We start from the raw sequence: 57,671 nt of genomic DNA on the forward strand, positions 1-57,671 counted from the left end.
AGCCAATCAAATTTGGTCCGAAGTGCTGGATAACGCCGCCTTTGAAGCCGAACAGATGGGCAAATCGCTGGAAGTGACTTATCCGCCAGGCCCGTGGTTGATGTACGGTAACCCTAACGCACTGGAAAGCGCGTTAGAAAATATCGTCCGCAACGCATTACGTTATTCGCACACGAAAATTGCAGTCAACTTCTCCGTTGATAATAAAGGGATTACTGTCACGGTGGATGATGATGGCCCAGGCGTCAGCCCGGAAGATCGTGAACAAATATTCCGTCCGTTCTATCGCACAGACGAAGCGCGCGATCGCGAATCTGGTGGAACTGGGTTGGGGCTTGCGATTGTAGAAACTGCCGTTCAGCAACATCGTGGTTGGGTGAAAGCCGATGACAGCCCGTTGGGCGGATTGCGGTTAGTGCTTTGGCTGCCGCTGTATCATCGTTAATTTTTAGCCATAAAGAACAGGTCCTTCGGGGCCTGTTTTCCTTCCTGCCATAAATTGATATTCTGCGCGCCAGGTCTTATGGGGGCAGTATGCTAAATATCGTTTTGTTTGAACCAGAAATCCCACCCAATACCGGGAATATTATTCGTCTATGCGCCAATACCGGCTTCCGGTTGCATATCATCGAGCCGACAGGCTTTGGCTGGGACGATAAGCGTCTACGCCGCGCAGGGCTGGATTATCATGAGTTTGCAGCCGTTAATCGCCATCACAACTATGACGCATTTTTAGCGGCGGAAAACCCACAACGAATTTTTGCATTAACCACAAAGGGTACGCCTGCGCACAGCGCAGTAAGCTATCAGGATGGGGATTATTTGGTGTTTGGCCCGGAAACGCGCGGCCTGCCAGCAACGATTCTTGATGCTTTGCCTGCTGAGCAAAAAATCCGTATTCCGATGATGCCGGATAGCCGCAGCATGAATTTGTCGAACGCAGTATCGGTGGTGGTGTATGAAGCGTGGCGCCAGCTTGGGTATCCCGGCGCCGTTCTGAGAAGTTAGATTCCGTCGCCGTACTCGAAGCCGTTGTTGGCTCCGTTGAAATGCTGATCCATATCGATGGCAGGCATATCACTTTCAGGCTTGCCAACAATTCGCGCAGGAACGCCAGCCGCCGTAGTATGAGGCGGCACTGGTTGTAACACCACAGAACCCGCACCAATTTTCGCCCCGCGCCCAATTTCAATGTTGCCGAGGATTTTTGCCCCGGCACCAATCATCACGCCTTCACGAATTTTCGGGTGTCGATCACCGCTGGTTTTGCCGGTACCGCCCAGCGTTACCGACTGCAAAATAGACACGTCGTTTTCGACGATGGCCGTTTCACCGATCACAATGCCGGTGGCGTGATCGAGCATGATCCCACAGCCAATTTTCGCCGCTGGGTGAATATCTACCTGAAATGAAACCGAAACCTGATTTTGCAGGAATATCGCCAAAGCCCTGCGCCCCTCCTTCCACAGCCAATGGCCGATACGGTAGGACTGCAAAGCATGAAAACCTTTCAGGTATAACAGCGGGGTAGAATATTTATCGACTGCCGGGTCACGGGTGCGCACGGCCTGAATATCACAGGCAGCGGAGGCAATCATCTGAGGTTCTGCCGCATAGGCTTCTTCGACAACTTCACGAATCGCAATGGCTGGCATAATTGGTGAGGCAAGTTTATTGGCGAGCATATAGCTCAGCGCACTGCCCAGGTTTTCGTGCTTGAGGAGAGTTGCGTGGTAAAAACTGGCCAACATCGGTTCACAATCGGCAAGCGCTCGCGCTTCGGCTTTAATGTTGCTCCACACCAGATCCAGTTCTTCAGACGACATTGCTCTCTCCAGACAGAAAAACAGCGCCCGGCACAAAGTACCGGAACGCTTCAATTATTGCGGTTGTGTTGTTCCATCAAGTCGTAGCTATTTTTTAGCCTGAGTTCCGTTCATCCTTGCGCGTTCGACCCAGCAACGTCAATGCTGCCTCGCGCGCGTTTTTTCCGCAATATAATACCTGATAAATTTCCTCGGTTATTGGCATTTCAACGCCAAAACGCGCCGCCAACTCCCGCACTTCTTTGGTGTTGCGATAACCTTCAACCACCTGGCCGATTTTCTGCTGTGCCGAATCCACATCCGCACCCTGCCCCAGCGCCATGCCAAAGCGACGGTTACGTGACTGGTTATCGGTACACGTCAGGACCAAATCACCCAAACCAGCCATTCCCATAAATGTTTCCGGGTCGGCACCTAAAGCACTACCAAGACGTGTCATTTCCGCAAGACCGCGAGTGATTAGCGCCGTACGAGCATTCGCGCCGAAGCCAATACCGTCAGACATGCCCGCGCCAATCGCAATCACGTTCTTCACCGCACCGCCCAACTGCACGCCGATGAAATCCGGGTTGCTGTAGACACGGAAGCTTTTGCCGCAGTGCAGCAACTGCTGGAGATCCTGAGCGAAGGTTTCATCGGTTGCTGCCAGCGCAATTGCCGTTGGTAAACCCGCTGCCAGCTCTTTGGCAAACGTAGGGCCGGAGATCACCGCCAGAGGAATATCATCCCCTAACGCTTCACGCGCCACGTCTTGCAACAGACGTCCGGTTTCCGCTTCCAGACCTTTTGTTGCCCAGACGATACGAGCATCAGCACGCATCAGCGGTTTAATTTGACGCAGCACTTCGCCAAATACATGGCTCGGTACGACTACCAGAATATTACGGCTGGCCGCCAAAGCTTTTGCTAAGTCGCTTTCAAGGTGAAGAGTGTCAGGGAAAGGTACGTCAGGAAGAAACGCGGCATTACAGCGGTCGGCCTGCAATACAGCAAGGTGTTTAGGGTCATGGCCCCACAGAACAACGTGGTGACCATTACGCGCCAGTGTGATGGCAAGAGCGGTGCCGTACGAGCCGGCACCGATCACAGTCATTGAAGCATTAAGGCTGTTCATCAGGCATCCTGATGGTTTTCAGCACCTTCGCCTTCGCCAGATTGCTGCTGCAGGTAGCTCATGAACAGCGCATCGAAGTTAACCGGTGCAAGGTTCAGCTGCGGGAAGGTGCCACGAGAAACCAGGCTAGTGATTGCTTCACGTGCATAAGGGAACAGAATGTTCGGGCAGTACGCACCCAGGCAATGGGCCATCTGCGGACCTTCGATCCCACCGATGGAGAAGATACCAGCCTGCTGAACTTCACACAGGAACGCAGTGTCTTCACCCAGTGTTGCGGTCACGGTTACACGCAACACAACTTCATAAACGTCGTCTGCCAGTTGGCTTGAAGCAGTATCGAGATCCAGCTTCACTTCAGGCTGCCAGTCTTTCTGGAATACGTGTGGTGCATTTGGTGCTTCGAAAGAGATGTCCTTGGTGTAGACACGCTGAATCTGGAAAGCCATTTCTGTGTTGTTTTGTTCTGACATTGTTAAACCCTTAAAAAATTAATACGTCCTTTAAACAGCAGTAAGCGACAAAGGAACTGCACTAGCGCAGCAGGGGATCGAGTCCACCACGAGCGTCGAGTGCATACAAGTCATCGCAACCACCAATGTGCTGTGCATCAATAAAAATCTGCGGCACTGTGGTGCGCCCACTGCGTTTAATCATCTCTTCACGTTTAACAGCATCGCCATCAATCGCTAATTCCTGAAACTTGACCCCTTTGCTTTGCAGCAGGTCTTTTGCACGGTGGCAAAATGGACAGGTTGCTTTAGTGTAGATTTCAATATTCGCCATGGTATTACCTCAGTGTGCGTAGCATTATTTACCGCGAACTAATGGCAGGTTTTCCCCGCTCCAGCCAGCAATACCTTCTTTCAGCAAAGTCACCTTTTCAAAACCAGCTTTCGTCAATAACGCCGCTGATTCCTGAGAGGAAATACCATTACCACAAACGACGATCACAGGCTGCGCTTTATGTTTTTCCAGCTCACCGAAGTTGCCACTTTTAATATCAGTGGTCAGTACATTCAATGAGTTAGCGATATGACCTTTACGGTAATCATCACGCGAACGCACGTCGACAACAACGGCATCTTCTTTGTTGATAAGGCGTGTTGCTTCACCACGGGTGATGACCTTAACTTTAGAGGTTAAACCTTTAAAGGTCATGAAAAGTACGGCGGCCAGTAAGCCAACCCACGCCAGACTAAGTATGGGATGGCGACTAACGAATTGCATAATTTCTTGCATGGGGGGGTGTAACTCCCGACTAAGTAATATGAAAAAACCAGGTGAGGAGTATACATTTGCGTTGTGCCAAATACAGCCAGTCTGCGCCAGGTAATGTAGATTCTGCGGACTGTTACGAAAAAAATTACCGCAACGACGTAAAACCGATCACAATCCAGCCTCTTTCTTTGATCTTCTGCGGCTATTTACCCCGCAGCCTGTAGTAAAATTACGCAAATTTTGTCTTTGACTTAGAGGTTGTCGCAATGTCAGTTACTAAAAAACCTATGGTTCTGGTGATTCTGGATGGTTATGGTCACCGCGAAGAGCAGCAGGATAACGCTATTCTGAATGCTAAAACCCCGGTTATGGATAGCCTGTGGGCCCAGCGTCCGCATACTTTGATCAACGCATCTGGCCTGGAAGTCGGTCTGCCAGAAGGCCAAATGGGTAACTCCGAAGTTGGCCACGTAAACCTCGGCGCAGGCCGCATTGTTTACCAGGACTTGACTCGTCTGGATGTTGAAATTAAAGAACGTACTTTCTTTGCCAACCCAACGCTGACTGCAGCTGTAGACAAAGCCGTTGCCGCTGGCAAAGCGGTTCACATCATGGGCCTGGCATCAGCCGGTGGCGTTCACAGCCACGAAGAACATATTCTGGCGATGATTGAACTGGCAGCAGAACGAGGTGCTGAAGCAATCTACCTGCACGCATTCCTGGATGGTCGCGATACCCCGCCACGCAGCGCTGAATCCTCTCTGAAGAAGTTTGCCGACAAGTTTGCCGCGCTGGGCAAAGGCCGCGTTGCGTCCCTGATTGGCCGTTACTACGCTATGGACCGCGACAACCGTTGGGATCGCGTTGAACTGGCTTACGACCTGCTGACTCTGGCTCAAGGCGAATACCAGGCAGAAACCGCTGTTGCGGGTCTGGAAGCAGCTTACGCTCGCGATGAGAACGACGAATTCGTTAAACCGACTGTGATTCGTGCAGAAGGTGAAGCAGATGCAGCCATGAACGACGGCGATGCACTGATCTTCATGAACTTCCGTGCGGACCGTGCTCGTCAAATCACCCGTACTTTCGTTAATGCTGACTTCGACGGTTTCGTGCGTAAGAAAGTGGTTAACTTCGGCGATTTCGTGATGCTGACCGAATATGCAGCAGACATCAAAGCCGCTTGCGCTTATCCACCAGCTTCACTGACCAATACCTTTGGCGAGTGGATGGCGAAGCACGATAAAACTCAGTTGCGCATCTCCGAAACTGAAAAATATGCTCACGTTACCTTCTTCTATAACGGTGGCGTTGAAGAGCCATTCGCTGGCGAAGACCGCATTCTGATTAACTCTCCGAAAGTTGCGACTTATGACATGCAACCGGAAATGAGTTCCGCAGAACTGACCGAAAAACTGCTGGCAGCGATTAACAGCGGCAAGTACGACACCATCATTTGTAACTATCCAAATGGCGATATGGTGGGTCACACCGGTGTTTACGAAGCGGCGATTGCAGCCATTGAAGCGCTGGATAACTGTATCGCGCAGGTTGTTACTGCGGTTGAAAACGTCGGTGGGCAATTGCTGATCACCGCTGACCACGGTAACGCAGAGCAGATGGCTGACCCGGCAACTGGCCAGGCGCACACCGCGCACACCAGCCTGCCTGTTCCATTGATTTATGTGGGTGACCGTAGTGTGAAAGCGGTAGAAGGCGGCAAGCTTTCTGATATCGCACCAACTATGTTGAGCCTGATGGGTATGGAAATCCCGCAAGAGATGACTGGCAAGCCGCTGTTCATCGTGGAATAATCCCTCCCCATGAGGGGAAAGGCGATTTTTTCAATAACATGGGCCGTGAAAACGAAGCTGTTTTCAGTCAGGCCTATGATGTACGCCAGCGTGTTAAGCGCTGGCGTATTGTTATGCCCCATGATCAGCCACGCCGACGATCGCGCCGAGTTAAAATCTATCCAGCAGGATATTGCTACTCAAGAACGTGCGGTACGCCAGCAACAGCAACAACGCTCTACATTACTCGCTCAACTCCAGGCACAAGAAAAAGCTATCGCCGAGGCCAGCCGCAAACTGCGCGATACGCAAAACACGCTTGCCGAACTCAACCGCCAAATCGACACCATGAATGCTTCCCTCGCGAAACTGCAAAAGCAGCAGGCCTCGCAGGAACGCAATCTGGCCGCACAACTCGACGCTTCTTTCCGTCAGGGTCAACACACCGGCATTCAGCTGATTTTAAGCGGTGAAGAAAGCCAGCGCGGGCAACGCTTGCAGGCCTATTTTGGTTACCTGAACGCAGCGCGTCAGGAAACTATCGAGAACCTTAAGCAAACCAAAGCGGAAGTTGACGAGCAAAAAGCGAGTCTTGAGTCGAAGCAAACCGAACAACAGACATTGCTCTACGAACAGCAAGCCCAGCAAACCAGGCTGGAAAGTGCCCGTAACGAGCGCAAAAAGACGCTATCCACTCTCGAATCTTCTTTGCAGCAAGATCAGCAAAAGCTGAGCGAAATGCGCCAGAACCAATCCCGCTTGCAGGGGCAAATTGCCCGTGCAGAAGCCGCAGCTAAGGCTCGAGCAGAAAAAGAAGCTCGCGAAGCTGAACAGGTTCGCGATCGCCAAAAAGAAGCGAGCAGCAAAGGCAGTACTTACAAACCGACCGAAAGTGAACGCTCGCTGATTTCACGTACAGGTGGTTTGGGTGCCGCTCGTGGGCAAGCTTTCTGGCCGGTCCGCGGTTCAATCCTTCATCGTTATGGCGAACAGCTCCAGGGTGAACTACGTTGGAAAGGGATTGTTATCGCCGCCGGTGAAGGCACTGAAGTTAAAGCCATTGCCGATGGACGCGTAATTCTTGCCGACTGGTTGCAGGGTTACGGCCTCGTTGTCGTGGTTGAACACGGCAAAGGCGATATGAGTTTGTACGGTTACAACCAAAGCGCGTTGGTTAATGTTGGAACACAAGTTCGCGCCGGCCAGGCTATTGCTCTGGTGGGTAACAGTGGTGGTCAGGGCCGCCCGTCACTTTATTTCGAAATTCGCCGCCAGGGCCAGGCAGTCAATCCACAACCGTGGTTGGGAAGATAAGTTTTGCTTCAATTCCGTCGTGTGTTTTTCTCTCTCGTCAGCACACTCATGCTGACAACCCCTGTTTACGCCGGAAAGCTGGCAATCGTTATAGATGACTTCGGTTATCGCCCCGCGCAAGAAAATCAGGTTATCGCACTCCCCTCTAATATTTCCGTGGCTGTTTTACCCAACGCTCCTCACGCCCGCGAAATGGCGACCAAAGCACATAATGCCGGGCATGAAGTGCTAATCCATTTACCGATGGCTCCGCTCAGCAAACAGCCGCTGGAAAAAGATACTTTGCGCCCGGATATGAGCAGCGGTGAAATCGAACGCATTATTCGCGAAGCGGTTAATGATGTTCCCTATGCCGTGGGGTTGAATAACCACATGGGTAGCGCGATGACATCCAGCCTGTTTGGCATGCAAAAAGTGATGCAGGCGCTGGGGCAATATAATCTCTATTTCCTCGACAGCATGACGATTGGCAATAGCCAGTCAATGCGGGCGGCAGCGGGAACTAACGTCAAGGTTATCAAACGCAAAGTCTTCCTCGACGATACGCAAAATGAAGCCGATATCCGTTTCCAGTTTAATCGTGCAGTAGAGTTAGCACGCCGAAATGGCTCTGCGATAGCCATCGGCCACCCGCATCCAACAACCGTGCGCGTATTGCAACAGATGGTGTACAACTTGCCTTCAGATATTACGTTGGTCCGCCCGAGCAGCTTGTTGAACGAACCGCAGGTTGATACCTCGAAACCAAACAATACTCGCCCTGTAGTGCCCGGCAAACCGACGGAGCAACCGCGTAATCCATTTAAAGGCATTAGTTTGTGCAAACCGAAACAACCTTTGCAACCTGTCTATGCCACTACGTTCTTTACTGTGTTGAGTGAAAGCATCAGCCAGAGCCAATTAATGCAATATATGCAGCATCAGTGGCAGGGCTGGGGAAAAAGCACATCCACAGTTGGAAATGTCGCGGGATAGTTATCACGGTTGATAGCCCTTATAATGCCGCGTTGAATAAAGCTACAGGAGTCGGTCTACGATGACGCAACAGCGGCATAAAATTCTCTTGCTGGATAACGGTAAAGAGTGGGGCGGCGGTACCAACAGTATGTTGGAACTGCTCAAACGTATTGACCGCCAACGGTTTGATATCACGTGCTGCTTTTACTACAACTATGCGCGCGGTGAAGGTGAAACCATTGAGAAAGTGCTGAAGAGCATTCAGATTCCTGTCATTTTTATTCCACAACGCAAGCAACCTGGCTGGGCAAAAATCTGCAAGGAAGTTGCTCGCTCATTTTTGTTTTTCAGCAAGTCAGGGCGCAAAAAAGTCACCGCATATATTGATGAGCAATGGCGCATCAAACCTAACGCGATGGCATTGCGTGAGCGGTTGCAGAAAGATGGCTACGAAATTCTCTATATGAATAACCAGCCTGGCTCTAACCTGGAAGGATATCTGGCCGCCGAGCCGCTCAATGTTGCGGTAGTACAGCACTGCCGTATCGAACCGGTAATGAGTCAGGCGATTACAAAAATCGTCAACCGCACAGGCGACGCTATAATCGCCGTCTCTCATGGCGTGGAAAGCGTGCTGCTTAACCACGGCGTGAAAAGATCTCTCTGCACGACTGTTCCTAACGCCATTGATATTCACCAGCCCTTACCTTCTGGCGAGGCGGTACGCCGCTCGTTGGGCATTGGCGACGATACATTTTTGTTTGGTAGTATCGGGTCACTTATCCCAAGAAAATCCTGCCACCATACGCTGGAAGCTTTGCACCGTTTTCAGCAGCAACATCCCGACGCAAAATGGAAATTTGTTCTGGTAGGCGAAGGGGCCGATCGCGAAAAACTACAGCGCCAGGCCGCTGATTATGGATTTGCCGATCGGGTTATCTTTACCGGCTTTCGTAACAACCCCCTGGATTATCTGGCCGCATTTGATGTCTTTATTCTGGCATCGAAAAGCGAAGGGTTACCGCGTGTGGTGCTCGAATCCATGCTGCTTAAAACAGTGGTGATCGGTTCAAATGTGACGGGGACGGCAGAGTTAATCGACTCCGGACGTACCGGTCTGCTTTATCCTTATGGCGATACCGTCATGCTCGCTTCGCATCTTCAGCAAGTATGGCAAGATAGCGCATTACGTGATGCCCTCACACAAGCCGCCTACCAACGCGTGATTGATAACTATGCGATCGAACACTATGTTGCCGGTGTCGAAGCCGTACTTGGCGCAGTAAAACCAACCCGGAATGAATATGTTTAAATTTCTGAACCCAAAATATCGCCATATTACGGCGCGACATAATATCCCTTATCAGGAACCTGCGGCCGGAAGTGTGGCAGTGCCAGTGACATCGATTGTCATTCCTTGCGCAGGTGCGGATTACATCGAAGAAGGCTTACTTTCTGCACAATTCGCGGCACGTTTCGCCCCGGATGTGGAGGAGATTGTGATTGTTTCCGATCGCCCGGCGCACGAATTTGGTGAGCTTCCACCGAAAACCCGTATCGCGACTCTTGAGCTCCCACAGCGCGAGGAAGGGTACCGTTACAAGCAAATTTATCTCAGCCGTTTAATCAAACTGAATGCGCCGTTGCAGGCACGCACAGACGGTATTTTGATGATCGATTCCGATCTCAACTTGCTGCAAATGCCGCGCTTTAAAATTGAAGAGCACCACATTTACTCCAGTTTCCGTCAGGGCAAAATGATCGCCAAACTGGACAAAGCACCGGTTGATAAAGTCCCGGCATATTATAAAGACACCGTGCGCCCGTATATTGTGGATCACGTTAACGGGGCATTCCTGGCGGCAACGCGTAAAACCTGGCGTCGAATTTGCCCGTTATGGCTCACGCTATTCCAGGACACCTGGGAGTTGATGGACGATAGCCAGCCACCAACCGATCAGCTGCCACTAGCCGCTTTGCTGGATATGCTCGATATCAAAACCGTGAATTTAGGTGACTGGATGAACTGGCCGGTATCCAAGAAAATTGGCGGCACACCATCGGTGATTCCAAAACAAGTTGTGGGCGCGCATGGCGGTTTCCCACTTTCTGAATGGCAAAAATATCTGGTTTCGCGGGATAGTGAATTGCTGTTTAAAGGGCAGGATTACACGCGAAAAGTACGTTATCTGACGGATGCTGAAAAGCAGACAGCAAGCGAGTAAAGATGTTAAAAAGGCCGGTTTCCCGGCCTTTTTTAATCAACTCAGCAAGAATTAATCCCAGCTAAGAATGACTTTACCAGACTGCCCGGAACGCATGGCATCAAAACCTTTCTGGAAATCATCGATACCAAAACGGTGAGTGATGATTGGTGACAGATCCAGGCCAGACTGAATCAGCGCCGCCATTTTGTACCAGGTTTCGAACATTTCGCGCCCGTAAATACCTTTGATGAACAAGCCCTTGAAGATGACTTTCGTCCAGTCGATAGACATATCTGACGGAGGAATACCCAGCATCGCAATACGGCCACCGTGATTCATGGTATCGAGCATGGTACGGAATGCCGGTGGAGCACCTGACATTTCCAGACCCACATCAAAACCTTCAGTCATGCCCAACTCTTTCATTACGTCGTTCAGGTTTTCTTTGCTGACGTTCACCGCGCGGGTCACACCCATTTCACGCGCCAGCTCAAGGCGATATTCGTTCACATCGGTGATCACGACATTACGCGCACCAACGTGTTTAGCGACAGCCGCCGCCATAATACCGATTGGGCCAGCGCCTGAAACCAGCACATCTTCCCCAACCAGATCGAAGGACAGCGCTGTGTGAACAGCGTTGCCGAACGGGTCAAAGATAGAGGCTAAATCGTCTGAGATGTTGTCAGGGATTTTGAAAGCATTGAAAGCAGGCAGCACCAGGTATTCTGCGAAACAACCCGGACGGTTTACACCAACACCTGTCGTGTTACGGCACAAGTGAGTACGGCCGGCACGGCAGTTACGGCAGTGACCACAAGTGATATGGCCTTCACCGGAGACGCGGTCGCCAATTTTAAAGCCTTTAACTTCCTGGCCAATACCGACAACTTCACCCACATATTCGTGACCGACAACCATCGGAACCGGAATAGTTTTCTGCGACCATTCGTCCCAGTTATAAATATGCACATCGGTGCCGCAGATTGCGGTTTTACGGATTTTGATCAGCAGATCGTTATGACCCATTTCAGGCGTGGGTGCATCCGTCATCCAGATGCCTTCTTCTGCTTTCAGTTTCGCTAATGCTTTCATGACCGCTCCCTCAGGCGATAACGCCCAACTGTTTACCGATACGCGTAAATGCGTCAACCGCACGTTCAATTTGTTCAGTCGTGTGGGCCGCTGACATCTGAGTACGGATGCGCGCCTGACCTTTTGGTACTACCGGGAAGAAGAACCCAGTGACATAAATGCCTTCTTTTTGCAGTTCACGCGCAAAGTTCTGCGCCACAACCGCTTCACCTAACATCACAGGGATGATGGCGTGATCCGCACCCGCCAGGGTAAAACCTGCTGCGGACATTTTCTCGCGGAACAAACTCGCGTTTGCCCACAGACGAGCACGAATTTCAGCGCCGGTTTCCAGCATTTCCAGAACTTTGATGGATGCTGAAACGATAGCCGGTGCCAAAGAGTTAGAGAAAAGATATGGGCGAGAGCGCTGGCGCAGCCACTCAATCACTTCTTTACGACCCGCGGTATAGCCGCCGGATGCGCCGCCGAGCGCTTTGCCCAACGTGCCGGTAACGATGTCTACACGATCCATCACATCGCAATATTCATGCGTGCCACGACCATTTTCACCGACAAAACCAACCGCGTGAGAATCATCAACCATCACCAGCGCGTCATACTTATCAGCCAGATCGCAAACGCCATTCAGGTTCGCAATCACGCCATCCATAGAGAAGACACCGTCGGTGGCAATCATGATATGACGAGCCCCTGCCGCACGCGCTTCTTTCAGGCGAGCCTCAAGCTCTTGCATATCGTTGTTTGCATAGCGATAACGCTGCGCTTTGCACAGACGCACGCCATCAATAATAGACGCGTGGTTCAGGGCATCAGAAATAATCGCATCTTCTTGGCCGAGCAGCGTTTCAAACAGGCCGCCGTTGGCATCGAAGCAGGAAGAGTAAAGAATCGCATCTTCCATTCCGAGGAAGCCCGCAAGTTTACCTTCCAGCTCTTTATGGCTGTCTTGTGTTCCACAAATGAAACGCACAGATGCCATCCCAAAACCATGTGTATCCATGCCCTGCTTTGCGGCATCGATCAGTTGCGGGTGGTTAGCGAGCCCCAGATAGTTATTGGCGCAGAAGTTAATGACATGGCTGCCATCAGCAACGGTAATATCGGCTTGTTGAGCAGAAGTAATGATACGTTCTTCTTTAAACAACCCTTCCGCTCGTGCGGTTTCAAGTTGGGTTGTTAACTGTTGGTAAAAATCTCCGCGCATTGCGATTCTCCAGGCATGGCTAATTTCGGCACATATTACCCAAACCTATACCAGGACACGAGATTACGCTTCAATGAAATTGAAATTTGCAGCATAAATCACGAGGCGTAGAAACTTCCTCATATTAGGCGGGTCCATGAATGTAATGGTATGATAAGAGCCATTAGCGCGTGAGGTATTGTGCCTTACGGCCCTCTTTTTTTAAGGTTTTCGCTTATGATTATTGTCACCGGCGGTGCTGGCCTTATTGGCAGCAACATCATTAAGTCACTGAATGATATCGGCCATACTGATATCCTGGTGGTCGACAACCTGAAGGATGGCACCAAGTTCGCCAACCTCGTAGATTTGAATATTGCCGACTACATGGATAAAGAAGACTTCTTAATCCAGATTATGGCAGGTGAAGAATTCGGCGATATAGAAGCAATTTTCCATGAAGGTGCTTGTTCTTCCACCACCGAGTGGGATGGCAAGTACATGATGGATAATAACTATCAGTACTCAAAAGAAGTTCTGCATTACTGCCTTGAACGCGAAATTCCATTCCTGTATGCCTCATCAGCTGCAACCTATGGCGGCCGCAACAGCGATTTTATCGAGTCTCGTGAATTTGAGCAGCCGCTGAATGTTTACGGTTACTCCAAATTCCTGTTCGACGAGTACGTGCGCCAAATTCTGCCTGAAGCTAACTCCCAGATTACTGGCTTCCGTTACTTCAACGTCTACGGGCCGCGCGAAGGCCATAAAGGCAGTATGGCAAGCGTTGCATTCCATCTGAACACTCAGTTGAACAACGGCGAAAATCCAAAACTGTTTGAAGGCAGCGATAGCTTTAAGCGTGACTTCATTTACGTGGGTGATGTTGCAGCGGTTAACCTGTGGTTCTGGCAGAACGGCGTATCCGGTATTTATAACTGCGGTACCGGTCGTGCGGAATCCTTCCAGGCCGTTGCTGACGCAGCCCTGGCATTCCATAAAAAAGGCAGCATTGAGTACATTCCTTTCCCGGAAAAACTCAAGGGCCGCTATCAGGCATTTACTCAGGCCGACTTAACCAATCTGCGTGCCGCAGGTTACGACAAGCCATTCAAAACTGTTGCCGAAGGCGTAACAGAATATATGGCCTGGCTGAACCGTGACGCATAAGCAGGTAGCCTGACGCATGAAAATACTGGTGATTGGCCCGTCATGGGTGGGCGACATGATGATGTCGCAAAGTCTCTATCGCACGCTCAAGGCGCGCTATCCCCAGGCAATCATTGATGTGATGGCACCGGCATGGTGCCGTCCATTACTGTCACGTATGCCAGAAGTTAACGAAGCGTTGGCGATGCCACTTGGGCATGGCGCTCTGGAGATTGGCGAACGTCGCCGTCTTGGACACGCCCTGCGTGCTAAACGTTACGATCAAGCCTATGTGCTGCCAAACTCATTCAAATCTGCACTGGTTCCTTTCTTTGCCAATATCCCACAACGTACCGGCTGGCGCGGTGAAATGCGCTACGGATTGCTCAACGACGCTCGCGTGCTGGATAAGCAAGCCTGGCCATTAATGGTCGAGCGTTACGTTGCGTTAGCCTATGAGAAAGGGGTAATGCAGTCGGCTAAAGATCTCCCCCAGCCGTTGCTATGGCCTAAGTTGCAAGTTAACGAAAGCGAAAAGCTCCAGACGACTGCTGCATTTAGCCTCGATGCCAAACGCCCGATTATTGGTTTCTGCCCTGGTGCTGAATTTGGTCCGGCGAAACGCTGGCCGCATTATCACTACGCAACCCTTGCTGGCAAACTCATTGATGATGGCTATCAAGTTGTGTTGTTTGGTTCGGCAAAAGATAAAGAAGCCGGGAATGATATTGTTGCCGCATTAACCACGCAGCAGCAGGCTTATTGCCGTAATCTGGCGGGAGATACTGAACTCGAGCAAGCCGTCATTTTGATTGCCGCTTGCCAGGCTGTGGTCACCAACGATTCCGGTTTAATGCACGTTGCCGCAGCGCTCAATCGCCCACTTGTTGCGTTGTATGGTCCAAGCAGTCCAGACTTTACCCCACCGTTATCGCATAAAGCGCGAGTCATTCGCCTGATTAGCGGCTATCACAAAGTGCGTAAAGGCGACGCCGCAGAAGGCTACCATCAAAGTTTGATTGATATTACTCCTGAGCGAGTCATGGAAGAGCTTGCAGCCTTGCTGCTAGCGGAGAACGAAGCGTAATGCGGGTATTAATCGTCAAAACATCGTCAATGGGCGATGTGCTGCATACTTTGCCTGCGCTGACTGACGCAATGAACGCCATTCCTGGTATCCGCTTCGATTGGGTAGTAGAAGAAGGCTTTGCACAAATCCCCACCTGGCATCCGGCTGTCGATAAAGTTCTTCCAGTGGCGATTCGTCGCTGGCGTAAAAGCTGGTTTTCAACTGCAGTGAAAGCCGAGCGTGCGGCATTCTATCAAGCGCTACGTGTTGAGAATTACGATCTCATCGTTGATGCTCAGGGACTAATAAAGAGCGCAGCTCTGGTGACTCGTAAAGCCCGCGGGACAAAACATGGTATGGACTGGAATAGCGCCCGTGAACCGTTAGCCAGCCTCTTCTACAATCACCGGCATTCAATCGCGAAACAGCAACATGCTGTGGAACGTACACGTGAGTTATTTGCCAAAAGTATTGGTTATCAGAAGCCTGAAAAACAAGGCGACTATGCAATAGCCCGGCATTTTCTGGCTACCGCGCCGTCAGATATGGGGGAATATATGATTTTCCTTCATGCCACCACACGCGATGAAAAACACTGGCCGGAATCACACTGGCGAGATCTTATTCAATTAATGCACAATACTGGCTTACGTATTAAACTCCCGTGGGGCGCAAATCACGAGCACGAACGGGCAATTCGTTTAGCTGAAGGATTTGATAATGTTGAAGTGTTGCCACGTCTGTCCCTTGAACAGGTAGCCAAACAACTTGCCGGAGCCAGAGCTGTTGTCTCCGTCGATACCGGATTAAGTCATCTGACCGCCGCATTAGGTCAGCCAAACATCACATTGTATGGCCCAACCGATCCGGGTTTAATTGGTGGCTACGGTGAAAATCAACATGAAATCAGGGGCGCAGGAAAAAGTATGGCTAACATCACCGCTGTAGACACATTTACCGCACTCCAGAAAATTAGCCACTTAAAGACAGAATAACGATTAATGAGCTATCTAATCCTCTTTATCCTCTTTCTTCCGTTCAAATTGATCGGAAAACTGTTTTATAAAAAAACAGGCCGGAACTTACTCATTCAAACGGCAAAAATAGGCGATTTCGTCAACGTAACGCCCTTGCTCGCCCATCTGAAGCATAGTGATGTTTTGATCAGCAAAACCGTTCTTCCTTTGGCTAAGCATGATGAAACTATCGATACCATTTTCTTGATTGAAGAACATAAAAAGAGCCTATGGCGCAAGTTTCGCCTGGCTTTCAAATTTATGAATCGCTACGAAAATGTTTACTTGTTACATCCAAATAGTACGAATCTTTTCTTTGCATCCGTCTGCAATGCGAAGAACAAACAGTACCTGTCGACTTACACGCGTCGCTGGTATCAAGCTCCGCTTTACTTTACAGCTACTGGTACTGTTGAACACAGCAAAGACCAATTAACTGTCGACGATTACCTTAAGCTCGCTGATCGTAACCTGAGCTGGCGTAATGTTCCTAAGCATGCAACCCGGCCATTAAGAAAGCCTGAATCCTACCCAATATCGCTTGATAAACAAAACGTTATCAAAATTGGCCTGAGTATATCTGCAGGAAACAAGTCAAAAACTATTCCTGCCGTAGTATGGAAAAAAGTATTTGATGCGTTAGGTGACCTAAATTGTATTTACTATGTTTTCGGTCCTCAAAGCGAACAAGTATGGCTCGATGACTTGCATCGTGAAGTCGGAGTACGACAAAATATTGTGAGTCTGATTGGCGAATTACCTTTGGAAGACGTCCCTTTTGCCATCAGTAAAATGGATTTCTATATTGCATCAGACTCTGGAAATGTTTATATAGCAGATGCAGTTGGTGTCCCTATTGTTCTCATTTATGGCCCGTGCTGCATTGAAGAGCAGCGTCCGTTAGGCAACGTTCTGTTGATTGGTCACAAAGAGTATGAAAAATCATATATCTTTGAAGCCCCTTACTATTTTGATCGCTCAAGAGAAGAGATGTTTGCATTGAGTGATGATGATCTTGAAAGAATAAATAATTTCATCCGTAACAATGTCAATGAAACTACCAGAAGATAACTCAATTCTGCTTTTTGCTATTAATGAGTAGGTATATGGCCACCCTCCCTTTTCTAAGCATAATTATTGCAGCACATAATTGTGAAAAAACCATCGATGCTACATTTGATAGCCTTATCAACGCGCTAGGCCCTGCGATAAGTGAATCTGAGATAATTATCATTGACGATGGTTCAGAAGACTCCACTGCCAAGAAAATTTCGGCTTTCGCCGAAAAATTCTCCCAAGTTATCATCTCTTCAGTAAATTATAAAAATATTGGGAAAGTTCGCCAACATGGTGTTTCCTTGTCACAAGGTAAATACATCACAATGTTGGATAGTGATGATATCATCAAGGCCAAAACTTTAACGCCCATCTTTAATTTTTTAAATGATGTCAAACCTGACATGCTTCTCACCCGTTTACACGAAATTCGTGATCTTAATAAAATAAATCACCAGTGGTCGGGTTTAAATCCTGAAAAAATATCTCAGAATGAAGCTATAACTCGTTTTCTTATTCATAAAGATCTTCAAGCTCACCTTATTGGTCAATTTATTAAACGTGATATTTATCTTGAAAATGAAATTCCTTCGATGACATGCTATGAGGATTTTTATATTTTCCCTAAAATGTTGACGCAAGCGATAAACATTTATTTTCAGTTTGACAGCCATTATTACTATATAAAAAGGCAAGGTAGTTTATCTACCTCATTGGATCAGGATAAAATAAAAAATCTACTCATATGTACGATTAAGATGGAAGATGATTTACCAGTGAAATTCCGTCATCTTATATTGTGCCACTGGCTAGATATCTATCTGAAATACTATGATTCTTTGATAGAAAATGATCATCGAGCTATTGTTAAAAAACATGTAGTTATGACTCATTCATTTGGTTTTTTCCTAAACCGCCATGTTCGATTCAGTTATAAGAGAAAAGCTTTGAGTACATTATGGTAAAATTAAAATCTCGCATTTACGTTTCGGTTTTTATTTTTGCAGCTCTTTCGGTCGCATTCGCATTACTCAGTAACGGAAGGCAAAAGGATTTTTACTACATAGCAGTCTATTTGAGCATCATTGGCATAATCATTGAGCGGAAAAACCTCACCTTTAACAAATTTAACATTGCCTATCCGATAATGCTAATCGGTGTTGTAAAATTAATCTGGTTCTTATGGCTTGGTAAAGATGCAAATGGCTACAATACTTACAGCGATCAGTTTGGAGCAGGCAAAAAATTATTACTTGGCGGTGTGTTAGTTTTTTATATCACTCAATTCAGCCATTATATTCGAGCGATAAATTATAAAAACGTCATGCTTGCCATAATTGGCATTGCTTTTGTTTCAGCATCTTGCTATGCATTTTGGCAATCCTGGAACGGGATGGGACGGGCTGAAATGGCAATTAACAGAGCAACGATTTCTGCATATGTTTATTCAACGCTGAGCATTATTTTTGTTTATCTATTATATATTCAGAAAAAACCTTCATGCTATATTATAGCCGCATTAAGCATTGTTTTATCATTTATAGTTGTCATTTTAACCGGCACTCGTGCAGCAATTATTCTTCATTTGCTAATCATCGCAATGATGACGGTTTATTACTTTAAAAAACTTCACTTTAAGTCAACATTAATTGTATTAGTTATCGCACTACTTGCCAGTGTTGCTCTCTACAAAAACTACATTCACCCGAAAATACAACAAACATATAATGAAGTAACACTCTACCAGGAAGGTAAGGATAACACTTCTCTCGGTGCCCGCTTCTCTATGTGGACGGTTGGTTTAAACAACTTTGTTAACGCCCCATTTGGGCAATCTATGGAATCTCGATTTAATTACTCAGCGCAATATGTCTCAAAAAACCCTCAATATAAATCCACAATGGAATTTATCAACGTACATCTTCACGATGAAACGATTGAAACATTATCGCTGCAAGGGATATTTGGTGGGTTAACATTGTTGTGGTTCTATGTGAGTATATCCTGGGTAGCAATCCGCGACCGCAATACACCATTGTTATTTACATTGAACTGTTTAGCGGCATACGGTTTAAGTGATGTTTTACTTTTAAGCTCAGAAGCTGTTTTATTTTACATCGCTCTAATTGGAATCTGTGGAATTAAACTTCCCGAAAAACGCATTTAGAGAGAACGAAAAAGCCGGATTTTATCCGGCTTTTTTTGCGTCATAATACTCAGCCAGTGTCATCCCCACCGTTCTTTCAGCAAGCCAGGAAAATAACGTCTCTAAATCCTGATATAACTGCTCGATATCAGCTTCATTTTTAAATGTAGGGCTACCACCCGGCATAAACTCCGAGGAATGGAGCATAAACTCCACGTAGTCATTACCCTCAGCTAATGTTTTTTCCGCAACCGCTATCATTTGTGCGGCGTTACCACCCGATGGGCGCAACCAATTAACGGAAGGACTACGATATTTCCCACGAAGCCGGTCATAGCTTTGTTTAAAGCTATTCATTAACGGGCTGTGCTTATATTGAATGCTCATTGGGACTTCGAGCAGCGTAGAGTTACCGGACTGGCTAATATTTTCCAGATCCATGAAATAAGCCAGGGTTGGGAAATGTTGATAATTCGCTCCACCATTGCCTGTTGGCGCACCCTTAGCATTTCGCCAGTTAACCCTTGGGGTCACTGAACAATCCACCTTATAACCCAGCTCCACCAAAAGTTTGGCGTAACGACTATCAAATGCCCAACGACCTGCACGATGGCTGATCATTTTTGTGCCGAAAGTTTCTTCCAATAGAGTGGTCATATAAACCACCTTCTCGCGTAGGACCTCATCAGGATACTCAATCAGATAAGGCTGCCAGCGCCAGTCATCACCGGTTAAATCATAATCCGGTGGGCTATTCCATGCATGCAAGTGCATGCCAACTTCACCCTGGCCACGAGCAATTACATCCTTAGCAAATTCGATGTAATCAGGGTCGATAGCCATTTCATAATTTGTCAGCCAAACCGGTTTAAAACCATATTTCTCACACAATGCCTGGAAACGAGGTAAAAAACGGGCATTCTCAGTTTTGATTTGCCGGTGGTTTTGCCACAGATTATCGCCTTCGGTATCAATAGTAATGATGAATGCTGGTTTAGTCATTTCCGTCTCTGAGCTAACACGAGGTTTACATCATGTTACGCAGCCTGTCTGATTAGGGCAAACCGCTTACGTTCAAATTTCTGACTTCTGAGCACAAATGTAGCAACCATACTCAAGGTCTATTAGAATCACCCTCTGGTTGATCACCTAAAGATGATAATGAATAACGCCTTGAATTCTCTCGCAAGCGAGCCACCTGCTCGCATTCTACTGATAAAGTTGCGCCATCATGGTGACATGCTGCTCACCACCCCAGTGATCAACTCATTACATCAGGCATGGCCACAGGCAGAAATTGATGTCCTGCTATATGAAGAAACGCGCGATATGCTAGCGGCTCATCCGTTCATTCATCGTATTTATGGCATTGACCGTAAGTGGCGAAAACTCGGTACTCGCCAGCATTTATGCAAAGAATGGCAGTTACTCAAAACGCTGCGCGAGCAAAAATATAATCTGGTTATCAACCTTGCCGATCAGTGGCGTAGCGCCATTGTGACTCGTTTCACTGGCGCCCCTTCACGTATCGGTTTCGATTTCAATAAACGTCGCGGGTGGTTCTGGCGCAATTGCCATACGCAGCTTGCATCGGTAGCCCACCATCAGACTCTGCATACCGTTGAACAAAACTTATCCATCCTTGCTCCGCTTGGTATCTCTGAATGTCGCAGTGTGACAATGAGTTACCAGCCTGAAGACTGGCAAACCGTGCAAACTACGTTGCAAAGCAAAGGTGTGGAAGGTTCATTTATCGTGGTGCAGCCTACATCCCGCTGGTTCTTCAAATGCTGGGATGAGAGCAAAATGGCGCAAACTATCACAGCGCTACAAAATGACGGCCATACTCTTATTTTGACTTCCGGTCCCGATAAGAATGAAAAAGCGATGATTGAGAAAATCCGCGCATTCTGCCCTCCAGAACGCATTCATTCCCTGGCTGGTGAATTAACGCTGCGACAATTAGCTGCGCTCATCGATCATGCTCGTTTGTTTATTGGCGTTGATTCTGTACCTATGCATATGGCGGCTGCGTTAAGAACGCCCTGCATCGCATTATTTGGCCCGTCAAAATTGACGTTCTGGAGCCCGTGGGATGTCGTCGGTGATGTTATCTGGGCTGGTAACTTCGGTGAGCTTCCCGATCCAGACAAGATTGATACCAATACGAAAGAACGTTATCTCGATGCCATTCCGGTTGATGTCGTTGTGGCCGCCGCAAGGAAACAGTTGTTATGAAGCACTGCCGTCTGGCAATCGTCCGCCAAAAATATCGCCCGGATGGAGGTGCCGAGCGTTTCGTTTCACGTGCACTTGAAGCATTAAGTGCCCATGACATGGAACTCAACGTTATCACCCGGCAGTGGGAAGGCGAACGCCAGGATAACTGGCATATTCATATATGTGACCCAATGAAGCTTGGTCGAATCAGCCGTGAAAAAGGCTTTGCTGATGCGGCCAGGAAACTTTGGCAACGTGAAAATTTCGATATTGTTCAGAGTCATGAGCGCATCGCAGGGTGTGATATTTATCGGGCTGGTGATGGCGTTCATCGCCGCTGGTTAATGCAGCGAGCCAGAATTTTACCGGCATGGCGTGGAAAGTGGTTGTTTATGGACAGATACCACCGCTATGTCATGCAAGCTGAAAGGGCTATGTACCAGGCTCCTGAGCTAAAAGCCGTAATCTGCAATGCGGAAATGGTGAAGCAAGAAATCATCGAAGATTTCTCTATACCTGCTAACAAGATACATGTCATCTATAATGCTATTGACTCCTCCCGCTTCGTTTCAGCAAATGAAGAATTGAGAGCTAAGTTACGGAATGAAATGACCATCCCGCAAAATGCGGTGGCGCTGGTTTTTGTAGGATCGGGATTTGAGCGCAAAGGGCTTGCCAGTGCGATAAGAGCCATCGCGGGCACAGATCGCTATCTTGTCGTTGTCGGACAGGATAAAGCCGATAAACAGTACCAAGAACTGGCACAATCGTTGGGATGCCAGAACCGAGTGCGGTTTATGGGGATGCAGAAAAACACACTACCTTTCTATCAAGCTGTTGATGGACTATTACTGCCAACGCTATATGATCCATTCCCTAATGTGATACTTGAAGCAATGGCATGTGGTTTACCGGTTATTACTTCACACACCTGTGGTGGTGCTGAATTTATTACAACCGGACAAAATGGATACGTTTGTGATGCACTCGATATCCCACGATTGTCAGAAGCGGTAATGGCAATACCATCGCGCTTTGTTGATGAAAGTATGGGGATGTTTGCTCGTGAACGAGTCAAGGATGCGACACCGGAAAAACTTTCACAGCAACTTATTTCGCTGTATCAAAACATACTGGATTAGATGATGCGTATCCTAATGGTTATTGATGGTTTACCTGGCGGCGGTGCTGAAAAAACCGTTCTAACCCTATCGCAAGGTTTGGTGGGCATGGGCCATCAGGTTTCCGTATTTTCTCTGCGCCGTGTCTGTGACTATGAAATCCCTGAAGGTGTTGATTATCAGGTCATTCTGGATACCTGCAAAAAACCCTGGCGCAAGCTAACTGAACTATCTCGCCGTGCAGCTCTGCTCGATAGCGCAGTTGAACAAGCGCAGAAAAAAGGGAAATTTGACCTCATCTTTTCGCATCTGCATAAAACCGATCGCATTGTTGCCCACACAAAATTTATACCGCGTGAAAAGCTCTGGTATTGCGTGCATGGCATGTTCTCCTTCTCGTATCTCCAACATCGCCATGGCTTCTCCCGTTGGTTAAAACGTAAAAAAATTCAAAGTGTTTACCAGAACAGTAACGTCGTCGCCGTCTCTAAAGCGGTGCTGCAAGATATTACTCAGGGTTTCGACATCACGCTTTCCCGCAGCTCCGTGATACATAACCCATTCGACATTGACGGAATTCATTTACGTGCGAAAGAGCCATGTGAGATGGTGGGGCAGGACTATCTCATTCATGTTGGGCGTTTCCATGAGCATAAGCGCCATGATCGACTCATCAATGCCTATGCACTTAGTGAGATTCAAGCTCCATTAGTCTTGATGGGTAGTGGTAGTGAAGAACGCATTACCGAAATTAAAGCAATGGCTTCCGCCGCGGGCGTTGCCGACCGCGTCATTATCAAATCATTCGTTCCCAATCCTTATCCGTGGATTGCCAATGCACGCATGCTGTTGTTGAGCTCAGATTGCGAAGGGTTTGGTAACGTATTAGTGGAAGCTCTGATTTGCCAGACACCAGCAGTCAGTACTCGCTGCCCGGGTGGGCCTGCAGAAATTCTCACAGAGGGACTGGCACGTGGCCTTTCAGGTATGACTGCTCAGGAACTTGCGAATACCATGCTGGATATTTATAACAATCCACCGATTATCGATTCCACGAAGATTGAGTCTTATAGCATTGGTGCCATCTGCCAGCAGTACTTGTCGCTGGCGGCAGAAGAAAGATAACGAAATTTTCAGGTAATTTTATGCCACAAAACCTACGTCCACTTCTTAGCGTTGTCGTTGCTGTTTATAACGGCGAACTTTTCTTGGCCAAATTTTTTGCCTGCCTTGAAGCTCAGAACATCAATAACATGGAAGTCATTATGGTGAACGATGGTTCAACCGATGGCTCGATGGCTATAATTGAAGCATGGCGCAGCAAATTCCCCGGCATGAAAGTTCTGGAGCAGGAAAACCAAGGCGTTTCTATTGCACGTAATACAGGACTTGCAGTGGCTACAGGCCAATACCTTTCCTTCCCGGATATTGATGACGACTTTAAACCTGGTATGTACCGCCATCTTCTTGATTTAGCGCTGAAAAACAACCTGGATGTTGTCACCTGCAATGGTAATTACGTCTATGAAAATAATAAGAAACCTTCACGCCCAATTTTCCCGCAGGACAAACTTCAGTCTACTGATGTACTGACCGGCCCACAGTGGCTAAAGCGCGCTCTCGATTCACGCAAGTTTCTGCATGTCACGTGGCTGAATCTTTATCGCCATGATTTTATTCGTGAACATGGATTTACGTTTGAACCTGGTTTGCGCCATCAGGACATTCCGTGGACAACAGAAGTGTTACTGGCCGCAGAACGTGTTCAATATACTGACGAGCAATACTACGATTACTACATTCATTCAGCCTCGGTTTCCCACAAACCCGATACTGATGACACGCTCATCCGCTCCGCTCGCCACTATATGAAAATTCTGGAGATGCTGGATGCTATTAACCAGCGCTATCCCGAAGCCGTCAAAAACATTCCAGCCTGCAACTGGCAAATTGCAAAAGAAGGCCTTGGAATACTGCATACTTTCAATAGCATGAAAGATCCGCATAAAAAGAAGATGATCATCCAGGAGTTTTTTGATCGCGGTATCTGGCGCCTTATCTGGAAAAATGCCCGCGGCTTCCGCCTGCGCTGGCGCTTGGGGCGTCGTTATCTAAAACTAAAGAAAGCAACACGAGTACCTGGTTGAGAAGCATTTCTTTTACGGGTAGTGCTTACTACCCGTCATTTTTGCAACACGACACAAACTGCTCCGAATACTAAGCAATGCCTTCGTGAAGTTACCAAAACAATAGCTTTAAGCTTCCCGAATGCTTAGAATTTGCCCGCCGATAATGAAAATACGGAAAATTCGCTTGGAATCGTTGTATACCGCACTGTTCTATCTTATTCAGCCAATTGTATGGCTGCGACTATTACTCCGTAGCCGTAAAGCTCCCGCGTATCGTAAACGCTGGGCGGAACGCTACGGTTATTGCCGTGGAAAAGTGGAGCCCGATGGTATTCTTCTGCATTCAGTTTCCGTAGGTGAGACACTGGCGGCAATTCCGTTAGTGCGAGCCCTACGCCATCGTTACCCAACGATTCCGATTACCGTCACCACGATGACCCCTACCGGCTCTGAACGTGCTCAGTCGGCGTTTGGGCAAAACGTACATCACGTCTATTTGCCTTACGATCTCCCCTGCGCCATGAAGCGCTTTTTCAACACCGTGCGCCCGAAATTGGTCATCGTGATGGAAACCGAGCTGTGGCCAAACATGATCAACGAATTACATAAACGTAAAATCCCGTTGGTTATTGCCAATGCCCGTCTCTCTGCCCGTTCGGCAAATGGATATAAAAAGCTGGGTAATTTCACTCGTCGCCTGATGAGCAAAATCACGCTTATTGCTGCGCAAAATGAAGAAGATGGCGGCCGTTTCATCGAACTAGGATTGAAACGCTCGCAACTGACTGTTACCGGCAGCCTGAAATTTGATATCTCTGTGACTCCAGAGCTTGCCGCACGCGCGATTACGCTACGCCGCCAATGGGCTCCACATCGCAAAGTCTGGATTGCTACCAGCACCCATGATGGCGAAGAGAGCATTATTCTTGATGCGCACCGCCAGTTGCTGGCCAAATTCCCTGATTTATTACTCATTCTTGTCCCACGCCACCCGGAACGTTTTAAAGACGCACGGGATATGGCTCAGAAAGCTGGTTTCAGTTACATCATGCGCAGCAGCGGAGAAAAACCGTCCAACAGCACGCAAGTGGTGATTGGCGATACGATGGGTGAACTGATGATGCTGTACGGGATTGCCGATCTCGCCTTTGTTGGTGGCAGCCTGGTTGAGCGTGGAGGCCATAATCCGCTGGAACCTTCTGCTCATGCAATTCCGGTCTTAATGGGCCCGCACACCTTCAATTTCAAAGATATATGCGCCAGATTGCAGAATGCTGATGGGCTGATTACCGTCACCGATGCCAACTCACTGGTCAATGAAATCACCACGTTGCTGACTGATGAAGATTATCGTCTTTACTACGGTCGCCATGCAGTTGAAGTGCTTCACCAGAATCAAGGCGCACTGCAGCGCTTGCTACAATTACTGCAACCGTATCTGCCACAACGGAGCCATTAATGCCCAATCGTTTGTCCGTCGTGATGATCGCTAAAAATGCGGCAGACGTATTGCCAGAATGCCTGGCTTCAGTCTCCTGGGCAGATGAGGTGGTGTTACTGGATTCAGGAAGTACCGATTCTACCGTCGAGATAGCCCTTCAGGCAGGTGCAAAGGTTTTCATTAATGAAGACTGGCAGGGTTTTGGCAAACAACGTCAGCTCGCACAGAGCTACGCCAGCCACGATTATATTTTGATGATCGATACCGATGAGCGCGTCACACCCGAACTGGCCAGCACACTCCAAGCGGTACTAGAAAACCCTCAGCCAGATACTGTTTACAGCATTGCACGCCGCAACCTGTTCCTCGGGCGCTTTATGCGCCACAGCGGCTGGTATCCCGATCGTGTGACTCGCCTCTATGCCCGTTCGCGCTATAGCTATAATGACAATCAGGTTCATGAATCTCTCGAAGCACCCGGAGCAAAAGTTGTCCCACTTAAAGGGGATTTGCTCCATTTGACCTGCCGTGATTTCGCAAGCTTCCAACGCAAACAGTTAAATTATGCGACCGCGTGGGCGCAAGAGCGTCATCAACGCGGCAAACGAGTCTCCATTGCAGGTATTTTCGGTCACACCTTCGGGGCATTTTGTAAAACTCTGTTGTTACGTGCTGGTTTTCTCGATGGGAAGCAGGGCTGGTTACTTGCGGTCGTCAATGCACAATATACGTTTAACAAGTACGCTGAACTCTGGGCACTGAATCAAAGCTACACGGAAAACAAACCACTATGACCACCCGAGCGATTTACCCAGGCACATTTGATCCCATTACCAATGGTCATCTGGACATAGTGACTCGCGGTGCGATGATGTTCGATACCTTAATTCTGGCTATCGCTAACAGCCCGCATAAAAAAACCCTCTTCACACTGGAAGAAAGAGTTCAGCTCGCTCAGGGGGTTACGGCGCATTTGCCTAATGTAGAAGTTGTCGGATTTAGCGACCTGATGGCGAATTTTGCGAAGACCCAGCAGGCGAATGTCCTGGTCCGCGGGCTACGCACAGCAGCAGATTTTGAATATGAGATGCAGCTGGCTCATATGAACCGTCATTTAATGCCAGAGCTTGAAAGCGTATTCCTGATGCCCTCGAAAGAGTGGTCTTTTGTCTCTTCATCGCTGGTAAAAGAAGTCGCCCGCCATCATGGTGATGTCGCTCATTTCCTGCCGAAAGCAGTTTGCAAAGCGTTACTGAAAAAAATGAACCAGCCCCAATAGCATTCGAGTTGCAGGTAGGCGGCAAGGAAGCTAATCCCCAGTCACTTACTCTAGTAAGTGACTGGGGTTAGCGAGCGCAGCAAACACCCCTGCGGCTTGAAGGATGATGGGGATAATTAATTTTGGCAATGGCGGCAATAAAAAGTACTGCGCTGCCCATGCTTGCTGATAATAATTGGCGCACCACAAACCCTGCATGGTTCACCTGCCCGTCCGTAAACCTGTAATTCCTGAGCGAAATACCCCGGCTTACCATCAGACTGAAGAAAATCTTTTAGCGTCGTCCCACCTTGTTCTATCGAACGAAGCAGCACCGTTTTTATCGTTTTAACCAGTAAATCACATTCTATTTGAGACAATGACTGCGCAGCTCTGTCCGGATGGATCCCCGCAGCAAACAGCGATTCACTGGCGTAAATGTTACCCACTCCCACCACCAGCTTGTTATCCATTAGCCACGGCTTAATGGCGATTTTCTTTTTCGCGGATTTTTCACGCAGATAATCAGCCGAAAACTCGTCGCTCAGTGGTTCTGGGCCAAGATGCGCCAGCACATTGCTACCTTCCAGCTCCTTCGCCCACAGCCATGCACCGAAACGGCGCGGATCGGTATAACGCAGGACTTTGCCATTGCTCATCACCAAATCGACATGGTCATGTTTTTCAGCGGGATAATCTTCAGGAAGAATGCGCAGGCTACCCGACATGCCAAGATGGATAATAATCCAGCCATCGGGAAGTTCGAGCAGCAGGTACTTAGCGCGACGCTGCACACTTAAAACGGGTTTATCACTCAGAGCATGGATTTCATCGGAGACAGGCCAACGCAGTCGACCATTACGCACGACAGCATGCAAGATGGTTTCACCAACCAGATGCGGCTCTATACCACGTCGGCTGGTTTCTACTTCAGGTAACTCAGGCATCAATCCTCCACACTCAAAGTCCTAAAACAAAAAAACCCCGCCGAAGCGAGGTTTTCATCAAAGATACTAAAATTATTTAATTTTAGCTTCTTTGTACAGTACGTGTTGACGGACAACTGGATCGAATTTTTTCAATTCCAATTTTTCCGGCTTAGTACGCTTGTTCTTCGTGGTGGTATAGAAGTGACCAGTACCAGCAGAAGAAACCAGCTTGATCTTCTCGCGAACACCTTTAGCCATGACTTAGTTCCTCTTAGTACTTCTCGCCACGGGTACGCATATCGGCCAAGACCGTTTCGATACCCTTCTTATCAATTACACGCATACCTTTAGCAGATACACGCAGTGTGACAAAACGCTTCTCGCTCTCAACCCAAAAACGGTGAGAGTGCAGGTTCGGCAGGAAACGGCGTTTGGTCGCGTTCATTGCGTGGGAACGGTTATTACCGGTCACCGGACGCTTGCCAGTAACTTGGCAGACTCGGGACATGTCTATTCTCCAAAAATCAAATTAGCTCGAGCTTCGTATAGGGTTATGGCGCCTCGTCAGGCCGCAAGCCTGGTCCCTGGCGGTTCAATGTGAACCACAGTGCCAGGCGCATAATGCCAAAACCCGAGATTCTCAAAGGTGGCGTAGTATACGCTGCCTAACGCATGTGCTCAAGTCCCGAACAGACAAAGATCCCCAAGGATCGCGCAATTCGTCTTAAATCCACCCACGTTCGGCAAAAGAAACGTACTCTCCACGGCCAATAACAAGATGATCGAGCACTCGAATTTCCATAAACAGGCAAGCTTTTACGATACGTTCAGTAATAACACGATCAGCTTTACTCGGTTCTGCTCGACCAGACGGGTGATTATGCGCGAGTATTAGCGCCGCTGCATTGGATTTCATCGCTTCACGCACAATTTCTCTCGGATGAACCTCAACATGGTTCAATGTTCCCGAAAACATAGGGCAATGTTTAATCACCCGATGCTGATTATCTAAAAAAATAACCATAAAGATCTCACGCTCTGCTGTGGTCAGTTGGCTTTGGATGAAATCCCTTACGGAATCAGGCCCCTTGAGCGTTAATTCCTCAACACCACGAGAATAGTAATAACGCCTCGCAAGCTCAGCAATGGCATTCAACTGGGTGTATTTCGCGCTCCCAATACCTTTCACATCTTTGAATTGCGAATAATCAGCCGACAGCAGCCGACTTAACGAGCCAAACTGATGTAGCAAGCTTTGCGCAAATGCCATGACATTCATATTCCTGCATCCAGTGCGTAAGAAAAGCGCCAGTAACTCCACATCAGATAATGCGCTAGCCCCAAACTTTAAAAGCTTTTCCCGCGGCATATCCGCTTTGTCTTGCCTCAATGACTCATCCATCAGAACCTCCCTGCCCTTCGTTATCACTATTTAGCACAACTCAAGCAACGCATACGACACGCAGATATTCTCCATGCGGGATGTCTCGCAAACTGCAAAAAGTCGATACCGAATGAGTGTGGTAAAATATTCAGATGACTGTGACTTCTGGTGGAAAAATCATGATTGGGCTTGCTGGCAAAAAAATTGTTCTGGGTGTGAGTGGTGGTATCGCTGCTTACAAAACGCCAGAACTGGTACGCCGTCTGCGCGAACGCGGCGCTGAGGTGCGGGTAGTAATGACTGAGGCCGCCAAAGCCTTTATTACGCCACTGAGTTTACAAGCCGTGTCAGGTTATCCTGTGTCAGATAGCTTGTTAGATCCCGCAGCAGAAGCGGCTATGGGGCATATCGAATTAGGCAAATGGGCTGATTTAGTTATTCTTGCGCCGGCGACAGCTGATTTAATTGCCCGCATTACCGCAGGGATGGCAAATGACCTGGTGAGCACGATTTGCCTTGCGACACCCGCACCCGTTGCCGTTTTGCCAGCCATGAACCAACAAATGTATCGGGCAACAGCAACTCAGCACAATCTTGAGGTTTTATCTACGCGCGGCCTATTGATCTGGGGGCCCGATAGCGGCAGCCAGGCCTGTGGCGATATAGGTCCTGGCCGTATGCTTGACCCCTTAGCGATTGTTGAGATGGCAGCGCAACATTTTACTGTCATCAAAGATCTGCAACATCTTAATGTCATGATTACCGCAGGCCCAACTCGTGAACGCCTGGACCCGGTGCGTTACATCACCAACGATAGCTCAGGGAAAATGGGCTACGCAATTGCAGCTGCTGCTGCTGCACGTGGTGCAAATGTGACATTAATTTCCGGCCCTGTTTCTTTGCCAACTCCACCATGGGTAAAACGCATTGATGTCACCACGGCCCTCGAAATGGAAGCCACGGTTCAACAACATGTCCAGGGGCAGCAAATTTTTGTTGGCTGTGCGGCTGTTGCAGACTATCGTGCCGCCGCCGTTGCTGAAGAAAAAATCAAAAAGCAAGGCGATGAAATCACAATAAAAATGATAAAAAACCCGGATATTGTCGCCGGTGTCGCAGCACTTTTAACTCATCGTCCTTATGTTGTTGGGTTTGCCGCCGAAACAAATAATGTGGAAGAATACGCCAGGCAAAAACGCGTGAGTAAAAACCTCGATCTGATTTGTGCGAACGATGTTTCACAAGAAGGTCAGGGATTTAACAGCGAAAACAATGCATTGCACCTTTTCTGGCAGGATGGAGATAAAGTCTTACCTCTTGAGCGTAAGGAACTCCTTGGCCATCTTTTACTGAACGAGATAGTTACCCGTTATGATGAAAAAAATCGACGTTAAGATTCTGGACCCACGCGTTGGCCAACAGTTCCCACTGCCGACTTATGCAACTTCCGGCTCCGCAGGTCTTGACCTACGTGCCTGTCTGGATGAGGCCGTAGAGCTTGCTCCTGGTGTCACCAAGCTTATTCCAACCGGGCTGGCTATCCATATCGCCGATCCATCTCTGGCGGCAGTCATTCTGCCTCGTTCAGGACTTGGTCATAAGCATGGCGTAGTGTTAGGCAACCTTGTCGGGCTGATAGACTCCGATTACCAGGGTCAGTTAATGGTTTCCGTGTGGAACCGTGGACAAGACCACTTCACCATCGAACCCGGCGAACGCATTGCACAAATGGTGTTTGTGCCTGTCGTTCAGGCTGAATTCAATTTGGTAGAAGATTTCGACTCTAGTGACCGAGGCGAAGGCGGTTTCGGCCATTCTGGTCGCCAGTAACTTCGTTTATAAACGTAACCCCACAGCGTAAAAAATGTGAAAAAACCGCAAACTTTAAGTTTGCGAGCGCTGTGTGGCTACTTGCCTGACAAGTGTGTTATTTCAGGGGTATTTTAGAACATGGCAGAAAAACAAACCGCGAAACGGAATCGTCGCGAAGAAATACTTCAGTCTCTGGCCCAAATGCTTGAATCCAGTGATGGAAGCCAACGAATCACAACTGCCAAGCTCGCGGCGGCTGTTGGCGTTTCCGAAGCTGCACTTTATCGACATTTTCCTAGTAAAACGAAAATGTTCGATAGTCTTATCGAGTTTATTGAAGACAGCCTAATTACCCGTATCAATCTCATTTTGAAAGATGAGAAAGACACACACTCTCGGTTACGTTTGATTGTTCTACTGATTCTCGGGTTTGGCGAACGCAACCCTGGACTTACACGTATTCTCACCGGCCATGCGCTGATGTTTGAACAAGACCGCCTGCAAGGCCGCATCAACCAGCTCTTTGAACGTATTGAAGTACAATTGCGTCAGGTGATGCGAGAAAAGAAGATGCGTGAAGGCGAAGGGTTTGTTACCGATGAATCGCTGCTGGCAAGCCAACTTCTGGCATTTTGCGAAGGGACATTGTCGCGTTTTGTACGTAGCGAATTCCGCTATCTACCTACCGATGATTTTGATACCCGATGGCCACTGGTTGCCTCCCAGCTTCAGTAATTGAAAAGGGCCTTTTAAAGGCCCTTTTTCTTACACACCGTACTGAGTACGGTATTCCTGCACAGCCGCTAAATGCACAGCCATCTCAGGTTTTTCTTCAAGGTATTCAACCAAGTCTTTCAGAGTGATGATTGAAATCACTTTGCACTGGTAATCACGCTCAACTTCCTGAATCGCTGATATCTCACCACGGCCACGTTCCTGGCGGTCCAGAGAAATTAGCACGCCAGCCAGTGATGCATTATTAGCGGCAATAATTTCCATGGACTCACGGATTGCGGTACCTGCGGTGATTACATCATCCACCAGCATTACACGCCCTTGCAGCGCGCTACCAACCAGATTGCCACCTTCACCATGGTCTTTGGCTTCTTTGCGATTAAAGCAATATGGCAGATCAAGCTCATGATGTTCGGCCAACGCAACGGCGGTAGTCGTCGCGATTGGAATCCCTTTGTAAGCCGGCCCAAACAGCAAATCAAACTCAATTCCGGAATCCACTAACGCGGCAGCGTAAAAACGTCCCAATAGAGCCAGGTCGCGCCCGGTATTGAACAGCCCGGCATTGAAGAAATAAGGGCTGGTACGCCCGGATTTCAGCGTGAATTCGCCAAACTTAAGTACCTGCTTGTTAAGCGCAAACTCAATAAACTGGCGCTGATACGGTTTCATGGATTGGCTCCTCAGTAATTAAGACAAAAAAAAGGCGACTCTCAGAGTCGCCTAAAATCAATTTTCTAACGCCGCCTTCTGCGCCGTTACGATAGATTCAATTCCCCCTCGTGCCAGCGCCAGTAGCGCCAGTAGCTCTTCATGGGTGAACGGCTCGCCTTCAGCGGTGCCCTGAACCTCAATCATACGGCCATCTTCCATCATCACGACGTTCATGTCGGTTTCTGCGGCAGAATCTTCAACATATTCCAGATCGCAAACAGCAGCACCATTAACGATACCAACTGATACTGCAGCTACCATCCCTTTCATCGGGTTGGTTTTTAATTTACCTGCGGCCACCAGCTTGTTCAGTGCATCAGCCAGAGCAACACAAGCACCAGTGATTGAAGCTGTACGAGTACCACCGTCAGCCTGCAGAACATCACAGTCCAGCGTAATGGTGTATTCACCCAGAACTTTCAAATCGACTGCTGCGCGAAGCGAGCGAGCAATCAGACGCTGAATTTCAAGAGTACGACCGCCTTGCTTACCTTTTGCTGCTTCACGGAAGTTACGAGTATGCGTTGCACGAGGCAGCATCCCGTATTCTGCTGTGATCCAGCCCTGGCCCTGGCCTTTCAGAAAACGCGGAACGCCTTCTTCAACAGTGGCGGTGCAAAGTACTTTAGTGTCGCCGAACTCGACCAGCACGGAGCCTTCTGCGTGTTTGGTGTAATTACGAGTCAGGGTGACTGGACGCACTTGTTCGGCGCTACGACCTGATGGACGCATGGGTTATCTCCGGGCTAAAACGAATGTGGCTGCGCATTATACGGACTTCACTCGCTTATTCCTATCCTGGAAGTCCAGGCATGGCTATAATCCCCACATCTATTACGCAATACGGTTACGAAATATGATCCGCAGTATGACCGCCTATGCCCGACGTGAAGTAAAAGGCGAATGGGGCAGCGCCTCCTGGGAGTTACGTTCGGTAAACCAACGCTATCTCGAAACTTATATTCGTATGCCGGAACAGTTCCGCAGCCTCGAACCAGTGGCTCGCGAGCGTATCCGCACCCGCTTAACGCGTGGAAAAATCGAATGTAACCTGCGTTTCGAACCTGATGCTCGCTCTCAAAGCTCTTTGCTGCTCAATGAAAAACTGGCTAAACAGCTAGTTGAAGCAGCTAACTGGGTGAAAATGCAGAGTGACGAAGGCGAAATCAATCCGGTTGATATTCTGCGCTGGCCAGGCGTGATGTCGGCTCAGGAACAAGATCTTGATGCCATCACCGCTGAAATTCTTGCAGCCCTTGATGGCGCACTGGATGACTTCATTATTGCTCGTGAAACCGAAGGCGAAGCTCTGAAGGCGATGATTGAGCAACGCCTGCAAGGCGTGAGCGCTGAGGTCGTCAATGTTCGTGCACAGATGCCTGAAGTTTTAAAATGGCAGCGTGAACGCCTGGTGGCAAAACTGGAAGATGCACAAGTTCAGCTTGAGAATAACCGTCTGGAGCAAGAACTTGTGCTGATGGCTCAGCGTGTCGACGTTGCTGAAGAGCTGGATCGCCTGGAAGCGCACGTCAAAGAGACATACAACATTCTTAAGAAAAAAGAAGCTGTTGGCCGTCGCCTCGACTTTATGATGCAAGAATTCAACCGCGAGTCGAATACTCTGGCATCAAAATCTATCAATTCAGATGTCACCAATTCAGCGATTGAATTGAAAGTGCTGATTGAACAGATGCGTGAGCAGATCCAGAACATCGAGTGATGTTCACATTGCCTTTCTAAGCCCGCACTATGCGGGCTTTTACCATCCAGGCAACCTTAAGCATCAATTTAAGTAATCCACTTCACATAGATAAAGCACAGAAAACCCCTACCTTTCTGCTATAAGAAACATTTATGCATTAGTAAATGTAATCAAAACCGCTTCGCTTTAAAAAAACTCAATCGTGACATTGTTCACAAAACGTTACCCTCTCAGCGTTTCCACTGGAGGTATCAATGCTATTACACATTCTTTATTTGGTCGGGATTACCGCCGAGGCAATGACCGGCGCACTCGCAGCAGGCCGCCGACGCATGGATACTTTCGGTGTCATCATTATTGCGACGGCTACTGCACTTGGTGGTGGGTCTGTGCGTGACATTCTGCTTGGGCACTACCCGTTAGGCTGGGTGAAACACCCTGAATACGTCGTGATTGTGGCCGTTGCAGCTGTACTCACCACGGTGTTTGCTCCTGTGATGCCTCATCTGCGTCGTCTTTTCCTGGTTCTCGACGCACTTGGGTTGGTTGTTTTCTCTATCATCGGTGCACAAATCGCATTGGATATGGGTGAAGGCCCAATCATCGCCATTATTGCAGCCGTAGTGACCGGCGTATTTGGTGGTGTCCTGCGTGATATGTTCTGTAAACGTATCCCACTGGTTTTCCAAAAGGAACTATATGCTGGCATAGCATTCGCCTCAGCAGTGCTCTATATCGTTTTGCAGCACTATGTTTCGAACCAGGACGTGGTGATCATTTCCACACTTATCTTCGGATTCACGGCACGTTTGCTGGCATTACGTCTGCGCCTTGGATTGCCTGTGTTCCACTACAAACATGCAGATCACTGATCAATAAATCCCCGAATTCCTTGCTGTGCCAGAAAAGCCGCTAGCGCAGCTATTTGGGGATGATTCACAAACTCCACCAGCTTTTTTGCCCTTATGGAACCGACTCCCGGCAGCTTTTGCCAACTAAGCTCATCCCTGGCAACCAAATGTGACCATTGTGAATCGGGCATTGTGGTGAGTACTGCTCTTGGTAGTGGCAAGCCAAATGCCAGCAGCCACTGCCTGAATGGTTGCTGTCGGGCTTGCGAGAATTGCTGCCATAAATGTGCCGTTCTGGCCACAGACACATTACCAATCTGAGACAAATCATTCTGAGTGACTGCCAACCAGGAAAAGATATGTTCCAGGTTGAGATTTTGTTGGAACTGCTGCCAGGAACGCACACTAACCCCGTTGATATTCAGTATTTCTGGAGAGCTTAACCACGTAAGACGAGCAATAAACTGCTCACGGCACCTGCTCTCAAAATAGAGGCAGCTCAGCGTCGTGTTCTTTTGTTCGGATGGTGGTTGCGGTTTATTACGCGGATTAACTCGCCACACAACCTCGTCAAAACGAGGAATTCCCTGCCCGGCAAGGCTCACCATTATCTGATCGCCTGCGACAATATCCAACGTCTGCCATTTTCTAACTGAACCGATATTTACTCGTTTAACGTGTTTATCATCAATTTGTAAGGGATGCAGATTAAGTACAACGGAGACTTTGCCCGTACGCCCCACAGCAAACTGAACGCTTTTAACTTCAGCAACTTGCTGTAATGGTGGATATTTCCATGCAACTACCCATGCAGCCTTTCCCGGAGCCCAGTACTTTCCCGTTGGTTCAACCCCTTCTCGGACAACCACGCCATCTGTCACAAAGGGTAATGGGGTCGTAAACCATGACTCGCGCAGCTTCGATATCTCATCCATAGAATTAACGGACTTTGACCAGGTTTTAGTCAGCGGGAAACCGGCCTGAGCCTGAGCAAGTACTTCCATTTTCTGGTTCATTTGCGTTGGCCCGTCGGGCCAGGCCCATATAAAGATCCCCAACTCTTTGAGTAAAGCAGGGTCACCCTTGCGCATCATAGCGCCAGCAGTTTTTCCTCGGGCGTTAATGCTGCCCATTGTTTTCTGTACGTGATTATCTCTTTTCCAGAAGATCTCACCCTGCAGCACACTATTGGCAAGTGGGCCGATAAGGGTTTGAGGGATGTCAGGAATCATTTTGGCTTTTACTGTCCAATCCTGCCCTTTTTCACCATCACCCCGGCTCAGAAGTTGAACGAGGCGACCCTGGCGATAAACCAATGTCACTGCCACACCATCCACTTTCGGCTGTACCCAGAGATCGGTTTTGCCTTTTACCCACAACGCAACGGCTGCTCTGTCGGGAAGTTTTTTAACGCCAGTATGAGCAACGGGATGAAGCGCTTTGCCGTGCGTGAATAATCCAGGCTGTTGAGGTTCTTCTGTTGGGCTAAAGCACCGCTGCCAATTATTGAACTGGTTACGTAGGCCATCGTATGTAGCATCACTGACGATACTAACACCTTGTTGATAATAGGCTTGATCCCATTCCCCAAGCTTTTCTTTCAATGTCGCCATCTCCTGCTGGGCTTGCTCAGAGGACCAGACCGGACATGATGCTGACGCCATTGCGCTGAACATCCCCAGCAACCCGATAAACTTTGTTATCCACCTCATATGACCCTCCGCGTAAAAGCAAAGAGAGATATAACGCTCAAAAACAAGCTGTGCGATTGGGTTTTAAAAAGGATGCGAGGGGCTTTCAGAGGTTTTTAATGTGTTGCAGTAATACGGCATGTTTTTTGGAAATCCTTGCGCAAAATGGCAGAAATATTGCTGGGGAGTGCGACAAATTCTCCGTGACACGTAGACGGCGTGTATAATAGGCCCGTATACGCACTTCTTTTTATGCTTACCGAATAAGTTAGAACTCATGGCTCAAGGCACGCTTTATATCGTTTCCGCCCCAAGTGGCGCGGGGAAATCCAGCCTCATCCAGGCTTTGTTAAAGACACAACCGCTGTATGACACGCAAGTTTCTATCTCCCATACCACTCGTGGTATTCGTCCGGGAGAGAAACATGGCGAGCACTATTTCTTTGTGGAAAAGGAAGAGTTTAAGCAGATGATTGCTGAAGACGCGTTCCTTGAACACGCGGAAGTGTTTGGTAATTACTACGGCACTTCACGCCATGCCATTGAGCAAGTTTTGGCAACAGGTGTAGATGTTTTTCTGGATATCGATTGGCAAGGTGCCAAGCAGATTCGTGAGAAAATGCCGCAAGCCCGCAGTATTTTTATTCTGCCACCGTCGAAAGACGAGTTAGACCGTCGCTTACGTGGCCGTGGGCAAGACAGTGAAGAAGTTATTACGAAGCGAATGGAGCAGGCTGTTGCAGAAATGAGCCATTACGCTGAATATGACTATTTAATCGTCAACGACGATTTTGACACCGCACTGTCAGATTTAAAAATTATCATTCGTGCCGAGCGTCTACGAATGGGTCGCCAAAAAGCGCGACATGACGCTTTAATCAGCAAACTATTGGCAGACTGAGCCCAGTTTCAGTATCATGCCCAGTCATTTCTTCATCTGTGGAGCATTTTAATTATGGCACGCGTAACTGTTCAGGACGCTGTTGAGAAAATTGGTAACCGTTTTGACCTGGTTCTGGTCGCCGCACGTCGCGCTCGTCAGATGCAAACTGGTGGTAAAGATCCACTAGTGCCTGAAGAAAACGATAAAACGACTGTAATCGCACTGCGCGAAATCGAAGAAGGGTTGATCACTAACCAGATTCTCGATGTTCGTGATCGCCAGGAACAGCAAGAGCAGGAAGCCGCAGAACTGCAGGCTGTTACCGCTATTGCTGAAGGTCGTCGTTAATTAGCCTGCGGGTAGCCCTTGTATCTGTTTGAAAGCCTGAATCAACTGATTCAACCATACTTGCCCGAGGAGCAGATAAAGCGACTTCGGCAAGCATACCTTGTTGCGCGTGATGCTCACGAGGGACAAGCACGTTCAAGCGGTGAACCCTATATCACCCATCCCGTAGCTGTAGCCTGCATTCTGGCCGAGATGAAACTCGACTATGAAACGTTAATGGCTGCACTATTGCATGATGTGATCGAAGACACCCCTGCCACCTACCAGGATATGGAACAACTGTTTGGCAAAAGCGTTGCCGAACTGGTGGAAGGGGTATCTAAGCTCGACAAGCTGAAATTCCGCGATAAGAAAGAAGCTCAGGCTGAAAACTTCCGCAAAATGATCATGGCGATGGTGCAAGACATCCGCGTCATTCTGATCAAACTCGCCGACCGTACGCATAACATGCGCACTCTCGGGGCTTTGCGCCCTGATAAGCGTCGCCGCATTGCTCGCGAAACCCTCGAAATTTACAGCCCTCTGGCACACCGTCTTGGTATTCATCATCTGAAAACCGAGTTGGAAGAGCTGGGCTTTGAAGCGCTATACCCGAACCGTTACCGCGTCATTAAAGAAGTGGTTAAAGCGGCACGCGGTAACCGCAAAGAGATGATTCAAAAAATCCTCTCTGAAATCGATGGTCGTTTGCAAGAAGCCGGTATTCCGTGCCGCGTCAGCGGTCGCGAAAAACACCTTTATTCCATTTACTGCAAAATGACGCTCAAAGAGCAGCGTTTCCACTCGATTATGGATATTTACGCCTTCCGCGTAATTGTTCACGACATGGATACCTGTTACCGCGTTCTTGGGCAGATGCATAGCCTATACAAGCCACGTCCGGGCCGGGTTAAAGACTATATCGCCATTCCAAAAGCGAACGGATATCAGTCACTGCATACTTCAATGATTGGCCCACACGGTGTGCCGGTTGAAGTGCAAATCCGTACTGAAGATATGGACCAGATGGCAGAAATGGGTGTTGCTGCTCACTGGGCTTATAAAGAGCAAGGTGAGAGTGGTACTACCGCGCAAATCCGTGCCCAACGCTGGATGCAGAGCTTGCTGGAGCTCCAGCAAAGCGCCGGTAGCTCATTTGAATTTATCGAGAGCGTAAAATCCGATCTGTTCCCGGATGAGATTTACGTTTTCACCCCGGAAGGGCGCATTGTCGAATTGCCGGCTGGTGCGACACCTGTCGATTTCGCCTATGCCGTACATACCGATATCGGCCACGCATGCGTTGGTGCTCGTGTCGACAGACAACCCTATCCGCTGTCTCAGTCGCTCAGTAGCGGCCAGACAATCGAAATCATTACCGCACCGGGCGCTCGCCCGAATGCCGCATGGTTGAATTTCGTTGTGAGCTCTAAAGCCCGCGCCAAAATTCGCCAGATGCTGAAAAACCTTAAACGTGATGACTCTGTTAGCCTCGGGCGCCGCCTGCTTAACCATGCGTTAGGTGGTAGCCGCAAGCTTGCCGAAGTTCCGCCAGAAAATATTCAACGAGAGCTTGAGCGCATGAAACTCGCCACGCTTGATGATTTGCTGGCTGAAATTGGCTTGGGTAACGCTATGAGTGTAGTTGTCGCGAAAAACCTGCAAGGTGAATCACAAGCGTCTTTACAGGCGAATGCTCTGCCGCATAGCCATCTGCCTATCAAAGGTGCAGACGGCGTGCTGATTACTTTTGCTAAGTGTTGCCGCCCAATTCCTGGCGACCCGATAGTAGCTCACGTTAGCCCTGGTAAAGGGTTGGTTATCCACCATGAGTCTTGCCGGAATATTCGTGGCTACCAGAAAGAAGCCGAGAAATTTATGGCGGTGGAATGGGATAAGGAAACTGAGCAAGAGTTCCTCACTGAAATCAAAGTAGATATGTTCAACCATCAGGGTGCGCTGGCAAATCTGACGGCTGCTATCAACACAGCAGGCTCGAATATCCACAGCCTGAATACCGAAGAAAAAGATGGTCGCGTCTATAGTGCGTTTATCCGTATGTCTGCCCGCGATCGTGTTCATCTGGCTAATATTATGCGCAAAATCCGCGTGATGCCGGATGTGATCAAAGTTACCCGCAACCGAAACTAGTGTTATGAATCCTCAACGTTATGCGCGTATTTGCGAGATGCTCGCCAGGCGTCAACCTGATCTGACCGTCTGCATGGAGCAAGTCCATAAACCTCATAACGTCTCGGCGATTATTCGCACCGCAGATGCCGTGGGTGTACATGAAGTTCACGCAGTCTGGCCGGGTAACCGAATGCGCACCATGGCCTCTTCTGCTGCGGGAAGTAATTCCTGGGTTGAAGTTAAAACGCACCGCGATATTGGCGAAGCAGTTGGCTATCTAAAAAGCAGCGGGATGCAAATCCTCGCCACCAACCTTTCTGATAAAGCCGTCGATTTCCGCGAAATTGATTACACCCGTCCGACCTGTATTTTGATGGGACAGGAAAAAACCGGTATCACCCAGGAAGCTCTAGCACTGGCAGACCAGGACATCATTATTCCGATGATCGGGATGGTGCAATCGCTCAATGTGTCCGTAGCTTCCGCACTTATTCTTTATGAGGCACAGCGCCAGCGCCAGAATGCCGGGATGTACCAGCGCGAAAACAGCACCCTGCCGGAATCCGAACAACAGCGCCTGCTGTTTGAAGGCGGCTACCCTGTACTGGCGCGAGTTTCCCGCCGTAAAGGTTTGCCCTACCCACATGTGAATCAGCAAGGTGAGATAGAAGCTGATGCCGCATGGTGGGCCACAATGCAATCTGCGGAGTAGCTGGATGAAAGGCCGTTTGCTGGATGCCATACCGTTAAGCACGCTTGCCGGAGTCGGCGCCAGCCAGAGCGGCAAACTGGCCAAAATTGGCCTGTACACCATTCAGGATCTTCTGCTCCACCTGCCGCTTCGCTACGAAGACCGTACCCATCTCTACCCTATCAATGACCTGCTGCCAGGCGTTTACGCCACGGTGGAAGGTGAAGTGCTGAACTGCAATATCAGTTTTGGCCGCCGCCGTATGATGACCTGCCAGATTTCTGACGGTACCGGCATCCTGACGATGCGTTTTTTCAACTTCAACGCAGCAATGAAAAACAGCCTCGCGACCGGTAAACGCGTGCTTGCCTATGGCGAAGCAAAACGCGGCACGCACGGCGCAGAAATGATTCATCCTGAATACCGCGTTCAGGGCGACCTCAGTACGCCAGAATTACAGGAAACGCTGACGCCGGTTTACCCGACAACCGAAGGTATTCGCCAGGCTACATTGCGCAAGCTGACCGATCAGGCTCTGGAATTGCTCGATACCTGCGCCATTGCAGAATTGCTCCCGGCTGATTTGAGCAAGGGAATGATGAGCTTGCCAGAAGCGTTGCGCACTCTACATCGTCCACCGCCATCAATGCAGCTCACCGATCTGGAGACGGGAAAACACCCGGCTCAACAGCGCTTAATTCTCGAAGAATTACTGGCACATAACCTGAGCATGCTCGCGCTGCGTGCTGGTGCTCAGCGTTATCATGCGCTGCCTTTGCATGATCATGACGATTTAAAAAACCGCCTGCTAGCCGCCCTGCCGTTTAAACCAACCGGCGCGCAGGAACGAGTCGTAGCGGAAATCGAGCACGATTTGGCGCTGGATGTCCCGATGATGCGCCTGGTACAAGGTGATGTGGGGTCAGGTAAAACGTTGGTTGCCGCACTCGCCGCGCTGCGTGCGATTGCGCATGGTAAACAAGTGGGCCTGATGGCTCCAACCGAATTGCTCGCCGAGCAGCACGCTAATAACTTCCGCCAGTGGTTTGCGCCGCTGGGCATTGAAGTGGGCTGGCTTGCTGGTAAGCAAAAAGGCAAAGCGCGTATCGCTCAACAGGACGCGATCGCCAGCGGTCAGGTGTCGATGGTGGTGGGAACACACGCCATCTTCCAGGAACAGGTGCAGTTCTCGCAATTAGCGCTGGTCATTATCGATGAACAGCATCGCTTTGGTGTTCACCAGCGGCTGGCACTATGGGAGAAAGGCCAAATTCAAGGTTTCCACCCGCATCAGTTAATCATGACTGCAACGCCAATTCCGCGCACGCTGGCCATGACGGCTTATGCCGATCTGGATACATCTACAATCGACGAGCTCCCACCTGGACGAACTCCGGTAACAACCGTCGCGATCCCTGATACCCGCCGCAACGATATTATCGACCGGGTGCGTGGAGCTTGCAGTGATGAAGGCCGTCAGGCGTACTGGGTTTGTACGTTGATTGAAGAATCAGAGCTGCTCGAAGCCCAGGCCGCGGAAGTCACGTGGGATGAGCTAAAAATCGCCCTGCCGAATCTGAATGTCGGCCTGGTTCATGGCCGTATGAAGCCGCAGGAAAAGCAGGCTGTGATGCAGGCTTTCAAAGAAGGCTCAATTCATCTGCTGGTTGCGACAACAGTTATTGAAGTTGGTGTTGATGTACCGAATGCCAGCCTGATGATTATTGAAAACCCTGAGCGTCTGGGTCTTGCGCAACTCCACCAGCTTCGTGGCCGTGTGGGTCGTGGGGCGGTTGCATCTCATTGTGTGTTGCTTTACAAGTCGCCACTGTCGAAAACCGCACAACTACGTTTACAGGTACTGCGTGATAGCAATGATGGCTTCGTGATTGCTCAGAAAGATTTAGAAATTCGTGGTCCGGGGGAATTACTCGGAACGCGCCAAACGGGAAGTGCCGAGTTTAAAGTAGCAGATCTATTGCGCGACCAGGCGATGATCCCGGAAGTACAGCGCCTTGCGCGCCATATTCATGAACGCTATCCGGAACAGGCAACCGCGCTCATTGAACGCTGGATGCCTGAAACGGAACGTTATTCAAATGCCTGATAGCTTAGCCAAAGATTGGCAGCATCAGATACATCTTGATGACCAGCGCGTTGACGATATCAATAAAGAACGCGCCGACCATCGGTACCACCAAAAATGCCATGTGCGACGGGCCAAAACGCTCAGTAATCGCCTGCATATTGGCGATCGCCGTAGGCGTAGCCCCCAGGCCAAAACCACAATGCCCCGCAGCGAGTACCGCCGCATCGTAGTTCTTCCCCATTAAGCGGTAAGTCACGAAAATCGCATACAACGCCATAAAGATGGTTTGCACCGTCAGAATTGCCAGCATCGGCAACGCCAGTGATGCCAGTTCCCACAGTTTGAGGCTCATCAGTGCCATGGCTAGGAACAGCGACAAACAGACGTTCCCCAGCACGGAAACCGCGCGTTCAAATACCCGATAGAAGCCAAGCAGTGAGAGCGTATTGCTGAGGATAACCCCAACAAATAACACGCAAACGAATGTCGGCAATTCGAAGCTGGTGCCTTGAATGAGATGGCCGACAAACTTACCAACAGTCAGGCAGATAGCAATCATCGCGATGGTTTCTATCAACACCATAGAGGTGATCATGCGCCCTACCGCTGGCTTTTCGAATGCGGTTGGATCAATGCTATCTTCTGGTGTGCCATCGGGTGTTGAGGAGTGTTTGACCAGATAACGCGCCACTGGCCCGCCAATCAAACCGCCCAATACCAGACCAAACGTTGCGCAAGCCATTGCCACTTCGGTGGCATTCTGGAAACCATAACGTTCGGTAAACAGTTTGCTCCAGGCTGCACCCGTACCATGCCCGCCTGATAACGTAATAGAACCCGCCAGTAAACCCATTAATGGATCAAGGCCCAACAGGCTCGCCATACCGATACCAATGGCGTTTTGCATGACCAGCAAACCCACCACCACCACCAGGAAAATACCGACAACTTTGCCACCCGCTCGCAAGCTAGACAGATTGGCGTTCAGGCCGATTGTGGCAAAGAAGGCGAGCATCAAAGGATCTTTGAGGCTCATATCAAATTCAAATTCCCAACCGACACTTTTTTTGAGTACCAGCAAGGCAAGGGCGATTAAGAGTCCACCCGCTACGGGTTCAGGGATAGTGTATTTTTTTAATAGCGGTATGGTGTGGACCATTTTTCGGCCCAGTAATAACACGAGAGTCGCAGCAACAAGGGTAGAAAGGGTGTCGAGATAAAACATAGAAGTGCTCCTGTTTGCGCATATTTCTCACAGACGCTTTTAATTATCCTTCACTGGAATTTCAGGTTCTAGAAAAGTCAGCAGCTGGATTTTAACCAAAAAACAGTCGAAAGTTATATAAAAAGCTCGGCATATACACTTTTTATCTTAGGAAACACCCTTAGCAAACGTTTGCTTTTGGCCTTCAGTCCGCTAAAATCACCGTTTTTTCGGGAGGGGATAATTTCTAATGTCTGTTAATGCTGTTGAGTCTGAAGGTGCGCAACCGATTGCCCACGCTAGTTCCAGTGAGTTGATTTACCGCCTGGAGGACCGTCCACCTCTCCCGCAAACTCTATTCGCTGCTGGGCAGCATTTATTAGCTATGTTTGTTGCGGTGATCACACCTGCGATGTTGATTTGCCAGGCTCTGGGACTTCCAGCAGAAGATACCCAACACATTATCAGTATGTCCCTGTTCGCATCAGGCGTGGCATCAATTATCCAGATTAAAGCGTGGGGCCCGGTAGGCTCTGGGCTTCTGTCTATTCAAGGCACCAGCTTTAACTTTGTCGCACCGCTGATTATGGGTGGCATGGCATTAAAGAATGGCGGGGCTGATGTTCCGACGATGATGGCTGCACTTTTTGGCACCTTAATGCTCGCAAGCTGCACCGAGATGCTTTTATCGCGCTTCCTGCACCTTGCTCGCCGCATTATCACGCCACTGGTCTCCGGCGTAGTTGTGATGATTATTGGTCTTTCCTTAATTCAGGTTGGCCTGACATCTATTGGCGGTGGCTATGGTGCAATGAGTGACCATACATTTGGCGCACCGAAAAATCTGCTGCTGGCAGGCGCAGTATTAGTGGTCATTATTCTTCTGAATCGTCAGCGTAACCCGTACTTGCGCGTGGCTTCGCTGGTAATCGCCATGGCAGTAGGTTACGCGCTGGCATGGGCAATGGGCATGCTGCCTGATGTTGCGCCATCAACCAATACTGATTTAATTATGGTGCCAACGCCGCTTTACTACGGCCTGGGCATTGACTGGAACCTACTGATTCCGCTGATGCTGATCTTTATGGTGACATCCCTTGAAACCATTGGCGATATTACGGCGACGTCTGACGTCTCCGAGCAACCGGTTTCTGGCCCGCTCTATATGAAGCGACTGAAAGGAGGCGTACTGGCCAACGGCCTGAACTCCTGCGTTTCTGCCGTATTCAATACTTTCCCTAACTCTTGCTTCGGCCAGAACAATGGCGTGATTCAGCTTACGGGTGTTGCCAGCCGTTATGTTGGATTTGTCGTCGCGTTGATGCTGATTGTGTTGGGCCTGTTCCCGGCAGTAAGTGGGTTTGTGCAGCACATTCCTGAGCCAGTTTTAGGTGGCGCTACTATCGTGATGTTCGGCACGATCGCTGCATCCGGTGTGCGTATAGTCTCCCGCGAGCCACTAAATCGTCGTGCGATTATGATTATCGCGCTGTCTCTGGCGGTGGGTATGGGCGTTTCACAGCAGCCACTGATTCTTCAGTTTGCTCCTGATTGGCTAAAAACGTTGCTCTCCTCCGGTATCGCTGCCGGTGGTATCACCGCTATCGTGTTAAACCTGATTTTCCCACCTGAAAAAAATTGATGTACCTCACGCGCTGGTTATTTGTTAGCGCCAGCGCGTGTTACCCCTCCTGACAATCCCATCCTTGAGCTATAACGGTAAATGGGGCATAACACCCTTACCGAAACTTCATGGGATGGAAGACAATGAAATTTCTAGGAAAGCTGATCATAGCTTTATTGGTTGTCATAATAGTGGCACTCATAGCCGCTTATTTATTACTTCAAACTCGTTGGGGAGCATCCCAAATCAGTAGTTGGGTCAATGAGAAGAGTGATTACAATTTCTCTTTTGAAGTGATCGACCACAAGTGGGCATCGCCCACTCATGTCACGCTGACAAACGTCACCTTTGGACGCAAAGGCCAGCCAGCGACTCTGGTTGCGCAAAATATTGATATTGGCCTGAGCTCACGTCAATTTTCAGAGCCTTTGCACGTCGATACGATTTTGCTGCAAAACGGAACGCTAAATATCAGCCCCAATGCTGCCCCGCTACCCTTCCAGTCCGATATGCTGCAATTGAGCGATATGGCAATCAACAGCCCAAATACTGGGTGGGATCTGCACGCTCAACGCGTCAACGGAGGAGTAATACCCTGGCAGCCAGAGCAAGGTAAAGTGCTGGGTAATACTGCTGATATTCAATTTAGCGCCGGCTCCATGACACTCAACGGTGTTCAGGCTACCAACGTTTTGTTGCAAGGTGCGATTAATAACGAACAGGTGACGCTCTCAACCATCGGTGCAGACATTGCGCGTGGCTCGCTCACCGGTAATGCAAACCGCCTTGCCGATGGCTCCTGGCAGATTGGCAGCTTACGGCTCAACGATATCCGCCTACAAACCAATAAATCCATTACCGATTTCCTGGCCCCTCTTGGCAGTGTCCCTTCACTGAAAATCGATAGTCTTGAGGTGACAGATGCGCGCATGGAAGGAAAAGACTGGGCAATAACCGATTTAGATCTGAGTTTGCGCAACCTGACGTTGGCAAAGGGCGGCTGGCAAAGCGATGACGGGCGTTTATCGATGAATGCCAGTGATTTTATTATTGGTGCGTTGCAGCTAAACGACCCTATCGTGAATATCGATTTTAACCCGCAAACCGCTGTGATTCGCCAGTTCACTTCCCGTTGGGAAAGAGGCATGGTTCGCGCCTCAGGCGAATGGCAGCGCAATGAGAATAAACTGACACTTGATGAGCTGGTCTTTGCCGGGCTGGAATATACGCTGCCAGCCGACTGGAAAGCACGCTGGATAGAGCCTTTACCGCAGTGGTTAAACACGGTGACGATTAAAAAACTGTCGGCAAACCGTAATTTGATCATCGATATTGATCCCGCCTTCCCGTTCCAGCTCACCGCATTAGATGGCACGGCGAATAATCTCGAAGTGGTGCGCAATAGCCAGTGGGGAATATGGAGTGGGAACGCTACGCTGAACGCCGCGGCCGCCACGTTTAACCGCGTCGATGTTCGCCGCCCATCCATTTCATTGAATGCTGCTGACAGCCAAATATCTATTACAGAACTTAGTGCTTTTGCTGGTGAAGGTATGCTGGAAGCGACTGGCGCTATCTCGCAGGCTCCACAACGCAATGCGGCAATGAATCTGCGCGGGCGTGCGGTGCCAGTAAATGTGTTGCAGCAATGGGGATGGCCAGCGCTACCGCTTGAAGGCAACGGTAATTTGCAGCTTTCAGTAACCGGTAACCTTGCAGCTCAAACACCACTGAAACCCACGGTGAACGGGACATTACAGGCCACCAGCGCCGACGGAAAACAAGTACAACAGACCATGCAGAATGGGGAAGTACCCGGCGCATAAGCGCCGGGCTGTAACCCTTCAACTATTCTTCTTCGTTGCCGCCCTCTTCAAGCGGGCCAAAAGGTTTCGCGGGGAGAACCAGATACACACCTTCAAAAACAGCGCCTTGCGTATCATCACCGTAAAGCTCAACTTGCAACGCAACGCGAGCTTTGCGGCCACGCGCCAGGCGGTCGAGATCGCCGCTCAACGAACCTAAATCAGCAATCGCCCCCGGTCTTCCGGTGATCGGGCTGCTATATCGGATATGCGCATCAGCAAGAATAATCGTGCCGCCCAGATGGCGCTCCCGCAACATCAGCCAAATAAGTCCCCAGCCCGTCAGAGTCGCGAGCGAAAACAGGCTGCCGGCGAATAAGGTTTGATGGGGATTTTGGTTGCCCGCTTCTGGCATGGTGGTAATGAATTTCTGCCCGGTGTATTGCAGGATGCGCACGCCCATTTTTTCACTTAATGGAATGTGTTCGTACCAGGCCTGCTGCAACTGACCGCACCAGTCGGCGCGATGAAGAATGTCATCTAGCGAAGCGACGGGTTTTATCATCAAATAGTGGCGAATGGGCGTGGTCGAAGGCGTAGTAATTTCACCCTGATTCTCAAAGCCCAATTTGGCAAAGAACTCGACCGCATCTTCACGTGCGCTACATACCACACGTTTAACCCCTTCCTGGCGCGCGACAGTTTCCAGCGTCATTGCCACCAGCGTACCCAGACCTTTGTCTTGCACCGAGGGGTGAACCGCCATAAAACGGATCGCTGCTTCGTTATCAGCATTGATGTACAAACGGCCAATTGCGACCGGATTGCCTTCTTCATCTACCACCATCTGGTGGTGAGCTAAGGCATCCCAGGCATCGCGCTCGGAGCCTTTGGGTTGATGCAACGGCTTACGTAGCATCTCCCAGCGAAACTGGTAATAGAGCTCAAGCTCTTCTTCGGTTTGCGGTACGCGAAGGTGATACATACATGTACTCTCTCTTGTTACGCGGGACCGTAAAGGCTGCGAATTCAGACCTGTAACCAAAACGTCACTGGGCCATCGTTGGTCAGGCTGACTTTCATGTCGGCGGCAAAGCGACCTGTTTCGGCAACAATGCCCTGCTGTCGACAGCGTTGGACAAAGTATTCATATAGCTCTTCAGCAAGCTCAGGTGCTGCGCCACAAGAAAAACTCGGGCGCATACCGCGTTCGGTATCAGCGGCGAGGGTAAACTGCGACACAACTAGTACGCTGCCACCGGCTTGCTGAACGTTCAAATTCATCTTGTCGTTTTCATCGCCAAAAATGCGGTAACCCAAAACACGTTCGCAAAGGCGATTCGCTTTCTGTTCGTTATCTTCTTTTTCGACACCCAATAACACTAAAAGTCCCGGGCCAATTTCACCCGTCACTTCACCGTCCACGGTGACGCGAGCGTGGGTGACACGCTGTATTAATGCAATCATGGTTCTTCCAATTCTTCCTGCTGTGCTTCGACACGGAGTTTGCGGTAATCACCGAGAGTGACAGTAATTTCGGCGCCGAGCAACACGATACACCAGGTCCAATAGACCCAGACAAATAAAATGGGGATCACGGCTAAAACGCCGTAAATCAATTGGTAAGAGGGAAACATGGTGATGTAGAGGGCAAAACCTTTCTTCCCAAGCTCAAACAAAAGAGCAGCCACCAGCGAGCCAATCAGTGCATCTCGCACCGGGACTCGAGTGGTTGGAACAATGCTGTATAACATCCAGAATGACAGCCAGGAGAGCAGTAAAGGGAAGATACGCAACACGATATCAATCGTGCTGTTAAAGCCTGTCACCCAGCGCAGCGAAAGCAGATACGAACTGATCACCAGACTCGCACCTGCCAGCAGCGGCCCTAGCGTCAAAATCATCCAGTAGACGGCAAACGAGTATATTTTTGGCCTGGTTCGCGTGCTGCGCCAGATAGTATTTAGCGCGCTATCCACGGCATACATCAGCAGCAATGCAGTAACGATAAGGCCACAGGCCCCCACAGCAGTCATCTTGTTGGAGTTAGCAACAAACTGTTCGATATAGCGCTGGATGATATCGCCCGTCGCGGGCAGAAAATTTGAGAAGACAAAATGGCGCAGTTGGATGCTAACGTCGGCAAACATCGGGAAAGCTGCAAATAACGCAAACACTACCGCAACCAAAGGCACTAGTGAGAGCAATGACACGTAAGCAAGGTTACCTGCAAGCGTGGTCATATTGTCCTGGTCAATCCGATGCCAGAGCAATTTACCCCAGGCGATACAGGGCCTGAGGTGCTTGCTCGTTTTGCGATGAACGTCTTTTATCATAGGCTTTTTGAGAAATAATCGGGCACCGTGTTTTTACCGGTCACCAAAATGCTGGTGATCCCCACCTGTTGAGCTCCTTTAATATTATCGGCGTTGTCGTCAAAAAAGACGGCTTCACTGGCAGAAAAACCTTCTTCTTCGAGGAGCTTTTGATAGATCTCAACGTCGGGTTTACGCATGCCCATTTCCTGGGACAGATAGATTTTATCTGCCGCCTCGGCTATTTGCGGGTATTCACCTGGCCAGAAATAAGTATGTAAGCGGTTGGTATTAGAGAGCACAACGACACGATGGCCTTGTTCACGAAGTTTGTTCATCACATCAATAACTTCCGGGCGTAGGCCAACAAAAATAGCCTGCCAACCGGCAGAGAACTGATCAAAGCTCAACGCCATGCCCATTTCTTCGCATACCGCAGCAGCAAATTCTTCGTCACTAATTTGCCCCCGCTCGTGGCGTTGAAACGCCTCGCCCATTACAAAGCTTTTCTGCAAATTCGCTAGCGGGACACGGCTGTAATCGCTCCAGACCCCCATTACTCGGTTGAAGTCGATATCAACGATGACGTTTCCTAAATCAAAGATATACAGCATAAGCCTCTCCTTTGCGCATGGACAAATAACTGTAGCGGTAAAGGGTAGCTTTGACTATCGCTGATAAAAAGGCGATCCGGGTTCTGCGAGTTATTAAGCAAAAAAAAGCCCCGCCTAAACAGGCAGGGCTTCAATGCTTTGCAGGAAAGAAACTTACGCTTCTTTGCTACCACGACCCGCACGTTTGCGGTCGTTTTCAGTCAGGTGACGCTTACGAATACGTACGGAAGTCGGAGTAACTTCTACCAGTTCGTCATCATCGATGAATTCCAGAGCTTGCTCCAGAGACATCTTCAATGCAGGAACCAGAGTTGTTGCTTCGTCAGTACCGGACGCACGCATGTTGGTCAGTTTCTTACCGGTCAGGCAGTTTACAGTCAGGTCGTTAGAACGACTGTGAATACCGATGATCTGGCCTTCGTAAACTTCTGCACCGTGACCCAGGAACAGCTTACCGCGGTCCTGCAGGCTGAACAGCGCAAACGCGACTGCTTTACCCTGGCCATTAGAGATCAGCACGCCGTTCTGGCGCTGGCCGATTTCGCCTGGCTTAACGTCGTCGTAGTGGCTGAATGTGGAGTACAGCAGACCAGTACCAGAAGTCATGGTCATGAACTCAGTACGGAAGCCGATCAGGCCACGTGCTGGGATCAGGTAATCCAGACGGATACGGCCTTTGCCGTCAGGGATCATGTCTTTGACATCGCCCTTACGCTCACCCATTGCCTGCATTACAGAACCCTGGTGCTGTTCTTCGATATCCAGAGTCACGTTTTCGAACGGCTCTTGCATACGACCATCGATCATACGGTTGATTACTTTCGGACGGGACACAGCCAGTTCGAAGCCTTCACGACGCATGTTTTCGATCAACACAGACAGGTGCAGTTCGCCACGACCGGATACACGGAATGCATCCGCATCTTCGGTTTCTTCAACACGCAGTGCAACGTTGTGCACCAGCTCTTTGTTCAGGCGGTCAAGGATCTGACGAGAGGTAACGAATTTACCTTCTTTGCCACAGAACGGAGAGGTGTTGACGTTGAAGAACATAGTAACAGTTGGTTCATCAACAGACAGTGCTGGCAGCGCTTCAACATTTTGCGTATCGCAAAGGGTGTCGGAGATGTTCAGCTCGCCCAGACCGGTAATCGCGATGATGTCGCCGGCTTCAGCTTCGGTGGATTCAATACGCTCCAGACCGAGGTGAGTCAGTACTTTACCGACTTTACCGTTACGAGTTTTACCTTCGCTGTCGATGATAGTGATTTGCTGGTTAGGCTTCACTTTACCGCGTTTGATGCGACCGATGCCGATAACGCCAACGTAGTTGTTGTAATCAAGCTGGGAGATTTGCATCTGGAACGGACCATCAGAGTCAACGGATGGTGCTTTAACGTGGTCAACAATCGCCTGGTACAGCGGGGTCATGTCTTCCGCCATCTCATTGTGATCGTTACCCGCGATACCCATCAATGCTGATGCATAGATGATTGGGAAATCGAGCTGCTCGTCGGTCGCATCAAGGTTAACGAACAGGTCAAATACCTGATCAACAACCCAGTCAGGACGCGCGCCAGGACGGTCAACTTTGTTGATTACAACAATTGGCTTCAAACCGTGGGCAAATGCCTTTTTGGTTACGAAGCGCGTCTGCGGCATTGGGCCATCCATTGCGTCAACGACCAGCAGAACGGAGTCTACCATGGACATTACACGTTCAACTTCACCACCGAAGTCGGCGTGCCCAGGGGTATCAACGATGTTGATACGGTAGTCATTCCATTTGATAGCGGTGTTTTTAGCGAGGATGGTAATCCCACGCTCTTTCTCCAAATCGTTGGAGTCCATCACGCGTTCGGTGGCTTCAGCACGTTCGTTACTGAAAGTACCAGATTGCTGCAGCAGCTTATCAACCAGGGTAGTTTTACCATGGTCAACGTGCGCGATGATGGCGATATTACGCAGATTTTCGATCACAACTTTGCCTCAGGCATTAGAAATAGCGCGTTATTGTACACGTATTAATCGAAGGACATAACAGGATCACAAAGAACTTTTACAAACAATGTAAAAAGTAATGGTTTGTGATCGCTTTCACGGAGCAAAAAAGGGAGCCACAACGAAAATTGCACCAATATGGTGCTCAAATCTCAGACTGAAGCACTACATTGGTGCAAACTATCCATCGTGGTGCAGCCCTTTTGCACTATAGTGCGCATGATAGCGCCTTTTTGGGGTAATTTAAAAGTTGGCACAGTTTTCGCTTTAATCATTTCAGGGCAACAAGCCAATTCAATGACCAAATCCGGGAGAGTTAAGTATGTCCGCTGAACACGTTTTGACGATGCTGAATGAACACGAAGTGAAGTTTGTTGATCTGCGCTTCACTGACACCAAAGGTAAAGAACAGCACGTCACTATCCCTGCTCATCAGGTTACTGCTGACTTCTTCGAAGAAGGCAAAATGTTTGATGGCTCTTCAATTGGTGGCTGGAAAGGCATCAACGAGTCAGACATGGTTCTAATGCCAGATGCGTCTACTGCTGTCATTGACCCGTTCTTCGCTGATTCTACGCTGATCATTCGTTGCGACATTCTTGAGCCAGGCACCATGCAGGGTTATGACCGCGACCCACGTTCCATTTCCAAGCGCGCTGAAGATTACCTGCGTTCAACTGGCATCGCCGATACCGTACTGTTCGGGCCAGAACCAGAGTTCTTCCTGTTCGACGACGTTCGTTTCGGTAGCTCTATTTCCGGTTCTCACGTTGCTATCGATGATATCGAAGGCGCATGGAACAGCGGCACCAAATACGAAGGCGGCAACAAAGGTCACCGTCCTGCTGTTAAAGGCGGTTACTTCCCAGTTCCACCAGTTGACTCCGCACAAGACCTGCGTTCTGCAATGTGTCTGACTATGGAGCAAATGGGCCTGGTTGTTGAAGCTCACCACCACGAAGTAGCAACTGCTGGTCAGAACGAAGTGGCTACCCGCTTCAACACCATGACTAAAAAAGCAGATGAAATTCAGATCTACAAATATGTGGTTCATAACGTTGCTCATGCTTACGGCAAAACAGCGACCTTTATGCCAAAACCAATGTTTGGCGATAACGGTTCTGGTATGCACTGCCATATGTCCCTGGCTAAGAACGGCGTAAACCTGTTCGCTGGTGACAAATATGCTGGCCTGTCTGAGCAAGCGCTGTACTACATCGGCGGTGTTATCAAACACGCTAAAGCCATCAACGCCCTGGCTAACCCAACCACCAACTCCTACAAGCGTCTGGTCCCGGGTTACGAAGCTCCAGTAATGCTGGCTTACTCTGCAGCTAACCGTTCTGCTTCAATCCGTATCCCAGTTGTTGCGTCTCCGAAAGCACGTCGTATCGAAGTACGCTTCCCGGACCCAGCGGCTAACCCGTACCTGTGCTTCGCAGCGCTGCTGATGGCTGGTCTTGATGGTATCAAGAACAAAATCCATCCGGGTGAAGCAATGGACAAAAACCTGTACGACCTGCCGCCAGAAGAAGCGAAAGAGATCCCACAAGTTGCTGGCTCTCTGGAAGAAGCACTGAGCTGCCTGAACGAAGACCGCGAGTTCCTGACTGCGGGCGGCGTGTTCACTGATGAAGCTATCGATGCTTATATCGCGCTGCGTATGGAAGAAAACGACCGTGTGCGTATGACTCCGCACCCAGTTGAGTTTGAGCTGTACTACAGCGTTTAACTAAGTAGTCATCTCCAATTTTAGCCCATCGTTGATGGGCTTTTTTATCCACAAATAACCTGTTGCAGCAACGTTTTTTGCCGCCAGGAAACTATAATGCACCATCACAGTGCAATTATCGGAGACTGCTGTATGGCAACCGGCACACTGCCCGATGCTGGGCAGATCCTGAATTCTTTAATCAACAGTATTTTACTGGTCGATGACGAGCTGGCGGTCCATTACGCCAACCCGGCGGCACAGCAACTTTTGGCGCAGAGTTCGCGCAAACTTTACGGCACACCGCTACCAGAACTGTTGAGTTACTTTTCGCTAAATGTTGGCTTAATGCAGGAAAGCCTGACCTCAGGCCAGGGCTTTACCGATAACGAAGTCACACTGGTTATTGATAGCCGCTCTCATATTCTTTCCCTGACTGCACAACGTTTACCAGAAGGTTTCATCCTGATGGAAATGGCGCCGATGGATAACCAACGTCGTTTAAGTCAGGAGCAGCTACAGCAAGCGCAGCAAATTGCCGCTCGTGACTTAGTCCGTGGGCTGGCTCACGAGATTAAAAACCCTCTCGGCGGGTTACGCGGTGCAGCGCAGCTTCTGGCTAAAGCCTTACCGGACCCTTCGCTCACTGAATACACCAAAGTGATTATTGAGCAAGCCGACCGCTTACGTAACCTGGTCGACAGGCTGTTAGGCCCGCAGCAACCAGGCATGCACGTCACAGAAAGTATTCATAAAGTCACCGAACGGGTGATGAAACTGGTGTCGATGGAGTTGCCAGCGAATGTCACTCTGATAAGAGATTACGACCCAAGCTTGCCTGAACTGGCGCACGACCCGGATCAAATTGAACAGATTTTACTGAATATTGTGCGTAACGCGCTTCAGGCGCTGGGCAGTGATGGTGGCGAAATAGTGTTACGTACGCGTACCGCTTTTCAGCTTACTCTGCACGGCACTCGCTATCGCCTGGCTGCGCGTATTGATATTGAAGACAACGGTCCGGGTATTCCGGCCCATCTGCAGGACACACTATTCTACCCAATGGTGAGCGGACGTGAGGGAGGGACAGGATTAGGTCTTTCTATTGCACGCAACTTGATCGATCAGCATTCGGGAAAAATCGAATTTAACAGTTGGCCAGGCCATACCGAGTTTTCGGTTTACCTGCCTATTCGTAAGTAGAGGTCTTTATGCAACGAGGGATAGTTTGGATCGTTGATGACGATAGCTCCATCCGTTGGGTGCTGGAACGCGCACTGACTGGGGCGGGTTTAAGCTGCACCACATTTGAGAGCGGCAATGAAGTTCTGAACGCTCTTGCAACCAAGACCCCGGACGTATTGTTATCTGATATTCGCATGCCTGGCATGGACGGTCTGGCGCTGCTCAAGCAGATAAAACAACGCCACCCGATGTTGCCGGTCATCATAATGACGGCTCATTCAGATCTTGAAGCTGCGGTGAGTGCTTATCAGCAAGGCGCTTTCGATTACCTGCCTAAACCTTTTGATATTGATGAAGCGGTCGCACTCGTTGAGCGCGCCATCAGCCACTATCAAGAACAGCAGCAGCCGCGCAATGTGCAAGTTAATGGGCCAACCACCGATATTATCGGTGAAGCGCCTGCCATGCAGGATGTGTTTCGCATTATTGGCCGCCTCTCCCGTTCATCAATAAGTGTGTTGATTAACGGCGAGTCTGGTACCGGTAAAGAGCTGGTCGCACACGCACTACACCGCCACAGCCCGCGTGTGAAATCCCCTTTTATTGCGCTAAACATGGCTGCAATCCCGAAGGATTTGATTGAGTCTGAGCTGTTTGGCCATGAGAAAGGCGCGTTTACCGGCGCTAATCAAATTCGCCAGGGCCGTTTTGAGCAGGCAGACGGCGGCACTCTGTTCCTCGATGAAATCGGTGATATGCCGCTGGATGTGCAAACTCGATTATTGCGCGTGTTAGCCGATGGGCAGTTTTACCGCGTTGGCGGTTATGCGCCGGTGAAAGTTGATGTGCGAATTATTGCCGCGACCCACCAGAACCTTGAGTTGCGCGTGCAGGAAGGGAAATTCCGTGAGGATTTATTCCATCGCCTGAACGTAATTCGTGTTCATCTGCCACCGCTGCGTGAACGTCGCGAAGATATTCCGCGTCTGGCTCGCCACTTCTTGCAGGATGCCGCCAAAGAATTGGGTGTGGAAGCCAAGTTGCTGCACCCGGAAACGGAAAATGCGTTAACGCGCCTGGCCTGGCCCGGAAACGTGCGCCAACTGGAAAACACCTGTCGCTGGTTAACCGTGATGGCTGCGGGCCAGGAAGTGTTGATTCAGGATTTGCCTGCCGAGCTATTCGAGACAACCATTCCCGATAGCCCGGCGCATTCTCAGTCAGACAGTTGGGCAACATTACTGGCGCAATGGGCTGACCGCGCATTACGTTCCGGTCATCAAAACCTGCTTTCTGAAGCGCAGCCAGAAATGGAGCGCACATTGCTAACGACGGCACTGCGTCATACGCAAGGTCACAAGCAGGAAGCGGCTCGTTTACTTGGCTGGGGGCGAAATACTCTGACGCGTAAATTGAAAGAGTTGGGAATGGAGTAACAAAAAGGCGGCTTTCAAGCCGCCTTTAGTTTTATATGACACGGGAAAATTGTTGCAGTCGTGCCTTCTGCCGCAAATAACTATCAAAACACATGCAGATATTACGGATTAGCAGGCGGCCTTTTGGCGTCACCTGAATATGTTTGCCGTCGATATCCACCAGCCCATCGTTGGCCAGCGGTTCGAGTAGCTTCAAATCTTCCGCAAAATACTCTGCAAAGTTCAAATCCCAAAGCTGCTCGATTTCAGCAAATTTAAGCTGGAAGTTGCAGATCAGCGCTTTGATAACATCGCGTCGAATGCAGTCATCGCGGGTTAATGCCAGGCCGCGCCACAGCGCATCGCCCTGGCTATCTACCTGTTGATAATAAGTTTTAAGCTCTTTCTGGTTCTGCGCATAACAGTCGCCAATCATGCTGATGGCAGAAACACCCATCCCAAGTAAGTCTGTATCGCCCTGAGTGGTGTAGCCCTGGAAATTACGGTGCAACTTGCCTTCACGCTGCGCAATCGCCAG

Annotated in this window: 57 protein-coding genes (2 of these 57 cut by a window edge); 35 read left to right on the forward strand and 22 right to left on the reverse strand. The window is 49.3% G+C overall.

The window, feature by feature from the left end; translation table 11 throughout:
• Positions 1-445 carry the end of an envelope stress sensor histidine kinase CpxA gene (cpxA, locus tag LVQ76_RS19245; RefSeq protein ID WP_232922284.1) on the forward strand. 926 nt of this gene lie to the left of the window's left edge, so 445 of the gene's 1,371 nt are visible here — the last part of the coding sequence; its start codon lies off the left edge, out of view; it ends in the stop codon at positions 443-445.
• A gap of 89 nt (positions 446-534) precedes the next feature.
• Positions 535-1,008, forward strand: coding sequence for a tRNA (uridine(34)/cytosine(34)/5-carboxymethylaminomethyluridine(34)-2'-O)-methyltransferase TrmL (gene trmL / locus LVQ76_RS19250; RefSeq protein WP_064515046.1), 474 nt, complete (start codon positions 535-537; stop codon positions 1,006-1,008).
• Here the strand turns inward: trmL and cysE are convergent.
• The 5 genes from cysE to LVQ76_RS19275 form a co-directional block, all read right to left on the reverse strand.
• A complete protein-coding gene (gene cysE, locus LVQ76_RS19255) occupies positions 1,005-1,826 on the reverse strand; it encodes a serine O-acetyltransferase (protein ID WP_151995376.1) in 822 nt (273 codons plus the stop codon). The two genes, trmL and cysE, sit on opposite strands and share 4 nt — an antisense overlap.
• Before the next feature lie 94 nt (positions 1,827-1,920).
• Positions 1,921-2,940, reverse strand: a complete 1,020-nt coding sequence (gene gpsA, locus LVQ76_RS19260) for an NAD(P)H-dependent glycerol-3-phosphate dehydrogenase (RefSeq protein ID WP_232866009.1) — start codon at positions 2,938-2,940, stop codon at positions 1,921-1,923.
• The gene (gene secB / locus LVQ76_RS19265; protein WP_034461441.1) at positions 2,940-3,413 is read right to left on the reverse strand and encodes a protein-export chaperone SecB; all 474 of its coding nucleotides are present in this window, start codon (positions 3,411-3,413) and stop codon (positions 2,940-2,942) included. Before secB ends, gpsA begins: the two co-directional genes overlap by 1 nt.
• 61 nt (positions 3,414-3,474) lie before the next feature.
• Positions 3,475-3,726: a glutaredoxin 3 gene (gene grxC / locus LVQ76_RS19270; RefSeq protein ID WP_064515041.1), complete on the reverse strand. Its 252-nt coding sequence runs from the start codon at positions 3,724-3,726 to the stop codon at positions 3,475-3,477.
• Positions 3,727-3,750: 24 nt separating this feature from the next.
• Positions 3,751-4,182, reverse strand: coding sequence for a rhodanese-like domain-containing protein (locus LVQ76_RS19275; RefSeq protein WP_134187649.1), 432 nt, complete (start codon positions 4,180-4,182; stop codon positions 3,751-3,753).
• Between the two features lie 245 nt (positions 4,183-4,427).
• Here LVQ76_RS19275 and gpmM point away from each other — a divergent pair, with 245 nt between their 5' ends.
• From gpmM to LVQ76_RS19300, 5 genes are all read left to right on the forward strand, one after another.
• Complete coding sequence (gene gpmM / locus LVQ76_RS19280) at positions 4,428-5,975, forward strand: 2,3-bisphosphoglycerate-independent phosphoglycerate mutase (protein ID WP_232905346.1); 1,548 nt, start codon at positions 4,428-4,430, stop codon at positions 5,973-5,975.
• Between the two features lie 9 nt (positions 5,976-5,984).
• Entirely contained in the window at positions 5,985-7,268 is a 1,284-nt protein-coding gene (gene envC, locus LVQ76_RS19285; protein ID WP_232866007.1) for a murein hydrolase activator EnvC, read from the forward strand.
• A gap of 3 nt (positions 7,269-7,271) precedes the next feature.
• Complete coding sequence (locus LVQ76_RS19290; protein ID WP_370639867.1) at positions 7,272-8,243, forward strand: divergent polysaccharide deacetylase family protein; 972 nt, start codon at positions 7,272-7,274, stop codon at positions 8,241-8,243.
• A 61-nt stretch (positions 8,244-8,304) separates the two neighbouring features.
• Complete coding sequence (locus tag LVQ76_RS19295; protein WP_232905345.1) at positions 8,305-9,537, forward strand: glycosyltransferase; 1,233 nt, start codon at positions 8,305-8,307, stop codon at positions 9,535-9,537.
• Positions 9,530-10,450, forward strand: a complete 921-nt coding sequence (locus tag LVQ76_RS19300) for a hypothetical protein (protein WP_232922285.1) — start codon at positions 9,530-9,532, stop codon at positions 10,448-10,450. Before LVQ76_RS19295 ends, LVQ76_RS19300 begins: the two co-directional genes overlap by 8 nt.
• Positions 10,451-10,501: 51 nt before the next feature.
• Here LVQ76_RS19300 and tdh read toward each other — a convergent pair whose 3' ends face one another.
• Both tdh and kbl read right to left on the reverse strand, forming a co-directional pair.
• Positions 10,502-11,527 (reverse strand): L-threonine 3-dehydrogenase, encoded by a 1,026-nt coding sequence (gene tdh / locus LVQ76_RS19305; RefSeq protein WP_232866004.1) that lies wholly within the window; start codon positions 11,525-11,527, stop codon positions 10,502-10,504.
• 10 nt (positions 11,528-11,537) lie between these two features.
• A complete protein-coding gene (kbl, locus tag LVQ76_RS19310; protein WP_232922286.1) occupies positions 11,538-12,734 on the reverse strand; it encodes a glycine C-acetyltransferase in 1,197 nt (398 codons plus the stop codon).
• Positions 12,735-12,950: 216 nt separating this feature from the next.
• Between kbl and rfaD the strand changes: the two genes are divergently transcribed.
• Genes rfaD through LVQ76_RS19340 form a run of 6 tightly spaced genes read left to right on the forward strand, consistent with a single transcriptional unit; the run spans position 12,951 to position 19,170 of the window.
• A complete protein-coding gene (gene rfaD, locus LVQ76_RS19315; RefSeq protein ID WP_064515027.1) occupies positions 12,951-13,883 on the forward strand; it encodes an ADP-glyceromanno-heptose 6-epimerase in 933 nt (310 codons plus the stop codon).
• 16 nt (positions 13,884-13,899) lie between these two features.
• Positions 13,900-14,949 (forward strand): ADP-heptose--LPS heptosyltransferase RfaF, encoded by a 1,050-nt coding sequence (gene rfaF, locus LVQ76_RS19320; RefSeq protein WP_151995386.1) that lies wholly within the window; start codon positions 13,900-13,902, stop codon positions 14,947-14,949.
• Positions 14,949-15,926 carry a lipopolysaccharide heptosyltransferase RfaC gene (gene rfaC / locus LVQ76_RS19325; protein WP_232866000.1) on the forward strand — a complete coding sequence of 326 codons (978 nt, stop codon included), beginning with the start codon at positions 14,949-14,951 and terminating at the stop codon, positions 15,924-15,926. Before rfaF ends, rfaC begins: the two co-directional genes overlap by 1 nt.
• Before the next feature lie 6 nt (positions 15,927-15,932).
• Positions 15,933-17,018, forward strand: coding sequence for a glycosyltransferase family 9 protein (locus tag LVQ76_RS19330; protein WP_232922287.1), 1,086 nt, complete (start codon positions 15,933-15,935; stop codon positions 17,016-17,018).
• Between the two features lie 35 nt (positions 17,019-17,053).
• Entirely contained in the window at positions 17,054-17,968 is a 915-nt protein-coding gene (locus tag LVQ76_RS19335) for a glycosyltransferase family 2 protein (RefSeq protein WP_232922288.1), read from the forward strand.
• Complete coding sequence (locus LVQ76_RS19340; protein ID WP_232922289.1) at positions 17,962-19,170, forward strand: O-antigen ligase family protein; 1,209 nt, start codon at positions 17,962-17,964, stop codon at positions 19,168-19,170. Before LVQ76_RS19335 ends, LVQ76_RS19340 begins: the two co-directional genes overlap by 7 nt.
• 21 nt (positions 19,171-19,191) lie before the next feature.
• On the opposite strand, the gene LVQ76_RS19345 is transcribed toward LVQ76_RS19340, so the two are convergent.
• On the reverse strand, positions 19,192-20,151 hold the full coding sequence (locus tag LVQ76_RS19345; protein ID WP_232922290.1) for a polysaccharide deacetylase family protein: 960 nt from the start codon (positions 20,149-20,151) through the stop codon (positions 19,192-19,194).
• Between the two features lie 159 nt (positions 20,152-20,310).
• Here LVQ76_RS19345 and rfaQ point away from each other — a divergent pair, with 159 nt between their 5' ends.
• The 7 genes from rfaQ (at position 20,311) to coaD (ending at position 27,339) form a co-directional block, all read left to right on the forward strand.
• Complete coding sequence (gene rfaQ / locus LVQ76_RS19350) at positions 20,311-21,387, forward strand: putative lipopolysaccharide heptosyltransferase III (protein ID WP_370639866.1); 1,077 nt, start codon at positions 20,311-20,313, stop codon at positions 21,385-21,387.
• Positions 21,384-22,511 (forward strand): glycosyltransferase family 4 protein, encoded by a 1,128-nt coding sequence (locus tag LVQ76_RS19355; RefSeq protein WP_232922291.1) that lies wholly within the window; start codon positions 21,384-21,386, stop codon positions 22,509-22,511. The genes rfaQ and LVQ76_RS19355 overlap by 4 nt, the downstream gene beginning before the upstream one ends.
• A 3-nt stretch (positions 22,512-22,514) precedes the next feature.
• Positions 22,515-23,615 carry a glycosyltransferase gene (locus tag LVQ76_RS19360; RefSeq protein ID WP_232922300.1) on the forward strand — a complete coding sequence of 367 codons (1,101 nt, stop codon included), beginning with the start codon at positions 22,515-22,517 and terminating at the stop codon, positions 23,613-23,615.
• Positions 23,616-23,635: 20 nt separating this feature from the next.
• Positions 23,636-24,637 (forward strand): glycosyltransferase, encoded by a 1,002-nt coding sequence (locus LVQ76_RS19365; protein WP_232922292.1) that lies wholly within the window; start codon positions 23,636-23,638, stop codon positions 24,635-24,637.
• A gap of 166 nt (positions 24,638-24,803) precedes the next feature.
• Positions 24,804-26,078, forward strand: coding sequence for a lipid IV(A) 3-deoxy-D-manno-octulosonic acid transferase (gene waaA, locus LVQ76_RS19370; RefSeq protein WP_034461461.1), 1,275 nt, complete (start codon positions 24,804-24,806; stop codon positions 26,076-26,078).
• The gene (locus tag LVQ76_RS19375) at positions 26,078-26,854 is read left to right on the forward strand and encodes a glycosyltransferase family 2 protein (RefSeq protein ID WP_232922293.1); all 777 of its coding nucleotides are present in this window, start codon (positions 26,078-26,080) and stop codon (positions 26,852-26,854) included. Before waaA ends, LVQ76_RS19375 begins: the two co-directional genes overlap by 1 nt.
• Entirely contained in the window at positions 26,851-27,339 is a 489-nt protein-coding gene (gene coaD, locus LVQ76_RS19380; protein WP_232905333.1) for a pantetheine-phosphate adenylyltransferase, read from the forward strand. The genes LVQ76_RS19375 and coaD overlap by 4 nt, the downstream gene beginning before the upstream one ends.
• A 116-nt stretch (positions 27,340-27,455) precedes the next feature.
• Here coaD and mutM read toward each other — a convergent pair whose 3' ends face one another.
• The 4 genes from mutM to radC all read right to left on the reverse strand — a co-directional run bounded on the left by mutM (position 27,456) and on the right by radC (position 29,649).
• Positions 27,456-28,265, reverse strand: a complete 810-nt coding sequence (gene mutM / locus LVQ76_RS19385) for a bifunctional DNA-formamidopyrimidine glycosylase/DNA-(apurinic or apyrimidinic site) lyase (protein WP_232922294.1) — start codon at positions 28,263-28,265, stop codon at positions 27,456-27,458.
• Positions 28,266-28,337: 72 nt separating this feature from the next.
• Complete coding sequence (gene rpmG / locus LVQ76_RS19390; protein WP_002208990.1) at positions 28,338-28,505, reverse strand: 50S ribosomal protein L33; 168 nt, start codon at positions 28,503-28,505, stop codon at positions 28,338-28,340.
• A 13-nt stretch (positions 28,506-28,518) separates the two neighbouring features.
• The gene (gene rpmB, locus LVQ76_RS19395) at positions 28,519-28,755 is read right to left on the reverse strand and encodes a 50S ribosomal protein L28 (protein ID WP_034461465.1); all 237 of its coding nucleotides are present in this window, start codon (positions 28,753-28,755) and stop codon (positions 28,519-28,521) included.
• A gap of 216 nt (positions 28,756-28,971) precedes the next feature.
• Complete coding sequence (radC, locus tag LVQ76_RS19400; RefSeq protein ID WP_151995399.1) at positions 28,972-29,649, reverse strand: RadC family protein; 678 nt, start codon at positions 29,647-29,649, stop codon at positions 28,972-28,974.
• 164 nt (positions 29,650-29,813) lie between these two features.
• Here radC and coaBC point away from each other — a divergent pair, with 164 nt between their 5' ends.
• The 3 genes from coaBC (at position 29,814) to slmA (ending at position 32,178) form a co-directional block, all read left to right on the forward strand.
• Positions 29,814-31,025: a bifunctional phosphopantothenoylcysteine decarboxylase/phosphopantothenate--cysteine ligase CoaBC gene (gene coaBC, locus LVQ76_RS19405; protein ID WP_232905368.1), complete on the forward strand. Its 1,212-nt coding sequence runs from the start codon at positions 29,814-29,816 to the stop codon at positions 31,023-31,025.
• Entirely contained in the window at positions 31,003-31,461 is a 459-nt protein-coding gene (gene dut, locus LVQ76_RS19410; RefSeq protein ID WP_064514998.1) for a dUTP diphosphatase, read from the forward strand. Before coaBC ends, dut begins: the two co-directional genes overlap by 23 nt.
• Positions 31,462-31,581: 120 nt before the next feature.
• Complete coding sequence (gene slmA / locus LVQ76_RS19415; RefSeq protein WP_151995400.1) at positions 31,582-32,178, forward strand: nucleoid occlusion factor SlmA; 597 nt, start codon at positions 31,582-31,584, stop codon at positions 32,176-32,178.
• 30 nt (positions 32,179-32,208) lie between these two features.
• On the opposite strand, the gene pyrE is transcribed toward slmA, so the two are convergent.
• Both pyrE and rph read right to left on the reverse strand, forming a co-directional pair.
• Positions 32,209-32,850, reverse strand: coding sequence for an orotate phosphoribosyltransferase (gene pyrE / locus LVQ76_RS19420; RefSeq protein WP_151995401.1), 642 nt, complete (start codon positions 32,848-32,850; stop codon positions 32,209-32,211).
• A gap of 57 nt (positions 32,851-32,907) precedes the next feature.
• Positions 32,908-33,624: a ribonuclease PH gene (gene rph, locus LVQ76_RS19425; RefSeq protein ID WP_034461471.1), complete on the reverse strand. Its 717-nt coding sequence runs from the start codon at positions 33,622-33,624 to the stop codon at positions 32,908-32,910.
• 124 nt (positions 33,625-33,748) lie between these two features.
• On the opposite strand from rph, the gene LVQ76_RS19430 reads away from it, so the two are divergent.
• The gene (locus tag LVQ76_RS19430) at positions 33,749-34,612 is read left to right on the forward strand and encodes a YicC/YloC family endoribonuclease (RefSeq protein ID WP_151995402.1); all 864 of its coding nucleotides are present in this window, start codon (positions 33,749-33,751) and stop codon (positions 34,610-34,612) included.
• 236 nt (positions 34,613-34,848) lie between these two features.
• Positions 34,849-35,466, forward strand: coding sequence for a trimeric intracellular cation channel family protein (locus LVQ76_RS19435; RefSeq protein ID WP_232865988.1), 618 nt, complete (start codon positions 34,849-34,851; stop codon positions 35,464-35,466).
• On the opposite strand, the gene ligB is transcribed toward LVQ76_RS19435, so the two are convergent.
• Positions 35,460-37,157, reverse strand: coding sequence for an NAD-dependent DNA ligase LigB (ligB, locus tag LVQ76_RS19440; RefSeq protein WP_232922295.1), 1,698 nt, complete (start codon positions 37,155-37,157; stop codon positions 35,460-35,462). The two genes, LVQ76_RS19435 and ligB, sit on opposite strands and share 7 nt — an antisense overlap.
• A gap of 256 nt (positions 37,158-37,413) precedes the next feature.
• On the opposite strand from ligB, the gene gmk reads away from it, so the two are divergent.
• The 5 genes from gmk to recG are packed head-to-tail and all read left to right on the forward strand — an operon-like array spanning position 37,414 to position 43,277.
• Positions 37,414-38,037, forward strand: a complete 624-nt coding sequence (gmk, locus tag LVQ76_RS19445; protein WP_034461475.1) for a guanylate kinase — start codon at positions 37,414-37,416, stop codon at positions 38,035-38,037.
• A 54-nt stretch (positions 38,038-38,091) separates the two neighbouring features.
• The gene (gene rpoZ, locus LVQ76_RS19450) at positions 38,092-38,367 is read left to right on the forward strand and encodes a DNA-directed RNA polymerase subunit omega (RefSeq protein ID WP_034461476.1); all 276 of its coding nucleotides are present in this window, start codon (positions 38,092-38,094) and stop codon (positions 38,365-38,367) included.
• An 18-nt stretch (positions 38,368-38,385) separates the two neighbouring features.
• Positions 38,386-40,497: a bifunctional GTP diphosphokinase/guanosine-3',5'-bis pyrophosphate 3'-pyrophosphohydrolase gene (gene spoT / locus LVQ76_RS19455; RefSeq protein WP_134187697.1), complete on the forward strand. Its 2,112-nt coding sequence runs from the start codon at positions 38,386-38,388 to the stop codon at positions 40,495-40,497.
• A 4-nt stretch (positions 40,498-40,501) separates the two neighbouring features.
• Entirely contained in the window at positions 40,502-41,191 is a 690-nt protein-coding gene (gene trmH / locus LVQ76_RS19460) for a tRNA (guanosine(18)-2'-O)-methyltransferase TrmH (protein WP_151995405.1), read from the forward strand.
• A 4-nt stretch (positions 41,192-41,195) separates the two neighbouring features.
• Positions 41,196-43,277: an ATP-dependent DNA helicase RecG gene (gene recG, locus LVQ76_RS19465; RefSeq protein ID WP_232922296.1), complete on the forward strand. Its 2,082-nt coding sequence runs from the start codon at positions 41,196-41,198 to the stop codon at positions 43,275-43,277.
• 4 nt (positions 43,278-43,281) lie between these two features.
• Here the strand turns inward: recG and gltS are convergent, their stop codons facing one another.
• A complete protein-coding gene (gene gltS, locus LVQ76_RS19470; protein WP_232865985.1) occupies positions 43,282-44,484 on the reverse strand; it encodes a sodium/glutamate symporter in 1,203 nt (400 codons plus the stop codon).
• 229 nt (positions 44,485-44,713) lie between these two features.
• On the opposite strand from gltS, the gene LVQ76_RS19475 reads away from it, so the two are divergent.
• Together LVQ76_RS19475 and LVQ76_RS19480 are read left to right on the forward strand one after the other, a co-directional pair.
• Positions 44,714-46,105, forward strand: a complete 1,392-nt coding sequence (locus LVQ76_RS19475; protein ID WP_232865984.1) for a nucleobase:cation symporter-2 family protein — start codon at positions 44,714-44,716, stop codon at positions 46,103-46,105.
• A 125-nt stretch (positions 46,106-46,230) separates the two neighbouring features.
• The gene (locus LVQ76_RS19480; RefSeq protein WP_232922297.1) at positions 46,231-47,913 is read left to right on the forward strand and encodes an AsmA family protein; all 1,683 of its coding nucleotides are present in this window, start codon (positions 46,231-46,233) and stop codon (positions 47,911-47,913) included.
• Positions 47,914-47,935: 22 nt separating this feature from the next.
• Here the strand turns inward: LVQ76_RS19480 and fabY are convergent, their stop codons facing one another.
• From fabY to typA, 5 genes are all read right to left on the reverse strand, one after another.
• A complete protein-coding gene (gene fabY / locus LVQ76_RS19485) occupies positions 47,936-48,877 on the reverse strand; it encodes a fatty acid biosynthesis protein FabY (protein ID WP_232865982.1) in 942 nt (313 codons plus the stop codon).
• Between the two features lie 44 nt (positions 48,878-48,921).
• Positions 48,922-49,359, reverse strand: coding sequence for a D-aminoacyl-tRNA deacylase (gene dtd, locus LVQ76_RS19490; protein WP_064514968.1), 438 nt, complete (start codon positions 49,357-49,359; stop codon positions 48,922-48,924).
• Positions 49,356-50,228 carry a virulence factor BrkB family protein gene (locus LVQ76_RS19495; RefSeq protein WP_064514966.1) on the reverse strand — a complete coding sequence of 291 codons (873 nt, stop codon included), beginning with the start codon at positions 50,226-50,228 and terminating at the stop codon, positions 49,356-49,358. The genes dtd and LVQ76_RS19495 overlap by 4 nt, the downstream gene beginning before the upstream one ends.
• Positions 50,225-50,821 carry a glucose-1-phosphatase gene (gene yihX / locus LVQ76_RS19500; protein ID WP_232865981.1) on the reverse strand — a complete coding sequence of 199 codons (597 nt, stop codon included), beginning with the start codon at positions 50,819-50,821 and terminating at the stop codon, positions 50,225-50,227. Before yihX ends, LVQ76_RS19495 begins: the two co-directional genes overlap by 4 nt.
• A gap of 153 nt (positions 50,822-50,974) precedes the next feature.
• The gene (typA, locus tag LVQ76_RS19505) at positions 50,975-52,801 is read right to left on the reverse strand and encodes a ribosome-dependent GTPase TypA (RefSeq protein ID WP_064514962.1); all 1,827 of its coding nucleotides are present in this window, start codon (positions 52,799-52,801) and stop codon (positions 50,975-50,977) included.
• A gap of 343 nt (positions 52,802-53,144) precedes the next feature.
• Here typA and glnA point away from each other — a divergent pair, with 343 nt between their 5' ends.
• The 3 genes from glnA to glnG all read left to right on the forward strand — a co-directional run bounded on the left by glnA (position 53,145) and on the right by glnG (position 57,154).
• A complete protein-coding gene (gene glnA, locus LVQ76_RS19510) occupies positions 53,145-54,554 on the forward strand; it encodes a glutamate--ammonia ligase (RefSeq protein ID WP_151995412.1) in 1,410 nt (469 codons plus the stop codon).
• A gap of 132 nt (positions 54,555-54,686) precedes the next feature.
• Complete coding sequence (glnL, locus tag LVQ76_RS19515) at positions 54,687-55,736, forward strand: nitrogen regulation protein NR(II) (protein WP_232865980.1); 1,050 nt, start codon at positions 54,687-54,689, stop codon at positions 55,734-55,736.
• Between the two features lie 8 nt (positions 55,737-55,744).
• Positions 55,745-57,154, forward strand: a complete 1,410-nt coding sequence (gene glnG, locus LVQ76_RS19520; RefSeq protein ID WP_034461490.1) for a nitrogen regulation protein NR(I) — start codon at positions 55,745-55,747, stop codon at positions 57,152-57,154.
• Between the two features lie 31 nt (positions 57,155-57,185).
• On the opposite strand, the gene hemN is transcribed toward glnG, so the two are convergent.
• On the reverse strand, positions 57,186-57,671 hold the final stretch of the coding sequence (hemN, locus tag LVQ76_RS19525; protein WP_232905326.1) for an oxygen-independent coproporphyrinogen III oxidase. The gene runs 888 nt beyond the window's last position; the window shows 486 of its 1,374 coding nt (coding positions 889-1,374); its start codon lies off the right edge, out of view — the gene reads right to left on this strand; its stop codon occupies positions 57,186-57,188.

Origin of the sequence: Buttiauxella cochleicola, from assembly GCF_021283185.1 — a bacterium.
In the GTDB taxonomy this organism is placed as follows: domain Bacteria; phylum Pseudomonadota; class Gammaproteobacteria; order Enterobacterales; family Enterobacteriaceae; genus Buttiauxella; species Buttiauxella massiliensis.

Coding starts and splice junctions, on each gene's coding strand:
- trmL (WP_064515046.1), top strand. CDS start 535: ATGCTAAATATCGTTTTGTTTGAACCAGAAATCCCACCCAATACCGGG.
- cysE (WP_151995376.1), bottom strand. CDS start 1,826: ATGTCGTCTGAAGAACTGGATCTGGTGTGGAGCAACATTAAAGCCGAA.
- gpsA (WP_232866009.1), bottom strand. CDS start 2,940: ATGAACAGCCTTAATGCTTCAATGACTGTGATCGGTGCCGGCTCGTAC.
- secB (WP_034461441.1), bottom strand. CDS start 3,413: ATGTCAGAACAAAACAACACAGAAATGGCTTTCCAGATTCAGCGTGTC.
- grxC (WP_064515041.1), bottom strand. CDS start 3,726: ATGGCGAATATTGAAATCTACACTAAAGCAACCTGTCCATTTTGCCAC.
- LVQ76_RS19275 (WP_134187649.1), bottom strand. CDS start 4,182: ATGCAAGAAATTATGCAATTCGTTAGTCGCCATCCCATACTTAGTCTG.
- gpmM (WP_232905346.1), top strand. CDS start 4,428: ATGTCAGTTACTAAAAAACCTATGGTTCTGGTGATTCTGGATGGTTAT.
- envC (WP_232866007.1), top strand. CDS start 5,985: ATGAGGGGAAAGGCGATTTTTTCAATAACATGGGCCGTGAAAACGAAG.
- LVQ76_RS19295 (WP_232905345.1), top strand. CDS start 8,305: ATGACGCAACAGCGGCATAAAATTCTCTTGCTGGATAACGGTAAAGAG.
- LVQ76_RS19300 (WP_232922285.1), top strand. CDS start 9,530: ATGTTTAAATTTCTGAACCCAAAATATCGCCATATTACGGCGCGACAT.
- tdh (WP_232866004.1), bottom strand. CDS start 11,527: ATGAAAGCATTAGCGAAACTGAAAGCAGAAGAAGGCATCTGGATGACG.
- kbl (WP_232922286.1), bottom strand. CDS start 12,734: ATGCGCGGAGATTTTTACCAACAGTTAACAACCCAACTTGAAACCGCA.
- rfaD (WP_064515027.1), top strand. CDS start 12,951: ATGATTATTGTCACCGGCGGTGCTGGCCTTATTGGCAGCAACATCATT.
- rfaF (WP_151995386.1), top strand. CDS start 13,900: ATGAAAATACTGGTGATTGGCCCGTCATGGGTGGGCGACATGATGATG.
- rfaC (WP_232866000.1), top strand. CDS start 14,949: ATGCGGGTATTAATCGTCAAAACATCGTCAATGGGCGATGTGCTGCAT.
- LVQ76_RS19330 (WP_232922287.1), top strand. CDS start 15,933: ATGAGCTATCTAATCCTCTTTATCCTCTTTCTTCCGTTCAAATTGATC.
- LVQ76_RS19335 (WP_232922288.1), top strand. CDS start 17,054: ATGGCCACCCTCCCTTTTCTAAGCATAATTATTGCAGCACATAATTGT.
- LVQ76_RS19340 (WP_232922289.1), top strand. CDS start 17,962: ATGGTAAAATTAAAATCTCGCATTTACGTTTCGGTTTTTATTTTTGCA.
- LVQ76_RS19345 (WP_232922290.1), bottom strand. CDS start 20,151: ATGACTAAACCAGCATTCATCATTACTATTGATACCGAAGGCGATAAT.
- rfaQ (WP_370639866.1), top strand. CDS start 20,311: ATGAATAACGCCTTGAATTCTCTCGCAAGCGAGCCACCTGCTCGCATT.
- LVQ76_RS19355 (WP_232922291.1), top strand. CDS start 21,384: ATGAAGCACTGCCGTCTGGCAATCGTCCGCCAAAAATATCGCCCGGAT.
- LVQ76_RS19360 (WP_232922300.1), top strand. CDS start 22,515: ATGCGTATCCTAATGGTTATTGATGGTTTACCTGGCGGCGGTGCTGAA.
- LVQ76_RS19365 (WP_232922292.1), top strand. CDS start 23,636: ATGCCACAAAACCTACGTCCACTTCTTAGCGTTGTCGTTGCTGTTTAT.
- LVQ76_RS19375 (WP_232922293.1), top strand. CDS start 26,078: ATGCCCAATCGTTTGTCCGTCGTGATGATCGCTAAAAATGCGGCAGAC.
- coaD (WP_232905333.1), top strand. CDS start 26,851: ATGACCACCCGAGCGATTTACCCAGGCACATTTGATCCCATTACCAAT.
- mutM (WP_232922294.1), bottom strand. CDS start 28,265: ATGCCTGAGTTACCTGAAGTAGAAACCAGCCGACGTGGTATAGAGCCG.
- rpmG (WP_002208990.1), bottom strand. CDS start 28,505: ATGGCTAAAGGTGTTCGCGAGAAGATCAAGCTGGTTTCTTCTGCTGGT.
- rpmB (WP_034461465.1), bottom strand. CDS start 28,755: ATGTCCCGAGTCTGCCAAGTTACTGGCAAGCGTCCGGTGACCGGTAAT.
- radC (WP_151995399.1), bottom strand. CDS start 29,649: ATGGATGAGTCATTGAGGCAAGACAAAGCGGATATGCCGCGGGAAAAG.
- dut (WP_064514998.1), top strand. CDS start 31,003: ATGATGAAAAAAATCGACGTTAAGATTCTGGACCCACGCGTTGGCCAA.
- slmA (WP_151995400.1), top strand. CDS start 31,582: ATGGCAGAAAAACAAACCGCGAAACGGAATCGTCGCGAAGAAATACTT.
- pyrE (WP_151995401.1), bottom strand. CDS start 32,850: ATGAAACCGTATCAGCGCCAGTTTATTGAGTTTGCGCTTAACAAGCAG.
- rph (WP_034461471.1), bottom strand. CDS start 33,624: ATGCGTCCATCAGGTCGTAGCGCCGAACAAGTGCGTCCAGTCACCCTG.
- LVQ76_RS19430 (WP_151995402.1), top strand. CDS start 33,749: ATGATCCGCAGTATGACCGCCTATGCCCGACGTGAAGTAAAAGGCGAA.
- LVQ76_RS19435 (WP_232865988.1), top strand. CDS start 34,849: ATGCTATTACACATTCTTTATTTGGTCGGGATTACCGCCGAGGCAATG.
- ligB (WP_232922295.1), bottom strand. CDS start 37,157: ATGAGGTGGATAACAAAGTTTATCGGGTTGCTGGGGATGTTCAGCGCA.
- gmk (WP_034461475.1), top strand. CDS start 37,414: ATGGCTCAAGGCACGCTTTATATCGTTTCCGCCCCAAGTGGCGCGGGG.
- rpoZ (WP_034461476.1), top strand. CDS start 38,092: ATGGCACGCGTAACTGTTCAGGACGCTGTTGAGAAAATTGGTAACCGT.
- trmH (WP_151995405.1), top strand. CDS start 40,502: ATGAATCCTCAACGTTATGCGCGTATTTGCGAGATGCTCGCCAGGCGT.
- recG (WP_232922296.1), top strand. CDS start 41,196: ATGAAAGGCCGTTTGCTGGATGCCATACCGTTAAGCACGCTTGCCGGA.
- gltS (WP_232865985.1), bottom strand. CDS start 44,484: ATGTTTTATCTCGACACCCTTTCTACCCTTGTTGCTGCGACTCTCGTG.
- LVQ76_RS19475 (WP_232865984.1), top strand. CDS start 44,714: ATGTCTGTTAATGCTGTTGAGTCTGAAGGTGCGCAACCGATTGCCCAC.
- LVQ76_RS19480 (WP_232922297.1), top strand. CDS start 46,231: ATGAAATTTCTAGGAAAGCTGATCATAGCTTTATTGGTTGTCATAATA.
- fabY (WP_232865982.1), bottom strand. CDS start 48,877: ATGTATCACCTTCGCGTACCGCAAACCGAAGAAGAGCTTGAGCTCTAT.
- dtd (WP_064514968.1), bottom strand. CDS start 49,359: ATGATTGCATTAATACAGCGTGTCACCCACGCTCGCGTCACCGTGGAC.
- LVQ76_RS19495 (WP_064514966.1), bottom strand. CDS start 50,228: ATGATAAAAGACGTTCATCGCAAAACGAGCAAGCACCTCAGGCCCTGT.
- yihX (WP_232865981.1), bottom strand. CDS start 50,821: ATGCTGTATATCTTTGATTTAGGAAACGTCATCGTTGATATCGACTTC.
- glnA (WP_151995412.1), top strand. CDS start 53,145: ATGTCCGCTGAACACGTTTTGACGATGCTGAATGAACACGAAGTGAAG.
- glnL (WP_232865980.1), top strand. CDS start 54,687: ATGGCAACCGGCACACTGCCCGATGCTGGGCAGATCCTGAATTCTTTA.
- glnG (WP_034461490.1), top strand. CDS start 55,745: ATGCAACGAGGGATAGTTTGGATCGTTGATGACGATAGCTCCATCCGT.